Below are 56,572 nucleotides of genomic sequence, written 5' to 3'. Positions count from 1 at the left end.
ACCTCGGCCAGCTCGTCGGCATCGCGCGGTGTCCTTGCCTGCTCCAGCGCGGCCATCAGTTCAGGCACGGCTTCCTGCGCCTTCAGCGGGCCCAGCGCCGGTGCTGCAACGGTCACTCCGGCACGCAGCAGTGGCGCGATCGCACGCGCGTCGCCCAACTCGCCAAGAACCTTGACCAGTGCCGTCCTCAGCTCCCGCGGCATCCCGCGGCGCGGGTGTTCAAACGTCTCGATCAGCGGGACCACTGCCGCCGTATCGCCCAGGCGCCCCAGTGCGCTGATACAGGTCCCGCGGACTCTGGCGTCCGTATCGTGGAGTCCTTCCATCAGCAGGTCCAGGCAGGCGTGTGTGGATTTCTGGACCACCGCGCTGCACAGCGTGTTGATCACCTCGCCAAAGTCTTTCTTTTGGTCGGTCTCCTCACGCCGCAGCGTGCGGATGGCCTCCAGCAGGTCGGCGATCCAGTGTTCGTCGGCGTGGCTGTGAATGGATGTCGCCGCATACTCGCGCACCGCTGCGCTGCGGTGGCCCAAGGCCTTGAACAAAGGCGCCCGGGCCTGTGGCGAGGAGATACGGCCCAGGTACATGCAGCCCGAGCAGGCTTCGTCAACGCTCTTGGACTTGGCCATGCGCAGGTACAGGGGCAGTGCCTCATTGGAGGGACGGATCAACAAGGCCTGCCTGGCCGCGTCAGCCACCTTTGCGTCTTCGTCCAGCGTCGCGCTCACCAGGAGCGCGGGAGCGCGGTCCGCCAGCTCCAGCAGTGCATTTCGGGCCAGGGGCAGCTGATTTGCCGGCGCGGACCTCATGAATGTCGTGATGGCCTCGAAAGCCACTGCGGGGGCAGCGCAGGACAGCGCTTGCAGCGCCAAGAACACATCGACGTTTTTTGTGGAGCTCTGCAGCTGGTCTGCGAGTGCCTGGCTTGGGTTGTCGTTCATAAGTACTGGAAGGGCCGGTCCGGATTGCCCTGGTTCTGCTTGTCCGAGAAGACCACCAGCACAGGCTCGTCTGGCGCGCCCTGCATCATAGGTGCCGCCCCAGCGCCGCCACTGGACAAGTCGTCCACCGGTCGACCGGCCGGGCAGGCCTTGGCATCCGGCCGCTTTTGGCCGACCCCATCCGCCCGGTCACCTTGTCCCACCATCCACCCACGCCATCCCCGCCCCCCGGTTCACATGCCGCTGCCTGCCCACGACAAACTCCGAATCCAGCGTGGCCAGTGCGACGGAGATCCATGCGCCTTCTTCGTAATGCTGGCTGTGCCATGACAGCGATGAGCCGCATTGCTGGCAAAAGCAGCGCGTGATGCCGGGCGATGAGGCAAAGGAGCGCAATTGCTCCTGGCCCCGGGTGAAGACAAGGTCCTTTGCCGGCACGCTGCCGTAGGTGGCGAATGCGGCACCGTGGGCCTTCTGGCAGATGCGGCAGTGGCAGTGCGAGACGGCCTGGGGCGTGGAGCGCAGTGCATAGGCGATGGCGCCGCACAGGCAGCTGCCGGTCAGGGCAAGAGGGGGGCTATCCGGGGCGTTGCTCATGGTCGGGCGGGCACGAAAAAAGGCGCATGCCATTGTGCATGCGCCCCAATGCCGCGACAGGGATGCGCGGCAACCCCAGGAGTCATCCGTTTCGTCAGTCGCCGATGACCTGCAGCCCGCTGCCGTCCCCATGCGCCTGCAGGCACATTCTTCCGAGGTCGTTGAGAAAACGCAGCACCGGCATCTCGCCCACGCAGGCGGGGATGGCGGCCATGATGTCGTTGTGCAGTTCCAGCAGCTGGTCCGAGGCCACGAACATGGCGGCGGATTCGCCGTAGTAGTGCCGCCAGAAGTCCTGCAGCAGGCCGTGGCGGGCCTTGCCGACGACCAGGGGATAGCCGTTTTCCCAGACCTGTGCGTCCATGGAAAGGCTGGCCAGGCCAGGGTCAACGGGCCGCGCGCTGGCGGGGATCAACAGTACACGTCGCATGTCCATGCTCATTTGCGGTTTCCAGGTGCGCCAGTGGACTCGGGCAACCCGGTCCGGGAGGAGGGTGAGAGGTCCTTGCCGCAGGCGGCAGGAACCGGTTCCCACTTTATTGACGTGTGCACAACAAGAAAATTACAGCTGATTACATACGGCGAGCGATGCGCCGTGTGCCTGCCGTTCTCCGTTGCAGTTCGCCGTTCAGGCGCTGCGCGCCCCGCCCTCGATCTCGAACGCAAAGTCCCCGAAGCGCAGGCTGCCGCGCCGTCGCTCCACCAGGGCCGGCAAGGCCGCGCATTCGGGCAGGGCGCTGAGGATCTGGTGCTTGGCTCGGAAGATCTGGATGTTCACGTACGACGAATCCACGCCCAGCATGCGCGAGAGCGCGTCGAGCTCTATCCAGCCCTGGCTTGCGGGGGCCAGGCCCTTGTGGGCGTCCTGCTGGCGCACGCGGGCCAGGGTGACCAGGGTGTAGTGGTGTATGCGTTCACCCAGCGCGATGGGCTTGCCGTCGCTCATGACGGTCAGGCTGGCGTGCTCCTCGTTCTGGCTGACGTGGAAGCGAAAGGACACGTCCGGCGGCTTGGGCGCATGCGGGTCGAAGCTGCTTTCCCGCGTGGATTCCAGGTCGTCGCATTGCACGAATTCCCAGCTGCCTGCGGAGGTGTGGACCATGGCGCCGTCCACCAGGGGCTCGGTGCCGTCGCCGGACTCCAGCAGCCAGCGGCCGTCTTCGAAGAAGACGTTGGCTTCGGGCTCCTGGGCGTCGGGCAGCAGGGTGCCGCGCGGGTTCAGGGCCAGGGGGGCGTCCTGGGGCAGGCCCGGGCCGGGGCTCAGGCAGGTGACGGGCGGTCCCAGGTCTTGCACGGTCCAGGCCGCTTCTGCGCCTTCGCCCATGCTGAGCCTGGCGCCCACGGTCAGTACGGTCCAGCGGCCGGCGACCAGGCGCACGCCGTTGAGCATGGTGCCGTTGCGGCTCTGGTCCACGATTTCCCAGGTCTGCCGGTTCCAGCGGAACAGGGCGTGGACCTGGGAGACGTCGGGCGCCTTCATGACGGTCTGGCAGACCGAGGGGTGGCGGCCGAAGGTATGCAGGGGCCGCAGCACGACGATGCTGCCGTCGAGTTGGTTACGAAAGAGGGCCATCGCCTCGAATTCTCCTTGGGGCTTGTGTGAACAGGGGGTGGGCTGGGGGCGCATTGGCCCGGAGCCGGCAGCCTGTTGCCAAGCCGAGAGAGTACATGCCCGCTGCGCGTTTCAGTTTGTCAAACGTACAGCGCCTGCGGATTGAACTCGGATTCCTGCAGCGGCCGGCTGCGCCAGCCCAGGGCCACGGGCACGTCGCGCAGCCGTGGATTGCCCAGTTCCGGCCAGATATGGCACAGGCCCGGAACCACGACCTTGACGGTGTACAGAGGGATGTCGGGGCGCGAGTGGTCGTAGACGATGGTTTCCAGGCCCAGGCCCCGTGCGATGTCCACGCAGTGCGCAATGGCCCGGGCAATGTCCGCCTGCTGCGCAGGCTGTTGCGGCGGCGCATCGGTGCCGTCCAGCGGATGCAGAAAGGCCTGCACCTGCTGCGGCACGGCAAAGCCCTTGCCCGCCGCGATCAGCTGGCTGATTTCGGTGAGGGCGCGTTCGCAGGCCAGGGCGCGGTCCAGGCTGCAGCCAAAGCCCACGGCCCAATGGCCGGTATCCGCGTGGCGGCCCACGCAGACCACGACCGGTATGCCGAAGTCATGGGTGATGTCCAGCAGCCAGTACGACCATTGCGGGCCGCAGCTGCGCGCCAGGCGCTGGCGCGTGGCTGCGGCGATGCCGTCCAGCGCGATGGCGGGCCTGCGGATCTGGCCGTACCACCAGATGGCGGCGGCGTCGCGCTCCACCAGTTCCATGAAGCCTTGGAGGATGGCTTCTTCCCGCGTGTTGCCGGCCGCGCAGCCGTTGGAGGTCCAGCCCACGTGGTGCTGGCTTTGCGCGGGCGCATGGGCCAGGCAAAAGCCCAGCGGCAGGTAGCGGCGCGCATCGGCGGTCAGGGACCAGGCGGGCGCCCACCACAGGGGGTCGCCCTGGCCGGCGCCGGGGGCCACGGCATGCGGCGGCCTGTCGGCGGCAAAGCGGGCGGTCTGCCGGTCGCTGAAGCGGGCCAGCGCTGTGGGAGGAATGCAGGGCGCATCCAGCTCGGCGGCGGGGGCGACGACCACGGCTTCATCGCCCTGGTGGAAGGCGGCGTAGCGCTCCACGGCTTCGCACATGGCGCTGGCGCGGGCCTGCATGGCCGACAGGCCCTTGCCCAGGCACAGCTGTGTCGGGGGGGCTGCCAGGAAGCCGCTGCCAGGCGCGGGCGTTCTGAAGATTTCGCTGCGGTAGACGGTGAGCGCTTCGTCGGTCTCGGCCGTCAGCGGCGTGACCCGGGCAATCACGCCGGTCAGCGGGCTGACTTGCCGGGACAGGCGCTGCACCGTGGTCTCGGCCGGCACGCTGCGCCAGCCGCCGTCGGCGCGCGCGGCATGCGTGCCGGGAACTGGCGCAATGGGTTCGCGTTGGCGCAGTGCCATCAGCCCCGGTGTGCCGCAGTGCGGGCATTGCGGGCGGGCGGCCACGGGGTGGGCCTGGGAGGGCTCCAGCGTCCACACGGTTTGCGCTGCATCGGTGTGCGCCAGCAGGCGCTGCACCGTGGGCAGCAGGGCCTGCAGCCGCGTGGCGATGAGGTCGGCGCCGGCGCGCACGGGCGGGCAGCGGCCGCTGTCGTGCGGCGGGCCGCCTTGCGCGGCGCGTGCGGGATGGTTGCGTTGCCAGCGGTGCGCCAGGCAATGCCAGCAGGCCGATGCGGTGCCGGCATGGGGCGTGAACAAGGGCCCGGCCATGGCCTGCTCGCCCGCGGGCCGGACCAGCAGCCAGGGCCGGCCTGCGGCACGCTGGCCGGCGTCGATGGCGCCCAGGCGCGGGTCCAGGTAGTCGTCGCAGAAAACGATGGTGAGCGGGGCGGGGGCGGGGGCTGGTGCCTGCGTGGCCACGGCCGCAGCCCAGTGGCAGGCGGCTGTGCTGTCCAGCGCTGCAGTCAGCAGGACGATGTCGATCTGCTCCGATGCCTGCAGGCGCACGGGCGGGGCCGAGAAATCCGGTTGCAGATAACCGTGGCCGTTCAAGTCGCTGTGCAGCACCGGCTGGACCAGGCCCTGGCGCAGCAGGGCGCCCAGGGCGTGCAGCATCTGCGCAAGCGGCGCATCGGGCGCTGTGGCGCAGTGCTGCATGAGGCTGGTGCCGGCCTGCAGCGGGGCGTTGAGCGCCAGCACGGCGGCGGAGCCCAGGGCCAGGGTGTCGCGTTCGCTGGCCAGCAAAAGGCGGTCGCCCTGCTGCACGGGGGGCAGGAATTTTTCGTGCCAGCGGAAGGCGTCGGCAAACAGGTCCGGGGCCGCAGGCTCAGGCAAGGGACGGGGCTCCCAGTTCAAGGCGGACGACGGCATACGGGTGCTGGCCGGTGGTGGCGTGGAAGGCGGTCTCGAACAGCTGGTGCTGCTGCGAGAACCGGGCATACAGGTGCTCCTGCAGGCTGATGCGGATGGCGGGGTGGATGCGCTCCATCTGGGCGCCGTCCGCAAAGCCGGAGACGACGGGCAGCCGCATGCCGCCCACCTGCATGGGCAGCCGTGCAAGGGCCGGGTGCACATGGTCGAGCACCACGGTGCACGGCGGGCTGCCGGGCGCGGCAAAACGCTGGGCCAGCTGCTGCAGCATGGCCTCCAGCGGCGCCTGGGGAAGGTAGGGGCAGACGCCTTCGAGCAGCACCAGAACGGGCTGGCTGCCGGGCAGGGCGGCGGCGTCCAGCCAGGAGGTGTCGAGGATGGAGCAGGCAAGGCGGGTTTCGTCGCCGTCCATGTATTGATCGCGCAGCGCAATGGCGTCGGGCAGGTCCACGTTCAGCCAGCGTGCGGTGCCGGCCAGGGCCGCCAGGCGGCTGCGCCGCGTGCACAGGCCCGCGCCCAGCGCAATGCACAGGCCGGACGGATGCGCGCTCAGGAATTGCGTGGTGAGCCGGTCGAACAGCTGCGTGCGCAGCACCACGCTGCGCACAAAGGCGGGGTCGGCGGCGTGCGCCTCGCTGGCCTGGGGCAGCGCCGCCGCGATGCGGCACGCCTCGGGATCGGCAAAGTGCGGCAGGTCGTGCAGCTCCGGGGGAGCTGCCGCACCTGCAGCGCGGGCACGTGCCGCCAGCGTCAGCAGCAAGGTGGCCGTGGCCCCTTGCAGCTGCGCCGGTGCCGTATCAGCAGGTGAAGGGATAGGCGTCACCGGTGTTGTTGTAGGAGGTGAGGGCGATGGCCCACAGGTCCTGCTCGGCGGGTGCCACCGGGTAGTTCAGCACGATGCCGTTCTTGATGGCCGTGCCGTCTGCGCGCTGCAGGTTCCACTCGCCGCGCGCGGCGTCCCAGGTGAAGGCCTGTTCGGTCTCGAAGCGGACCTGGAAGTTGAACGGGTTGTTGTAGCCCAGCCATTGGCTCAGCACGGGGGCCTTGTCCTTGCCGTCGTCGCGCGTCAGCTCCGCGTGGAACTCGGGCGACTGCCAGGCCAGGGCGATGGCGCGCAGCACCACGCCGCCGAAGGCCAGCAGCGAGTCGGGGCCGCCGCCGGGGATGCCCAGGCCCGTGGGCAGGGCAGCCCTGAGCATGCCGTTGTTCGGTTCCTCGAACGAGGTGCTCACGCCCATGAAGTTGGGGAACAGCTGGTAGTAGGCGGCCAGGGCCTCGGAGGCATGGGTCTGGGGCGCCTGGGGCAGGACGATGACGAATTCATCGTCGGGACCGATCCAGCCGGCCGTGAGCACGGGCTTCCATTCGGCGCGCTGGGTGGGGTCGTCGCTCAGGCGCAGCGACACATCGACCTGGGGCCACTGGGTCGGCAGGTTGAAGTCGCGGTGCAGCATGGGCTGGATGTCGCGCTGCCCCAGCAGGTCACGGCGGTAGGCGTCATCCTGCCAGGAGCGGGCGATGGCCCGCAGGTAGGCAAGGCGGAATGCGAGCAACGGTTCAGTATTCTGCAGCTGGGTGGTCATGTGACTTCATCCTCGGTTCAAGAAAAATGCGCCTGGCCGGGCAGGGGCCCGGACAGGTGCACGGACAGTTCAGGCCGCAGCGCGGCCAGCTCACTCAGGCGCGCGGCCACGTCCGGCCCGGCGGGTGCCAGGGCCTGCGACAGGGCCAGTGCCTCGGTTTCGGTGCGGTACTTGCCGGCAGTGCGCGCAGTCCCGGCCGCCTGGGCCAGGCTGTCCTGCACGGCCGCGTGGTCGGCGCCCATGGCCAGCAGGAAGCGGGCCTTCTTCAGGTGCAGCTCGCTGCTGTGCAGCCGTTCGTCCAGCACGTCGGCCAGGCGCAGGCATTCGTCGATCTTGTCCAGGGCCTCGGTCCAGCGCCCGCTGGCCGCCAGCATTTCGGCGACGAAGGAGCGGTAGTAGGTCTGGCAGTAGCGGCAGCCCATGTCCCAGAGCACCTGCGCCGTTGCGCTGGCGCGCGCTATGCCTTCGCTGTCTTCGCTTGCCGTGCCCTCGCCCAGGGCCCAGCAGCGGATGATGTCCGCATAGCCCGAGAACGCTGGCAGGCCGTAGCGGGCCGTGATGTCCAGCAGCTCGCCCGTGGTGGCCAGCGCGCTGGCCCGGTCGCCGCGCGCCTGGTGGACCAGGCCCTGGTAGAGCAGGGCCATGCTCAGCGAGGGAATGTGCGAGACCTCGTGCGCCAGGCGCACGGCGTCGGCCGCATCGGCCAGCGCGGCCTGCCCGAAGCCTGCGAACCAGCGCACCAGGGCGCGCCCGCAGGTGGCCCAGACACGGGTGTCGAAGCCGAACTCGGCCGCATGGTGGGCATGGGCCACGGGGTCGTAGCGGGTGATGGCGTCGGTCAGCGCTTCTTCGGCCTGCTCGAATCGGCCGTCGGAGTAGTGGGCCAGTCCCAGGTAGGTCTGGGCGGCCACCAGCACGCCCGTGTCCTGCTGGCGCACGGCCTGCTCCAGCAGCCGGTGGCTGAGCTGGCGCACTTCCTCGCGGTTGCTGGCCACGTGGTGGTAGGTGATCAGCATCCACAGGTGCTGCACCTGCTTGTAGTCGGCCACGGCGTTGGCGCCGGGGCCGGCCAGCAGCTCCTGCGACAGCGCGATGCGTTCCACCACCTGGGCATGGGCCCAGCCGTGCTTGTTCATCAGCGCCTGGGTCACGTAGCTGTTGACGTCCAGCCGCGCCTCGCGCTGGGCCACGCCCTGGAGCTGTTGCAGCCAGTCGTCGATGTGGCGCGCGTAGGCAATGGTTTCATCGTTGAGCGAGCGCAGCTGGGTGATGCGCAACTGCCGCACGGCCAGGGCCACGGCCTGGGCGTGGTCGCCGGCGTCCGCCCAGTGCTGGGCCACGCCTGCGGGTTCCGCCGCAACGCGCTGCGGCTGGTGCTGCATCAGGGCCAGGGCCACGTCGCGGTGCAGCAGCCGGCGCTGCGATACCAGCATGCATTCGTAGGCCGTGTCCCTGATCAGCGCGTGGCGGAACATGTAGGCGCCCGGGCCCGCGCGTTCGTCGGCAATCACCAGGCCGGCCTGGCCCAGGGCGGCCAGTTCCTGCCCGACTTCGCCCTGCGGGCGTTCCAGGCAGGCGCACAGCAGGTCGAAGTCGAAGTGCCGGCCCATGGTGGCTGCCAGCTGCAGCAGGGGCTTGAGCGGGCCGATGCGGTCAAAGCGGCTGACCAGCGAGTCGCGCAGCGTGAGCGGAATGGCGGCCGGCAGCTCGGCATGGCGAAAGTCCCAGACGCCGTCTTCCTCCACCAGGTGGGCATCCAGCAGCATGCGCGCCATTTCCTGGATGAACAGCGGCACGCCGTCCGTGCGTTCCACCACGTGGCGGATCACGGCAGGGCTGAGCCGGCGCGGTGCCAGCGTCTGGCGGGCCAGTTCGGTGGCCTGGGCGTCTTCCAGGCGCCGCACGTCCACGCAGTCGGCCTGCAGGCCCTCGGGCGGTTGCCACTGCGGACGTGCCGTGAGCACCAGCAGCACGCGCCGCCCGGGCAGGCGCGCGACCAGTTGCTCCAGCAGTTCGATGCTGGTGGGGTCGGCCCAGTGCACGTCCTCGACGACCAGCAGCAGGGGCTCGGCTTCGGACATGTGCAGCAGCCATTGCGCGGTGGACTGCAGCAGCAGCGCCCTTTGCATGACGGCCGAGATGCGGCTGGGCTCGCAGTCGCCCAGGGGCAGCGAGAGCCAGGCGCACAGAATGGGCAGGGCGGCCTCGGCATCGCAGCCTGCGGCGCGCAGGGCTTCGCGCATCTGTTCGCGGTGGTCCTGCGGGGGATCTGCCGCCTCCAGCCGCTGCCGTATCAGGCCCAGGAAAGGGGTCAGCGCGGTGTTGCGGTGCTCGGGCTGGCATTGCAGCACCACGGTGTTCGCGCCCTGTGTCCTGGCGTGGACGAGCAGCATGTCGGCCAGGCAGGATTTGCCGATGCCCGGCTCGCCGCGAATCCACAGCGCATTGCCCCCGGCTTCGCGGGCCCGCGCCCATGCGTCGTTCAGGCGCTGCAGTTCGGGTTCGCGGCCTATGCACTGCAAGGCTGCATCGGACACAGGTCCCTGCAGTAGCTCGGCTGGCTGCTCCAGCTCCAGGCGATAGGTCTGCATGCCCGTGGGCTGGCCGGGCAGGCGCAGGCTGCCGGCTTTCTCGAAGCGCGCATGGCGCGACAGCAGGCGATGGCTGCTTTCGCTGGCCAGCAGGGTGCCCGCATCGGCGATGGCCTCCAGCCGCATGGCCACGTTGACGGCATGGCCCGAGGGCGCTTCGCCGCCGACCACCACGGCCATGCCGGTGTGCAGGCCCATGCGGATTCCCAGGTGCAGTCCGTGGACCTGCTCGATGGCGGCCGCGCGGCTGCGGCTGAGCGTCAGCAGCTCCTGCGCCGTCATGCCGGCCTGGCGGGCATCGGTGTCGCTGGTGTGCGGGTAGCCGAAGAGCACCAGCATGCGGTCGCCCAGCGTGCCCGCCAGCATGCCGCCGCGCCGGGTGGCAACGTCGGAGAACAGCGTGAGTTCCTCGCGCTGCAGCAGTTCGATGTCCTCGATGTTCAGCCCCTGCGAGGGCTGGCCTGCGGTGCGTGCCGCGCTGTCCATGCCGTGGATGTCGCTGCCCGGCCACAGGGAGACGCTGCAGCACAGCACGGTGAGCTGGCGCACTTCGGAGAACACGCGTGTGGTGGCCACGGTGCGTGTCAGGTCCGCCTGCTGCACCTGGGCGGCGGCGGGCAACTGGCCCACCAGATCGTCCAGCCGCACGCGCATGAGGTCCCTGAGCAGGGCCGCCGCCGAGTCGCTGCGCTCCGCGGGCCGCTTCTTGAGCGCCTTGCGCAGCAAGGTGGCGATGGGGTGGGTGGAGATGGCCGGCGGCAGCTGCACTTCCTGCGGGCTGAGCTGGCGGTGCACGATCTCGGCCACCGAGGCGCCCTGCACGGCGGGCGTGCCCGTCAGGCATTCGAGGAACATCAGCCCCCAGGCATACAGGTCGGTGCGGGCGCTGGGCGGCTCGCCGCGCAGCTGCTCGGGGGCGCTGTAGGCCGGCGTGCCCAGGCACTCGTCGCCCATGGTGAGCTGCGAGACCTGCGGGCCGGCAAACTGCGGAATGACGGTGCCGATGCCGAAGTCCAGCACCATGGCGTGCCGCACGGCGCCCGTGGAGGTGACCATCACGTTGTCGGGCTTGAGGTCGCGGTGCACGATGCCGGCGGCATGCGCGCAGTCCAGCGCATCGAGCACCTCGGCCATGAGGCGGCCGGCCTCGGCGGCAGTCAGCACGCCCTGGCGGCGGATCAGGCTCTTGAGGGTCTCGCCGGGCACATATTCGAAGACGCCGTAGACGCAGTCGCCTTGCTCGCCCTTGTCCAGCAACTGGACGATGTGCGGATGGTGCAGGGACGCGCACAGCATGGTCTCGCGGTGGAAGCGCTCCACCTGGCGGCCGCCTTCCTGCAGCCTGACGACCTTGATGGCCACCGATGCACCCGTGCGCCGGTGTCGCGCACGGTAGACGGTGCCGTAGCCACCCGATCCCAAGGTTTCCAGCAGTTCGTAATCGGGTATTTCCAGGGGGGCTGGCGCCACCGGGGTCACCGCAGCTTGCGTGGGGTTGGTGATGGCATCGTGCATTTCAGCCTCGGTTGGGTATCCTCCTGGAGGGTATCCAGTCGTCCATTTGTCATACGGCAGACCGTGCTTTTGATACCGTTCGTTACTATAGCGTACGTCCGAATGCAATTGACTGTTTTTGCCTACGTGCTTGCCCATGGTTGCCGTCGCCGCGGCGTCCGGCGCTCAGTCCAGTTGCAGCAGTGCGCTGACGGCGGTCTGCAGCATGTCCACCAGTTCCGGGTCCATGTAGCGGTACTCGTCAGGAATATCGAGCACATGCAGGCGCTTTTGCGCCAGCAGCCGGCCGTAATCGGCCTTGAGGCGGGACTGGTGCCTTTCCTCCATCACGAGAATCACGTCGGCCCAGGCCACATCGTCGGCCGACACGCGGTGGCGGGCGCCCGCACTGGTGCCGCCCGAACGCACCTGCAAGGCAGGGTGCCTGCGCCAGACCTGCTCTGCTGTGGGACTGCGCCACTGGTTGCGGCTGCAGACGAAGAGGACCTTGAGGCGGTTGTCATTGCGGGGCATGGCTGACAAGGGGGATGGATGGTTGAGAGGACTGGCGCGCAGTGTAGGGCGCGGCGATTTGCAGGCGGCCCGCCATCGCCTATGATGCGCGACACCTGTGAATAATCCCAGGTACTCGCAACCCACGGAAAGGTCCATGCACCATGAACGGTCACTGTCTTTGCGGCGCTGTCAGCTTTGTCTCTCCCCAGGCCCGGGAAATCGGGGCCTGCCACTGTGGATACTGCCGGCGCTGGGGCGGCGGCCCCATGCTGGCGGTGCATTGCGGGCCCGATGTGAAGTTCGAGGGCGGCGAGCACATCGGCACCTATGCCTCCTCCGAATGGGCCGAGCGCGCCTTCTGCAGGCAATGCGGCACGCACCTGTACTACCGGCTGCACGCCACGGGCGAGTACTTCGTGCCGGCCGGCGCCTTCGAGTCGCAGGACTTCGAGCTGGCCACGCAGATCTACATCGACAGAAAGCCCGGCTACTACGACTTCGCCAACCAGACGCCGACCATGACCGAGGCCGAGGTCATCGCCCAGTACGCGCCCCCGCAGGAATGAGGCACAGCCCCATGCCCCTGCACGATGACGCCAGCGGCCTGGCAATGGAGCCTGCCGCACGGCCCGGCGATCCGCTCGATCGCATCGACACACCCAGCCTGGCGCTGGACCTGACGGCCTTCGATGCCAACCTGCGCACCATGCAGGGCTGGGCCGACCGCCATGGCGTGGCGCTGCGCCCGCATGCCAAGGCGCACAAGTGCCCCCAGATCGCGCTGCGCCAGCTGGCGCTGGGCGCACGTGGCATCTGCTGCCAGAAGGTGAGCGAAGCGCTGCCCTTTGTGGCGGCCGGCGTGCGCGACATCCTGATCAGCAACGAGGTCGTGGGGCCGGCCAAGCACGCGCTGCTGGCCCGGCTGGCGCGCAGTGCGCGCATGGCCGTGTGCGTGGACAACGCGGCCAACCTGGTGCAGCTGTCCGAGGCCATGTCGCAGGCGGGCGTGGAGATCGACGTGCTGGTCGAGGTGGACGTGGGTCAGGGCCGCTGCGGCGTCACGGGCCCCGAGGCCGTGCTGGCCCTGGCGCGGCAGGCGCACAACCTGCCGGGCGTGAATTTCGCGGGCCTGCAGGCCTACCACGGAGCGGCGCAGCACCGGCGCAGCCGCGAAGAGCGTGCGCAGGCCTGCCAGGAGGCTGCGAGCCGGGCGGCGGCCTGCGCGCAGCTGCTGCGCGACAACGGCCTGGCGTGCCACACCATCACGGGCGGCGGCACGGGCAGCGTGGAGTTCGATGCGGCCAGCGGCGTCTACACCGAGCTGCAGCCGGGCTCCTATGCCTTCATGGATGGTGACTACGGCGCCAACGAATGGGGCGGGGCGCTGGCCTTTCGCCGCAGCCTGTTCCTGCTGTCCACGGTGATGAGCACGCCCGCGCCGGACCGCGTCATCCTCGATGCGGGCCTGAAATCCACCTCGGCCGAATGCGGCCCGCCTGCCGTCTACGGCACGCCGGGCCTGCGCTGCGTGGCCATCAATGACGAGCACAGCGTGGTATGCGTGGAGCCTGGCGCCCAGGCGCCCGCCCTGGGCAGCGTGCTGCAGCTGCTGCCCTCGCACGTGGACCCGACATTCAACCTGCACGACGAGCTGGTGGTGCTGCAGGGCGGCACAGTGCACGCGCTGTGGCCGATTGCGGCGCGCGGGCTGTCGCGCTGAAGACGGCATGAAAGAAGCCGCCGGCCTTGCGGCGCGGCGGCTTTTTTGCGTCTGCGCCTGCTGTGGCCTGTGGCTTACAGCTCGATCTTGGCGCGGCGGATCACGTCGCCGAAGCGCTTGTTCTCTTCGACGATGAAGGCCTTGAACTCTTCGGGCGTGGGAAAGTAGTTCTCGTAGCCGAAGGTCTGGAACTTGGGCTGGATGTCGGGCTCGCGCAGGACTTTCATGGTGTCCTGGCGGATCTTCTCGACCACGGCCGGCGGCGTGGACTTGGAGACGGCAAAGGCATTCCAGCCGGTGACCACGGCATCGGCCGGGCCGCCGGACTCGGCCACGGTGGGCACGTCTTCATAGCCCTTGAGGCGGTGGGGCGCCAGCACGGCCAGAAAGCGCAGCTTGCCCGAGCGCATCAGCGGGCCGGCCGTGCCCGAGGAGCCCAGCGCAAAGGCCAGCTCGCCCGTGGCCACGCTGGTGTACAGCTGGCTGGTTTCCTTGTAGATGACGTGTTCCATCTTGGTGCCCGTCAGCGACTCCAGCAGGGCCGAGCCCAGGTGCACCGGGTTGCCCACGGACCACGAGCCGTAGTTGAGCTTGCCGGGGCGCGCCTTGGCGTCGGCAATCAGGTCGGCCACGGTCTTGTAGGGGCTGTTGACCGGCACGCAGACGAAGAAGAAGGTGCGAAACAGCGGCAGGACGACTTCGAAGTCCTTGTCGATGCTGTAGGGCAGCTTCTTGAACAGGTGGGGATAGGCGGCCAGGTGGACGTTGTCCAGCTGGATGATGTCCGTGCCGTCGGTGGCGCCGCGCTTGAAGGCCTCGATGGCGATGAAGCCGTTGCCCCCCGGGCGGTTTTCCACGATGACGGGCTGGTTCCACAGGCGCGCCAGCTTGTCGGCCACCAGGCGCGAGGTGCCGTCCGGCCCGCCGCCCACGGGGAAGGGGTTGATGATGCGCACCTGCTTGGTGGGCCAGTTGGCGGCGGCACCCGACTGGGCACGCGCGGGTGCCAGGGCGCCCATGGCCAGGGCGCCAAGGGCGAGGCCCGCCTGGCGGCGATTGATGCGGAAGGCGCTGTCTTTCATGGTTTGTCTCCGAGTCGCTGTTGGGCTTGCTGGGTGGCTTGGTCCTATGCCGGCAAGGCACAGGCTGCTCTTGTTTTTACGCTCTCTTGCGGGAGCGGCTGGATCATCCAGTCGCCGCATTGTGTCAGTTCGTTGCAAAGCACCTAGCCGTGGCTGGCGCTAGCAGCTATAGCAAAATGGCATAAGTGAGGAGGCGAGAGAACATGAATTTGCAGCAGATAGAGACGTTCGTGCATGTGGCCGAGACCGGCAGCTTCAGCAAGGCGGCCGTGCTGCTGGAGACGGCCCAGCCCGCACTGAGCCGCCAGGTGCGGGCGCTGGAGACCGAGCTGCGCGAAACCCTGCTGATCCGCACCGGCCGCGGCGTGACCCTGACCGACGCGGGCCGCCGCCTGCTGGAGCACGGCCACGCCATCATGCAGCGCGTGGCGCTGGCCAAGGAGGATCTGGGCAGCCAGCGCGACGAGCCCGTGGGCCGCATCGTGGTGGGCCTGCCGCCCAGCCTGGCGCGGCGCCTGACGCTGCCACTGATCGATCTGTTCAGCAAGGACATGCCCAAGGCCCGGCTGGCCGTGGTCGAGGGCTTTTCCATGAACATCGCCGAATGGCTGACCTCGGGCCGCATGGACCTGGGCCTGGTCTATACGCCCGAGCCGCATCCGCACATCGAGGTCACGCCCGTGCTGGAAGAGCGCCTGTGCCTGATCGGCCCGGCGCGCACGCTGGGCGGGCGCAGCAGCGTGCGCTTTGACGAGCTGTCGCAGTTTCCGTTGATCATGCCGCAGCACGGCCAGATCTTCCGCAAGCTGATGGAGGCCCAGGCCACGCTGTCCCAGGTCAAGCTCAACGTGGTCTGGGAAGTGTCCAGCGTGCCGGCCATCCTGGACCTGGTGCGCGGCGGCTACGGCTACGCCGCGTTGACCGACAGCGCCATGCGCAGCCACCTGACCGATGCCGAGCTGGTGGGCATTCCCATCGAGTCGCCCCATGTGGTGAGCACGCTGTGCCTGGCGCAGTCGGCCAAGAAAAAGGCCACGCCGCTGATCCGCAAGACTTCTCTGGCCCTGCGCGAACTGAGCCAGCAGGTGTGCGCGCCGCTCTGAGCGGTTGCAGCGACGGCGGCAGTTCAGCCAGGCCTCAGAGCAACGGCCGCAGCTCCCGCGCCGCCTCCTGCAGCAGCGGCAGCAGCTCGGCCACCATGTCGGCCGGCGCCATGCGCTGGGGCGAGGTCACGATGTTGAGCGCGGCCACCGTGCGCCCCTCCATGTTGCGCAGCGGCACGGCCAGGGCCTGCACGGCCAGCTCATGCTCTTCCAGGGCCAGGCAGAAGTCCTGTCGGCGCACTTCGTCCAGCACGCCTTCGAGCGCTGCGCTGTCGGTGACCGTGTGGGCGGTCAGGCGCCGCAGATCGTGCGAGGCCAGCCATTGCCTGAGCTCGGCCGCAGGCAGGGCGGCCAGCAGCACGCGGCCGGTGGAGGTGGCGTGGGCGGGCAGGCGGCTGCCCAGGTGCAGGCCGTGGGCCATGAGGCGCTGGCCGCGCTCGTGCAGGGCGCTGCGCGCCACGATGACCACCTCGTGGCCATCGCGCACCACGCAGGAAAACGACAGCTGGGTCTGCGCCGCCAGCCGGTAGAGCACGGGCTGGACGATGCGCGGCAGCCGCGCCGAGGCCAGGTAGCTGCCCGACAGCCGCAGCACCTTGGGCGCCAGCCAGAAATGGCTGCCGTCCGTCTCCAGGTAACCCAGGTGCGTCAAGGTCAGCAGATGGCGGCGCGCGGCCGTGCGCGTGATGCCAGAGCGCTCGGCCGCCATGGTGGCGTTCAGGCGCTGGCGCTCGGTGTCGAAGCTCTCCAGCACGGCCAGGCCCTTGGCCAGGCCGGCGATGAAGTCATCCGGGTCGATGGGAAAGGGCTGGTTCATGGGCGGGGAGGGCGGGCATGCAGGTAGTGCGCGATTGTCGCGCAGTTTGCGCGATCACCGCGCAACGCGTGCTGCAGCCCCTCGTCTTTGCGCTGCCTCAAAACTAATCTTGGGCGCAGGCCATGGCATGAACCGGCCATGACATCGAACAACGCAACGGAGACAGATCAATGCGTACCCAAGTCGCCATCATCGGCGCAGGCCCTGCCGGCCTGCTTCTCGGCCAGCTGCTGTACCGCGCAGGCATAGACAACGTCATCATCGAGCAGCGCAGCGCCGACTACGTGCTGGGCCGCATCCGTGCCGGCGTGCTGGAACAGGTCACCGTGGACCTGCTGGAGCAGGCCGGCGCCGATGCCCGCATGCGCGCCGAAGGCCTGCCGCACGACGGCATCGAGCTGCTGTTCGGCGGCCAGCGCCACCGCATCGACCTGCACGGCCTGACCGGCGGCAAGCGCGTCATGGTCTACGGCCAGACCGAGGTCACGCGCGACCTGATGGAAGTGCGCGCCGCCGAGGGCCTGACCACCGTCTACGAGGCCAGCAACGTGCAGCCCGTGGGCTTCGATGGCGACAGCCCCGTCGTGCGCTACGAAAAGGACGGCCAGGTCCATGAGCTGCAATGCGACTTCATCGCCGGCTGCGACGGCTTTCACGGCATCTGCCGCGCCAGCGTGCCCCAGGACAAGGTGCGCACCTTCGAGAAGGTCTACCCCTTCGGCTGGCTGGGCCTGCTGTCGGACACGCCGCCCGTCTCGCACGAACTGATCTACGCCCAGACCGAGCGCGGCTTCGCACTGTGCAGCCAGCGCAGCGCCACGCGCAGCCGCTACTACCTGCAGGTGCCGCTGACCGAGAAAGTGGAGGACTGGAGCGACGAAGCCTTCTGGAACGAACTGCGCCTGCGCCTGGACCCCGAGGCCCGCGAGCGCCTGGTGACCGGCCCTTCGCTGGAAAAGAGCATTGCCCCGCTGCGCAGCTTCGTGACCGAGCCCATGCGCTTCGGCCGCCTGTTCCTGGCCGGCGACGCGGCCCACATCGTGCCGCCCACGGGCGCCAAGGGCCTGAACCTGGCCGCCTCGGACGTGGGCTACCTGTCCAGCGCCTTCGCTCAGTACTACCGCGACAAGGCGCCCGAAGGCATCGACGGCTACTCCGAGCAATGCCTGCGCCGCGTCTGGAAGGCCGAGCGCTTTTCGTGGTGGATGACCTCGCTCATGCACCGCTTCCCCGACGCGGGCGGCTTCGACACCAAGGTGCAGGAGGCGGAGCTGGACTACATCGTCAACTCCCGGGCAGGCTCGACCTCGCTGGCGGAGAACTATGTGGGGTTGCCGCTGGTGTGAGGGCCGGCGTGAGGCCCCGGGCGCCGCCGAGGCTGCGCCCGCATTGATGCGCGCCTGTCGCCACAGCATTGCGCAAATTTGCAGGCCGCCTCGCCCGGACGGGCACGGGCGAGGAGTAAGCTTGGCAGGTTATGGCGCACATCACGTTTCCCCCTCCCTATATCGCTCCCCAGAATGCAGCGCAGTCGCTGCGCGACGCAGGCTATGCGGTGCTGCGCCCCGATGAATTCGCGGCCTGGGCGGGCGTGTCCTTGACCGAGCTGCATGCGCTCGATGCCGACTGGGCCCAGCTGCCGCCCGATGCCTTTCTCAAGGACGGGGGCCGCTACCGGCGTCGCCGCCATTCCTGCTTCATCGCCGGGCAGGACGGGCTGCAGCAGGTGGAGCACCGCGCGCACTGGCAGCCGGTGGAGTACAACGCGCTGCATGGCGGCATGCTGCGCATGTTCGAGCCCATGCGCGATGCCACGGCGCAAAGCGCCACCTGGAGCCGCCTGCTGCTGGCGCTGGCCGGCCTGTCCGACCAGGTGTTCTGCGCCCAGGGCGATGATGTGCAGCACGAGCGCTGGTTCATCGAGTCCCACCAGTTCCGCATCGACACCACGGACGGCATTGGCCGGCCCACCCCCGAAGGCGCGCACCGCGACGGCGTGGACCTGGTGGCCGTGATCCTGGTCGGGCGCGAGGGCGTGAAGGGCGGCGAGACGCGCATCTTCGAGGCCACGGGCCCCAGCGGCCAGCGCTTCACGCTGACCGAGCCCTGGTCGGTGATGCTGCTGGACGATGCCCGCATGATCCACGAGACCACGCCCATACAGCCCGAGCAGCCGGGCGGTGTGCGCGATACCCTGGTGCTGACCTATCGCCGCCAGGGTTTCCAGGGCTCGGAGCTGACGCGTCGCCGCAAGGATTGATGCAGCTCAAGACGCTGGCGCATGATGGGCGCACACTTTGGTTCATCGACCCGGCCGCCCCCGATTGTTGACGGCGGCCAAGCACAAAGGAGAAAACGCATGTTCAAGCACATCCTGGTTCCCGTGGACGGCTCCAACAGCTCGATGCTGGCGGTCCACAAGGGCGTGGAGCTGGCCAAGGTCTTTGGCAGCACGCTGACGGCGGTCTACGTGGTGGACCCCTATCCGTTCACGGGCGTGGGCGCCGACTTCGCCTACGGCCAGTCGCAGTACCTGAGCGCGGCCACGGCCGAGGCCAACACCACGCTGGACGCCGTCAAGAAGATCACCGACGAGGCCGGCATCACCGCCACCACCGTGGTGGGCGAAGGCCATGCGGTGCACGAAGGCATCGTGCGCGTGCTCGAGAGCACGGGCGCCGACCTGATCATCATGGGCTCGCAAGGCCGCCGTGGCCTGGAAAAGCTGATGCTGGGCAGCGTGACCCAGCGCGTGCTGGGCGCCGTGCGCGTGCCGGTGCTGGTGGTGCGCGAGTAATCACCGGACCGCTCGGCCCTTCGCCGGGTGAAACGTCAACGGCTCCCTCGGGAGCCGTTTTTATTGGTGCGCTGCAGGGGGAGAGGGCGATCAGCGATTGAGCAGCCGTGCCAGCCAGCCCTTTTTCTTGCGCTGCAGTTCCAGTTCCTGCAGCACTTCGTTCTTGAGCCTTTCCTTCTCGGCGGCAGGACTGGACTCGCGCGCCATGCGCAGATAGGCCTTGGCCGAGTCCACGTAGCCGGTGTCTTCGTTGCGGATGTGGTTGAACAGCCAGCGCGAGAGCATGCCGTGCAGCTCGGCGGCCACGTCCTCGCCGGCATCGAAGCGGGTCTGCATCTCGATCACGCGGCGGGTGAACAGCTCGTGCACCTTCTTGTGCGGGCCGGCGAACATGTAGCCGGCGCTCTCGATCAGGCTTTCCTCGAACACGAAGTGCGAGACGGTGTAGTCGATCATCTCGCCGATGACATCGCCCAGGGCCTCGCGGTCGGGCGACGAACGCAGCTCGTAGAGCTTGTTGATGTAGTCGACGATGCGGCGGTGCTGCCTGTCGATCTCTGCAATTCCGGTGTCCAGCTCGGGGACCCAGACCAGCAATGCCATGGCGTTCTCCAGGAATTCGATGATTTCCGGAGAAGTATTCACGGGACTGTCACATCGCCCCTTGATGCAGATCAGTCTGATCTGCATCAAGGAGACGCGGCGTCACTCGATCTTGGCGCCCGAGGACTCGACGATCTGCTTGGACTGCTTGAAGTCGGCCTGGAACATCTTGTCGAAGTCGGCCACGGTCATGGACTGGGGCTCGGCGCCCTGGGTCTGGATGGCGTCGCGCACTTCGGGCATGGCCAGCAGCTTGTTCACTTCGGCGTTGACCTTGGTCACGATGGCTGTGGGCGTGCCCTTGGGCATGAACAGGCCGTACCAGGTGCTCACGTCAAAGCCCTTGAGGCCCGATTCGGCCAGCGTGGGCGTGTCGGGCAGCGAGGACGAGCGCTTGGCCGAGGTCACGGCGATGGCGCGCAGCTTGCCGGCCTTGATCTGGCCGATGGCCGAGGGCACGGAGGACACCAGCAGATCCACGTTGCCGGCCAGCGCATCCATCAGGGCCGGATTGGAGCCCTTGTAGGGCACGTGCACCAGCTGGATGCCCGCCGCTTTCTCCAGCAGCACGCCCGAGAGGTGGATGCTGGTGCCATTGCCCGGCGAGCCGTAGGTCACCTTGCCCGGGTGCTGCTTGGCAGCGGCCACGATGTCGGCCAGGGTCTTGTAGGGCGAGTTCACGCTGGTGGCGATCACGATGGGCGTGTAGGCCACGTGGGCCACGGGCACCAGGTCCTTGACCGGGTTCCAGGGCAGGTTCTTGTAGAGGTAGGGGCCCAGGACCACGTTGTCCTTCTGGCCCATGACCATGTCGTAGCCCGTGGGCGCTGCCTTGGCGGCCTCGGTGATGCCGATGGTGCCGCCTGCGCCCGCGCGGTTGTCGGGCACCACGGTCCACTTGCTGACTTCGGTGAGCTTGTTGGACACCACGCGCGCGAGGATGTCGGTGCCGCCGCCGGGCGGGAAGGGCACGATCATGCGCACGGGCTTGTTCGGATAGTCGGCCGCCGTGCCTTGGGCGGCTGCGGAAAAGCTCAGGCCCATGGCGGCGGCCACGGCGGTGCAGGTGATCAGTTGGCGGAACATGAAAGAAGAAACTCCAGGGTCTGATGGGGCGGTGCAACCTTCTCGCAGCGGACCGGCAGCGCCGGGCCGCCCATGCGGTGGGTTGTCGATGATCGGGGAGGGTGGTTCCGCCATCTTGCATTGGGAAACCCGCTATTTGGGCGGATTTCCGCAATCTGTGCCACAGGGGCTTCCACCAAGGAGCAGCTTGTGCCTGCTCCAGAGGGAAGCGGGCTATTTTATGCCGCCTTGGTGCCTGGCCGCAGGCCAGGCGCTCAGCCCTGCGCCAACTGCCTGTCCAGCACGCGCACCGTCTCGTACAGCACCCGGGTGCCGTCCAGCAGCTGGGACGGCTCTATCCATTCCTCGGGCGCGTGGCTGCGGCCGTGGAGGCAGGGGATGAAGATCATGCCCATGGGGCCGGTGGGCGCCATGTAGACGGCGTCATGGCCGGCGCCGCTGGGCATGCGCATGTGGGCGTAGCCCAGGTTGTCGCAGGCCTGCTCCACGCCCTGCATGACGGGTGCTGCGCAGTCCGTGGGCTGGGAGCGGCTCACGTCGGCCATCTCGGCACGCACGCGCAGGGCGGCCAGGCCGGGCAGGACTTCGGCCAGCAGTTCCTCGGGGAAGCTCTCCAGCACGCCGGCGTGGTCGCTGCGCACTTCCATCATCATCTCGACCAGGCCGGGCACGGCATTGGAGGCATTGGGCGTGAGCGAGAGCCGGCCCACGGTGGCCACCACATAGTGGGGCCGGCCATTGAGCGCAGCGGCCTTGCGGTTGGCCGCATCGATGATGCGCGCCGCGCCCACCAGCGCGTCCTGCCGGATGTCCATGGGCGTGGTGCCTGCGTGGTCGGCCTGGCCGTGCACGGTGAAGCCCACGCGGCGTATGCCCACGATGTTCGTCACCACGCCAATGGGCAGGCCGTGCTGCTCCAGCACCGGGCCCTGCTCTATGTGCAGTTCCACAAAGGCGGCCGTGCCGCCGGCGCTGCGCAGCGGGCGGTCCAGCGCCTCGGGCCGCGCGCCGATGCGCCGCATGCCTTCGGCCAGGGTTTCGCCTTGCGGGTTGCGGGCGGCCAGCATGGTGGCGTCCAGCTTGCCCGACAGCGCGCGGCTGCCTATGCAGGAGATGCCGTAGTCGCTGGGCTCCTCGGACAGGAAGTCGATCACCTCGAACGGGTGCTGCAGGGCGATGCCGTTTTCATGCAGGCAGTGCGCCACCTCGATGCCGGCCAGCACGCCGATGATGCCGTCGAAGCGCCCGCCCATCATCACGGTGTCGCAGTGCGAGCCGGTGGAGATGGGGGCGCGTTCTGCGCCGCCCGCAGCGGCCTGGGCAGCCGGCAGGCGGCCGACCAGATTGCCGCCTTCATCCAGATGCACCTGCATGCCCGCGGCCGCGAACTCGGCGCGCAGCCAGGCGCGGGCCTGGTCGAACTCGGGCGAGAAGGCGCGGCGGGTCCAGGGCCGGTCGGGCAGGGTGAAGGTGGACAGGGTCTGGACACGGCGCCAAAGGCGCTCGGCATTGATGGGGGGCAGGGCGGTCATGGGTCTCGGTGAGTTCTGCGGCAGGCGCGCGAGCCGCGCAGGCAGGCTGGGCGAAGCGGGGATTGTCGCGCGCAAAGGCGGTGCTCATGCAGACGTGCGCAGGCTCCTGAGCAACCGCTCCAGCGTGTCGAAGCTCACGGGCTTGACCAGGTGGTGGTCCATGCCGGCCTCGCGCGATCGTCTCAGGTCATCCTCCTGCCCCCAGCCCGTGAGGGCGATCAGCAGGACCTGGTCGCGGCCCTGACGGGCGCGGATGCGGCGCGCAACTTCCAGGCCGTCCATGCCGGGCAGGCCGATGTCCAGCAGCACGACGTCGGGCCTGAAGGCGTCGTGCATGGCCAGCGCGCCGGGGCCGTCGCGGGCGATCTCGACCTCGGCTCCCAGCAGCCCTAGCAGCATGGACAGGGTGTCGGCCGCGTCCGCGTTGTCATCGACCACCAGGATGCGGCCGAAGGCTGGCGCGTCCCCGGACTGCGCGCCTGCGGCCGGTCCGGGCAGGGAGGGCACATCGGCGGGTGCATGGGCGGATGCATCGGCAGGTGCATGGGCCGGCAAGGGCAGGCGCAGCCGCAATTCGCTGCCCTGGCCCGGACCTTCGCTGAGCGCCTGCACGCTGCCGCCGTGCATCTCCACCAGGCTGCGCACCAGGGTCAGGCCGATGCCCAGGCCCCCCTGGCCCCGGCGGCCGCCGCGGTCCACCTGCATGAACATGTCGAAGATCCTGTCCAGCAGCGCGGCGGGGATGCCTATGCCGTCGTCACGCACGGAGATCACGGCCTGCGCACCCTCTGCCCAGGCCGCCAGCACGACGTGGCCGCCGGGATCGGTGTACTTGGCGGCATTGTTGAGAAGGTTGGTGACCATTTGCGCCAGCCGCACGGGGTCGGCCGGCAGCAGCAGGGTCTCGGCGGGCAGCTCCAGCCGAAGCTGGTGGCCGCCGGATTCCATGACCGCATGGCTGGCCGCCGCCACGCCTTGCAGCACGTTGTTCAGGTCCACCACCTCCTTGCGCAGCTGGACCTTGCCCGTGGTGATGCGCGAGACCTCCAGCAGGTCGTCCACCATGCGCACCATGTGGTTGACCTGGCGCTCCAGCATCTCCTGGCTGCGGCGCGCGCTGTCGTCGCCATGGACGGTGCGCTTGAGGATTTGCAGGCCGTGGCTGATGGGTGCCAGCGGATTGCGCAGCTCGTGGGCCAGGGTTGCCAGGAACTCGTCCTTGCGCCGGTCGGCCTCCCTGAGGTGCTGCTCGGCGCGCTTGAGTTCGGTGATGTCCTGGATGACGGAGCAGGTGCCCACGAGCTGCCCGCCGTCATCGCGCAGCGGAGCGGCGCTGACGCGCATCCACCATTCGCGGCCCTCGTCGTCGGTGTGCAGCATCTCCAGCCCCGGCATGACCACCTCGCCGCGCAGCGCGCGCCTGCCGGGCCAGTTCTCGGGCGGTATGGGCCGGCCCTTGTCGTCCCAGCCGCGCCAGCGCTGCACGCGGTCGGCAAGGGTGGACGGGATGGCGCGCGGGACGAATCGGTCCATGAGCGCATTGCTGAGCACCATGGTGCCGCCCATGTCGGACACGCCCACGCCCGCCGGCATCTGGTCGATGATGGCGCGCAGCCTTTTCTCGTTGGCGCGCAGGGCGGCATGGGCCTGCTCGCGCACGCGCTCGAGCTGCAGCAGCGAGGCGACGCGCGCCAGCAGCTCGCGCGCCGAAAAGGGCTTGACCAGGTAGTCGTCCGCGCCTGCGCGCAGGCCTTCGACCTGGGCCTCCTGGCCTGCACGCGCGGACAGCATGATGACGGGGATGGAGCGCGTGGCCTCGTCGCTGCGCAGCGCATGCAGCAACTCGAAGCCGTCGAGCACGGGCATCATCACGTCGGCAATCACGAGATCGGGCCGCTGGCGCCGGATGCAGTCCAGCGCGGCCCGGCCGTCGCCGGCCACCTCCACCTCGTACAGCGGACGCAGCAACTGGCCGATGTAGCCGCGCATGTCGGCGTTGTCGTCGGCGCAGACGATGCGCGGCCGGGGGCCTTGCGGTTCGGCCCCAGCCGGCACGCCGTGCGGGGCGTGCGGGGCGTGCGTGGGCGATTCGCCCGGCACCCACTGCCGCGTCTCGTCCACGAGCTGGCGTGCGGCCGGGGCGCCCGCGCCGTGCCCCGGCGGCGGCGGGGTTGACGGTGCCGCGATGGGGTTCACCTGTTCGGCCGGCAGGTGCGCGCTGCCCTTGGGCAGCCGCACGGTGAAGCGGCTGCCCTCGCCCTCCGTGCTGGTGACCGTGATGGTGCCGCCATGCAGCCGCACCAGTTCCTGCACCAGGGCCAGGCCGATGCCCGTGCCCTCGTGCGTGCGGGCGGGCTTGCCCGGAATGCGGTGAAAGCGCTGGAAAAGATGGGGCAGGTGCTGGGGTGCGATCCCCGAGCCGGTGTCGCTGACGGACAGCTCCACCGCAGGGCCCGCGTCGTGCAGCGCCACGGCGATCTCGCCCTGCAAGGTGAACTTGAAGGCGTTGGACAGCAGGTTGAGCACGATCTTTTCGTACATGTCCTGGTCCACGTAGACCGGCCCTTGCAGTGGCGGGCAGTCCACGCGCAGCCGCAGGCCCGCCTGCTCCATGGCCGAGCGGAACACGCTGGCCAGCTCGGCCGTGGCGCGGGCCAGGTCCGTGGGCTCGTAGCTGGCCTGCATGCGTCCGGCCTCGATGCGCGCGAAGTCCAGCAGGGCGTTGACCAGCTTTTGCAGGCGCAGCGCGTTGCGGTGGACCATCTGCGCCTGATCGGGCGGCAGGTGGCCGCCGTGCTCGCGCAGGGCGTCGTCCAGCGGCCCCAGGATCAGCGTCAGCGGCGTGCGCAGCTCGTGGCTGACGTTGGAGAAGAACACGGTCTTGGCACGGTCCACCTCGGCCAGGGCCCGGGCGCGCCGCGCTTCCTGCTCATAGGCCACGGCGTGCGCGACAACGCCGCCCGTGTGGCTTGCCACCATATCGAGGAAGGCGCAGTACTCCGCATCCAGCGGGCGGCGCGGGCTGACGCCCAGCACCAGCACGCCCGAGGCCTGGCCGTCGCCCGACCAGCGAACGGGCACGATGCGCGCCAGGCGCGAGGGTTCGGGCCAGGGGCCGCCAGGCAGGGTCAGGCCCAACTGCGCCAGGTCCACGTTGGCCGGCTGGCCCGATTGCACGGCCTGGGCCAGCGGCCAGGGCGCGGGGTCGGCCGCCAGGTCGGTGTCCATGCCGGTGGAGCACAGCAGCTGGAAGGCCGGGGGAGCGGTGTCTGCGCTGCCTGCATCCGGGGCGGCCTGGCATTCGTAGATGATGGCGAAGGGCACGTCGTAGGGGTTTTCATCCAGCACGGCGCAGACCTTTTCGCCCGCGTCCTTGGCACTGCGCATGTCCAGCGTGCGGATGCCCAGGCGGTGCAGCGTCTCCAGGCGCCGCCGGCTGACGATTTTCTCGGTGGTGTCGGTGCAGGGACAGAACACGCCCTGCACGGTGATGCCGTCATCGGCCAGGATGGGGCCGTAGGTGAAGGTGACGAAGACCTCTTCCTGCGGCAGCTCGCGGTCGAAGAAGTAGCGCGCATCGGTGGACCAGGTGGCCTGGCCCGTGCGCAGCACGCCCTCCAGCATGGGGCCGATGTCGTCCCAGATCTCGCTCCAGCATTGCGCGCCGGCCTGTCCCAGCGCCTTGGGGTGCTTGCTGGTACCCAGGAAGGGAATGTAGGCGTCGTTGTAGATCAGCCGGAAGTCATCGCCCCACCAGATGATGATGGGAAAGCGCGAGCCCAGCATCAGGCTGGCGGCGTTGCGCAGGCTTTGCGGCCAGCTCTGCGGCGAGCCCAGGGGCGTGGCCGCCCAGTCGTGGGCGCGCACGCGTGCCGCCATTTCGCCGCGCTGCGGCAGGAATCCAAAACCGTCTTCTGAATTCACGGGTTCTCCCACGGGATTGCCGACTTCGCGGGCCGGCCTGTGTCGTTGATCCAGGCGCCGGGGCCGCGGGGGCGGCGCAGCTATCGCGAGGCGGATTGCGCTGCAGGTGCGGCGCCTCGCCTGCGGTCGCCCTTGCGGGCAGCGCAATGCACTGCTTTCCGGCCCCGGCCGCAGCCCGATTGCCTGCCGCCGCCGCTGTCCTTGTCCACGGTGGCCCACAGGCGCCTTTCGGCCTCTTCATGGCCTGCGCCGCGCGATTCGTGGCTGTGCACTATGTGCCGGGCCTGGCGTTTTCGCTCATGGGTATCGGTGGATTTGTCTCCTCGGGGCATGTCACTCTCCCTTGCGGGTCTGTTCCTGCTCGGGCGCGGGCGGCAATTCTATGGGGGGCGCCGTGGTGGGCGGATCTATCGGCTCGGGTCCGCGCGGGCGGCCGGGCTGGCGGTTGGGATCGTCGGGTGCCACGGGGTCGTTGGGCGTGGTCGGCACCTGGGGAATATTGGGTGCGTGGGGCAGGGGGTGGTTCATGGCTGCTGCTGTCCTGAGGGGAAAGGTTGATACAAGTGCGCAAGCGGGCTCAGCGTGGCGCGGTGGTGGCGGGTGCGGTGGCCGGATCGGCCTGCGGCGGCGTCATGGACGGCGCGGCAGGTGCGGCAGGTGCGGCCGGCGAGGCAGAGGAGGTGGGTTCTGTCGCTGGCGTTCCGGTGGCGCTGGGCGCATCCAGCCGCCCCCTGGGTGCCATGAAGTTGAACATCAGCACCAGGATCAGTGCGACGGCGGCCGTGAGGGCGGCGATGCGCAGCGGCCAGCGGCCATCGCGGATGTGGTTGTTCTCGCTGCGCTGGCGTTCGAGGGGGGCGTGCACTCTGCGGGGAGGGGTGTCCATGGCGGTCTCCTTCAATCCATGAGCCTTCACCTTAGGCCGGACGGCGGCCTGCAACTGTCGGACAAGGCAGGACCTGGGGGAGCGACAAGCCGCTGCACGGCAGTGGGGCTTGGCAGGACACACCGCCACGGGCAGCGGCGCCAAGGGCCATCGCAAGGCCGCGGCCGCGACGGCAGGTGCCGTGTCAGCCGTGGCGCCTGCGCCGGTCGGCCGGCGCTATGCGCAGCAGCTGGCGGTACTTGGTGACGGTGCGGCGGGCCACGACCAGGCCCTGGGCGCCCAGCTGGCGTGCGATATCGACGTCGGACAGGGGCCGGGCATCGGATTCGGCCGCGATGATGTCGCCGATCAGCTCGCGGATGGCCGTGGCCGAGCAGGCGCTGCCGCTGGCACTGAGCATGGGGCGCGAGAAGAAGTGCTTGAGCTCGAACACGCCCGTGGGCGTGGCCATGTACTTGTTGTTGGTCACGCGCGAGACGGTGGATTCGTGCACACCCACTTCCTCGGCAATTTCGCGCAGCACCAGCGGCTTCATGGCCATGGCGCCGAACTCCAGGAACAGCTCCTGCTTTCGCACGATGGCCCGGGCCACGTCCAGGATGGTGGAAAAGCGCTGCTCCACATTGCGCACGGTCCAGCGCGCGTCCTGCAGATGGTCGGCCAGCTGGGCCTGGCCCGTGCAGCGGTGGCGCTGGAACAGCTGCTCGTAGACGCTGTTCAGTCGCACGCGCGGCACGACGGCGGGGTTCAGTTGCACATTCCAGCCGCTCGGTCCCCTGCGCACGATCACGTCGGGAACGATGTAGTCCACGCGCGTGGAGCCGAAGCTCCAGCCAGGCCTGGGGTTGAGGCGCCGTATGGCATTCATGGCCTGCACGATCTGGGCCGCCGGCACCTGCAGCGCCTTGGCCAGCCGCGGCACGTCGCGCGCGGCCAGCGCGTCCATGTGGTGCTGCAGCAGGGTCTGCGACAGCTGGCGCAGCGTGGCGTCGGCCATCTGCGGGCATTGCAGCAACAGGCATTCGCCCACGCTGCGCGCGGCCACGCCCGCCGGATCCAGCGATTGCACCAGTCGCAGGGCGATGAGCATTTCCTGCGCATCGGGCGCCGGGCTGAGCGCCAGCAGGCCGGCCAGCTCCTGCAGGTCCGTGCGCAGATAGCCGTCGTCGTCCAGCGATTCCACGATGGCGCGCGCCATGCACAGGTCGCGCGGCGTCATGGCCGTCACGTTGAGCTGGCCGTGCAGGTGCATGGCCAGCGTGGTTTCGCAGGCAGCCGTGTCCATGGCGGAGCCTTCCGCGTCAACGGCCTGGCGCGCGCCCAGGTGCATGTCGGCCACCCACAGGTCGCGGTCATCTGCGGGCTCGGCATCTTCCAGGAATGGGTTGTCCTCCATCTTGCTGCGCACCATCGCGGCAAAGTCCAGCGAGGACATCTGCAGCATGCGCACCGCGTGCTGCAAGCGCGGGGAAAGCGTCTGGGACTGGCGTATGTCCGCCTTGAGGTGCATGGAACCCATCTCGTCTCCTTGTTGCGATGGCCACAAGGACGCAACGTTCATGCCCCGATCAGCGTGGCGAATCGTCTGGATACACTTTGGGCACGAAACCTGCTGCGTACTTGCTGCGCAGAAGGCACAGGGGCCCGGGGTTCGGCCGTCGCTGCGGGTATCGGCTTTGCAACAGCAGGGCCGCTCAAGGCGCCTGCGGTAAAAATTTCCGCTTGGGCGCAAGGTTTTCTGCAAACTTTGCCATGTACCAATCCACCGGTTTTCACACGGTCCCGCCGCCGGGAACCCTCAATGCAGTCCCGCAAGGCGGGGCGCGCGGCGCCGCACGCGGGCCATCCATGTCCATGCGCCTGAGACGGGTCCTGTTGCTTCTGGCCTTGCTGGTGCTTGTGCTGGCTGCCTCGTCCTGGCTGCTGTTGCGCGCCTATCAATCCGGGCACGCGGCGCAGGAGCAGGCCGTTCGCATCGCCAGCATGGCCGCGGCCCGCCTGCTGGACAGGCAGGAGCCACGCGCTGCCAATGCCGAGCAGGCGCTGGCTGCCGTCCAACCGCTGCTGGAGGCGGGATGGTCCGGCTTTCTGGTGGACAGCGCGGGCCGTGCGGTGCCGGCCGGCACGGCTGCGGCAATGGGTCAGCCTGCCTTGCCCGCTGATTTCAGCGAGCGCCTGGCTTCCAGCCTGGCGCACGGCTGGCTGGATGTGCCCGATGCGCAGGGCGGCACCCTGCGCGTTTTCTTCAGCAGGACGGCCCAGGGCTGGACCTGGGTGAGCTGGGTTCCCTGTTCCGCGCTGGATCCGGCGTGTTCCCCGCTCCTGAGGGGCGTGATCTGGGCGGCGATCGTGTTGTTTGCGCTGGCCGGCCTGGGCCTGGCGGGGCTGGCCCTGCGTGGCAGGGCGGACCCGATGAGGCCGGCCCGGCGCAGCCAGGCCGGCGGCGCACCGGGGGAGCGGGACAACGAAGCCGGCGAGGCCCATATCCAGAATGAGCGCCTGCAGGTGGTCGGCCGGCTGGCAGGCCGCTTCTCCCATGAGTTCAACAACCAGCTCGGCGTTCTGAGCAACAGCGCCTATCTGATTGAGCGTCGTTCGGAGGACCCGAACCTGCGCCTGCCTGCACAGGCCATGCTGCGTTCGGTGGACACGGCCAGTCGGTTGACACAGCAGCTGCTGCGCTTCGGGCCGCGCCACAGCACGCATGCGCTGGTGGTGGATCTGTACCGCTGGTTGCCGGGCGTGCGGGGCACGCTGGCCGTGGTGCTGGGAAAGCGCGTGGCGCTGGAGGTGGCTGAGCCCGCCGAGGCCAGCCCGCCGGGCCAGCCGGCCGCGCGCCTGGGCGTATATGTGGACCCTGACGAGCTGGAGCTGGCGCTGATCAGCATTTTCCTGTCCGTGCGCGAGGCCTTGCCCGATGGCGCACGCGTGCGCATGGCGGCACATCCCGTGGGCGGACATCTTGCGGCATCGGCCGCCAAGGGCGAGCAGGTGGAGATCCGCATCGAGGCCGTGGCCCACTGGCAGGGCGCCGGGCCGGGGCCGGAGGGGGTGGGTCCGGGCGAAGCGGGCGTAGCGGGCGTAGTGGCCGCAGCCAGCGCCGAGGCGCCGCAGCGGCCGCAGGAATCCCGCCCCGGCGTGCGGTTGAGCGACGCCGATGCAGATGCCTCCTGCGGCCTGGCCCTGGCGCGCCGGCTATGCCTGGCTGGCGGTGGCGTGGCGTGGGCCGAGGGCGGCATCGGGGGAGGCGACGGCGATGGAGACAGCGGCGGCCTGGCCGTCTCTCTGGTGCTGCCGCGCGTGCCCATGGCGGCGCAGGATTGTCTTGCGCAAAGCCTGGACTGAGCTGGCATTCGCGGTCCTGGAAACAGGACTGCGCGCCGGGGCGCGCAGTCAGCAAGCAGGAAAGTCGAAAAAGAGAGGAGGGCCGAGCCCGGTCAGCGTGCGAGGCGCGCGATCAGCAGCCCCGCCGCCAGCGCCGTGGCAATGGAGCGCAGCGGTTTCTTGCACACGGCGCTGCCCTGGCGGGAGAGGTCGGTGCTGCCAGCGGTACTTCTGGTCTGGAAGGGATCTTTGCTCATGGAGGCTCCTTTCCTGCAAGTCAATGGCCCGTGGCCGGGCCGGCTCAGTGGCGCATGCGCGGTTTGCACAGGTTGAAGATGGCCAGCAGCGCAACGGCGCTGGCCATGGAAATGAAGATGGACATGGATGTGGCCGGCACCTGCGCCTGTGCATCCATGGCCGAGGGCGCCAGCAGCGGCGCCAGCAGCCAGCCGCCCAGCAAGGCGCCGATGGCGCCTATTGCCACGTTGAGCAAAATGCCTTGCTGGGCCTGGGTGTTCGTGACCATGCTGGTGATCCAGCCGATCAGCCCGCCCACCATCAGCCAGATGAGGAAATCCATGGCATCGCCTTTGACAAAAGTTGCAGTTGAATATCAATGGCAATCGGCGTGCCTGCCCGTCGCAAGCGACTCAGCGCTCCGGTTGCAGGGTGCCGTTGCCCCGGGCCGGCGCAGGGCGGATTTGTGCACGCTCGGCTTCGCGGCCTGAAGGTGTCTGGGCGTCCAGGCCCCGGTCGGGCGACTCGCTGACCTGGGGCAGATCGGCGGCGTGTTCTATCAATTCCTCGATGATGAAGCGGCCGTAGAGCTGGGCGCGCTCGGCGCCGGCGGCCTTGAGGGCATCGGCGGCGTTGCGTGCGGCCTCGTCGCTGTCCACCCGTACCACCAGCCAGTGGTAGCCGCGCTCGGCCAGGGCCTGGTGGGCCTTGACCAGATTGAGTTCCTGGCCCACGGCGGCCACGGGGCTGGCCTGTCGCAGGTCTTGGTCGATCTGGGCCAGCATTTCCCGGTCGGTGTAGCGCCGTACGTCCTGCTCGGGCAGGTTCAGCGCCTGCAGCGCCGCCATGCCGTCATCGGCCTGCGCAGCCGTGGGAAAAGAGACCACCATGTGGCCCACGGGCTTGAAGACACCGTAGGCGCGGGCAGGAGAGGAGTCCATGGGCTTGTCCTTGGTTGCTCAAAGGTGCTTGCAGGGTGGCAAGCAGCGTGCCCGCAAGGCAACGGCAGCAGGTGCTGTGCGCGTCTGCGCACGTGTCAGCCGGGTTCGGGGTCCGTCCTGTCCTTTTTGCCGCCCGCATAGTCCTTGAGCCGGTTGTACAGCGTCTTGAGGCTGATGCCGAGCACGGCGGCCGTGCGTTCCTTCTGGTACTTGCACTGCTTGAGCGTGGCCTGGATCAGCAGCCGCTCGGCCTGCGCCATGGTCATGCCGATGGGCAGCTGTATGGTGGCCGGCTCCATATCGGGCAGGTCGTAGGCGTCGCCTGCCGCGCCGTGGTCGGCGAACGGATGCACGGCGACAGGCGCGGCCTGCGCAGTGGGCGGCAATTGCGGGGCGTTGGCGGCCAGCTGTGCAGGCACGGATGTGTGCACGGATGCGTGCAATGACACCGGCATGGGGGCGGGCTGGGCAATGGCCACCGGTGGGCGGGGCAGCCATTCGGTGCCTACCTGCGGGCCGGGCTCCATGACGTAGGCACGCTGCACGGCATTGCGCAGCTCGCGCACATTGCCGGGCCAGCTGTGCTGCGCCAACTGCCTCAGGGCCGACGCCGTGAACTGCTTGGTCTGCCCCTCTCGCTGAGAGATGGCCTGCAGCAAGTGCTGGGCCAGCAGCGGGACGTCGGACAGGCGCTCGCGCAGCGGCGGCAGCTCGATGGGAAAGACGTTCAGCCGGTACAGCAGGTCCTCGCGCAGCCTGCCGCTGGCCACGGCCTCGAAGGGGCAGCGGTTGGTGGCGGCGATCACGCGCACATCGGTCTGCAGCGTCTGGGTGGAGCCCACGCGCATGAAGCGGCCGGTCTCCAGCACGCGCAGCAGCTTGACCTGCAGCTCCATGGGCATTTCCGTGATCTCGTCCAGGAACAGCGTGCCCGTGGCCGCGCGCTCGAAAAAGCCCTGGTGCTGGCGGTCGGCACCCGTGAAGCTGCCCTTTTCGTGGCCGAAGATCTCGCTTTCGATGAGATGCGGCGAAATGGCGCCGCAGTTCACGGCAAGAAACGGGCGGCTGCGCCGTTGGCTCAAGTCGTGCAGGGTCTGTGCCACGACCTCCTTGCCGGTGCCGCTCTCTCCCGTGAGAAACACCGTGACCGAGGTGCCTGCCACGCGCTCCATCTGCTGGTACAGGCGCTGCATGGGAGGCGATTGGCCCAGGAGCCGGCCAAAGCGGCCTTCCTGCGCGCAGTAGCTGCCAGCGGGTGCGCAATGGTCTTGTGCCGTGATCTGATCGGAGGCCGGGCCTGCGCCGTTGCGGCTGTCCGCGCCCGACAGGCCCGGCGTGGGGATGAGAAAGCGCGAAAGAATGTCCTCGAGCCGGCCTATGCCCACGGGCTTGACCAGATAGTCCATGGCGCCTCGGCGCAGGGCTTCGATGGAGGAGTCCAGGCTGGCATGGCCGGTCACCAGCACGATCTGCGAGTCCTGCGGCACTTGCCGGTCGCCGAACAGGTCCATGCCGTTGCCATCGGGCAGCTGCAGGTCCAGAAGAACCAGGCTGGGCGGCTGCATGGCCATCTGGCGGCGCGCATCGCGCAGGGTGTGGGCCACGGCGACCGAAAAGCGGTCCACGCCCACCAGTTCGCGCATGGTGGCTGCCGAGTCCGCGTCGTCATCGACGATCAGCACGTGGTTCATTCCATGGCCTCCAGAGCTGCTGGCCGCAGCCTGTTTTGACAAAAATTCATGATCCGGCAGTTTAGGGGCTGGGATGTATGCATCTGTGTCAGTCCACAGGCACAGTGCTTGCCGGGTGGTCCGGTCCCCGCCGCCGTCGCCGCAAAGAGAGGATCAAGCGGATCAGGCGGGCCGGCGGCTGGCGCCCTGGCCACGGCGGGGCGGGGTCCTGCGGGGCCGGGGCTGGGGCTCCAGCAGGCCCAGGAACAGGCATTCCTTGGCGCTCAGCCCGCGCGTGCGCCGTGCGGGTGCAGCGGTCACGGCGGGCGGGCATTGTCCGGGCTGCTCGCACAGGGCCAGTACCTGGGGATGGATGTAGAACTTGCGGCAAACCGTACAGGTATTGCCCAGGCGCCGCGCCACCTCGGCGATGAGGTCCGTGAAGGTGAGCGCGCCCGGATGGCGGCTGCCCGCCGGTGACGCTGCGGCGGCCATGGCCAGCTCCAGCGCGTACACGCTGGCATGCCAGGTACGGAAGTCCTTGGCACTGAAGTCCGGTCCGTCTGCCTCGTCTGCCCCGGCCTTGCTGCAGAACCTGCGGATGTAGTCGTTCACGTGCTCGGAGCGCACATGGTGAACATCCCCCTCGTCGTCCACGAACTGGAAAAGCCGCTGTCCCGGCAGGTCCTGGCAGCGCTTGACGATGCGGGCCACGGCCCGGTCGGACACGCGGGCCTGCTGGGCGACGCCGCTCTTGCCCTTGAAGCTCAGCGTCAGCTCGCCGGCGCGCACCTGGGCGTGGCGGTTCCTGAGCGTGGTCAGGCCGAAGGATCCATTGGCTTCTGAATACTCGTCATTGCCAACGCGCAGCGCCGTGCAGTCCAGCAGCCAGACGATGGTGGCCACCACGGTTTCGAGCTGCGGCCGCCCCGGCCTGAGGTCCCGCGCCACGGCACGCCGAATGGCGGGCAGATGCCGGCCGAACTCGCGCATGCGGTCGAACTTGACCTGCTTGCGCTGCTCCTGCCACTGCGGGTGATAGCGGTATTGCTTGCGCCCGCGGGCATCGCGGCCCGTGGCCTGCAGGTGGCCCCGGGCGTCAGGGCAGATCCATACATCCACATAGGCCGGTGGAATGGCCAATTTGCGGATGCGCTCCAGCGCCTGGGCGTCGCGCACGGGCCTGCCGTCCTGGTCCACATAGGAAAAGCCTTTGCCACGCCGTAGGCGGCGCCAGCCGGGCATGCGGTCGTTGACATGGATGAGGTCTGCAGTCAGTGCAACCCCTGCGGCGGCGGCGGCGGAGGTGCGATGGGGGGATCGGAATAGGGCGAAGGCGCCGGAGCCGGCGGAGGATCACCCACGGGTGGCACCAGCGGCTCGGTCGGCGGCGGATTGACCGGCGGAGCGACGGGAGGTGTGGCAGGCGGTGTGGGTGGTGCAGCGATCATGGAACGGTTTCTCCTGTGATGGTGGCGGGCCGCAGCGGCCATGCAGCCGCTGCAGCAATCGCCATGCCCGGACCCTTGCACGGGGCCGAAGCGTTGACATTTGGTAGCAATGATTCGCAAAAACCGGTGGCCGGCGGCCTCAGGCCAGCGTCCTCAGCGTGGGCTCGCGGTCCCAGAAGCGTTTCTTGGCGCCTTCGACAAAGGGCTTGGGCGTGTCGATGGGAAACACGCCCTCGTCCGGCGTGATGCCCGCAGTCTGCAGGATGTGCCCGGTGGCCTTGCAGGCCGCAATGGCCTTGAGGTGGCCGAAGGCATCGCGGAACCAGTCCTGGGCGGCCGCCTCCCGGGCCAGGGCTTCGCCGCGCTGGGGCGTGAGGATGGACACCACGGCGTCGAACTGCGCCGAGGGCGATCCGGCCAGCTGGCCGTCTGCGGGCAGGTGGCTGCCGTCGTCCAGCGTGGCGCCGCCGATCTTGGGCGCAATGATCTTCACGCTGGCCTTTTGCGCCACCAGGGCCTTGTGGAAGGCGGCAATGTGTCGGGCGCTGGAGCCTTCATCCACCAGGATGGCCACGCAGCGGCCCTGCAGTGTGGGTTTCATGCGGTCGATGATGCGCGTGGCCGGGCTGGGCGGCAGCTTTTGCGGGGGCACGGCTGGCTTGGCGGCAGGCGGCAGCTGGGGCAGGCCCAGGCCGTCGGCCACGCGCTTTGCCAGGTCGGCGTCTATCACCTGCAGGTGGCCCACCACGGCCAGCCGCACATGCGGCGTCTGCACCTTGGACAGCTCGAACACCAGGGCGCTGGCGATGTGGGCCTGCTCCACCGCGCTCTGGCTGGCGTAGAACATGCGCGCCTGGCTGTAGTGGTCGGCAAAGCTTTCGGGGCGGATGCGGCCCTTGGCGCCGTCCCCGTCATCCTGGGCAAAGTGCCTGAAGCCGCGCGCCGCCGAGGCGCGCGGACTGTCGGCCTGCAGGCTGGAGGGCTCGTAGGCCACGCGGCCCTTGGGCACCTGGGTCTGCATATGGCCGTCGCGCTGGTCGTGGGCAAACGGGCATTTGGGCGCGTTGATGGGCAACTGCGCGAAGTTGGGCCCGCCCAGGCGCGACAGCTGGGTGTCCAGGTAGGAGAAAAGGCGGCCCTGCAGCAGCGGATCGTTGCTGAAGTCGATGCCCGGGGGCAGGTTGGCCGGGCAGAAGGCGACCTGCTCGGTCTCGGCAAAGAAGTTGTCGGGCCAGCGGTCCAGCACGAAGCGGCCGATCTTGCGCAGCGGTATTTCCTCTTCCGGAATGATCTTGGTGGGGTCGAGATGGTCATAGGGCAGGGCGTCTGCCTGTTCCTGCGAAAACAGCTGCACGCACAGCTCCCAGGCCGGATAGTCGCCCGCCTCGATGGCCTCGAACAGGTCGCGGCGGTGGTAGTCGTTGTCTGCGGCCTGCAGCTTCAGGGCCTCGTCCCAGACCGTGGACTGGATGCCCAGCTCGGGCCGCCAGTGGAATTTCACGAAGGTGCTTTTGCCTTGCGCATTGACCAGCCGGAAACTGTGCACGCCAAAGCCCTCGATCATGCGCAGGCTGCGCGCGATGGTGCGGTCGCTCATGATCCACATGACCATGTGCATGGACTCGGGCATGAGGGAGATGAAGTCCCAGAACGTGTCGTGCGCCGTGGCAGCCTGTGGAAAGCCCCGGTCCGGCTCCATCTTCACGGCATGGACCAGGTCGGGAAACTTCATGGCGTCCTGTATGAAGAACACCGGAATGTTGTTGCCGACCAGATCCCAGTTGCCCTCTTCGGTATAGAACTTGATGGCGAAGCCGCGCACATCCCGCGGGGTGTCCACCGAGCCTGCGCCGCCGGCCACGGTGGAAAAGCGCACGAAGACCGGCACCTGCTTGCCGGTTTCGGTCAGCACCTTGGCGGTGGTGTACTGCTCTAGTGAATCGGTCAGCTGGAAATAACCGTGGACACCTGTGCCGCGTGCATGGACGATCCGCTCCGGAATGCGCTCATGGTCGAAATGCGTGATTTTCTCGCGCAATATGAAATCTTCCAGCAGCGTGGGTCCCTTTGGCCCTTGCTTCAATGAATTCTGGTTGTCCGCAACCGGTATGCCCTGCTGCGTCGTCAATACAGGATGAGAGGCTTCGGCCTGCTGCTGGAGTTCTCCGCCGTGGCCAACGGGGCATTGGGATGGGGATTTCTTTTCAGCTGGGGCTTTCTTGGCCATGATGCACTCCTTGGGAATGAACGCCATGTTCTTTTGACGCGGATATTTCAAGCGGAGCAACGGTATGTTTTTCAGTTGCCGCAATGGGAAAATAAAAAAAGGGCCCGGAGGACCCTTTTTTCAGGTCATGCAACCTGCGGCTCAACGCTGCTGGTGGCTGTCCTGCTTTTGCTGCTGACCCGGCTGGTTGCGCTGGGGGTTGCTCTGCTGTTGCTGATGGTTGGGATTATTGGGATTGCTTTGCTGCTGCTGCCCCGGATTGTTTTGTTGCTGCTGCTGGTTCTGCTTGTTCTTGTCGTTTTGCTGGTTGCTGGCCGTGTTGCCTTGAGGGTTATTGGTCTGTTGCGTCATTTCCATACTCCTTAAGTAAACAGCGATGCCGTCATCACTGCAATTTCATTGTGCTGCCTGAAAAATCCACGGCGTGTAGGAAATTCGGAAGATTACTTTTGGTAAATCATTGGAATTTGCTATGAATATCATGGAATCCATTTTTGCGGCAAAAATGCATGTATTTTTTATCATGAAATGCCATTTGTAGATTATGCAAAACGGCAATGGTCCGTTTCATTTGGATGTTGAACGTTTTGCAGGCGCCTTGGACGCTGGCTTTCGGGGCTTGGGTGTTGTCCGGGTCGCGGGCGCTTTTGCAGCTTTTGCAGCTTTTGCCGCCGCCCCGGTATTTTTTTCCTTGGCCGCGGAGGCGGAGGCCCCGCTGCCTGCCTTGCCCAGGCTGCTCCTGAGCAGGGCGGTCAGATCCAGCACGGCTGCGTTGGCGGGTGCGGCGGGCGCGTCCTGCTGCCTTTGCACACTTTGCACGTCGCCCGCATGGGCCTTGGCCTGCACCAGCTGGTGGATTTCCTCGCTGAAGGAGTTGCGGAACTGGTCGGCGTCCCAGGCCTGGCTCATGTCCTTGATCAGTGCCAGGGCCATGGTCATTTCGGCGGCCTTGATGCCTGCGGCCCTTGCGTCCAGCGGCGGCAGGTCCAGCTGCTCGAAGGAACGGATCTCGCCGCCCCAGCGCAGCAGGTTCAGCACCAGCGCCCGGCCGCAGGGGATCAGGATGGCCAGGTGCTGCTTGGCCTGTATGACGACCTTGGCCACGCCCACCTTGTTGCTCTTGCGCAGCGCCTCGCGCAGCAGTGCGTAGACCTTCCCGCCCCGGTGCAGGGGGGCGGTGTAGTAGGGCCGCTCCAGGTAGATGAAGGGGATATCGTCGGCATCGACAAAGGCCTCGATCTCTATGGTCTGCGTGGTCTTGGGAAAGGCGGCGGCAATCTCTTCGGCGCTCAGCACCACGTAGCGGCCTTCTTCGAATTCCACGCCCTTGACGATGTCGGCCGAGGCCACCTCCTTGCCCGTGACCTTGTTGATGCGCTTGTAGCCCACGGGCTGCATGTTGCGCTTGTCCAGCCAGTCGAAATCGATGTCCGTGCTGGCCGTGGCCGCATACAGGCCTATCGGGATGTGGACCAGGCCAAAGCTGATGGCCCCCTTCCACAGGCTGCGCGAGGAGACGGCCGGGGCCGTGCGGGGAGATGTGGCTTTCCTGGTCATCGTTGTGCTTTCCTCGTTGGCGGCGCTTCGCGGGCCGGTGCCTCGAAGCCCAGCGCCTTCATGGCGCGGCCCAGGCTGGTGGCCGCCGTGCCGTAGTGCTCCCACGGCGAGTTGCCCAGGCGCAGGCGCTGGTCCACCGAGCGAATGGTCCAGTGCGCGCCGCCCGTGAGCCTGTCGAGCTCGTTCCAGCCCACGGGCACGGAGATGCCCATGCCGGGCCGCGCACGCGCTGTCCACGCGCAGGCCGTGGTGGCGCCAAAGCCGTTGCGCAGGTAGTCCACGAAGATTTTTCCCACGCGGTTGCGTGGCCCGCTCTTGGCCACGAAGCGCTGGGGCACGGTGCTGGCCAGGTGCTGGACCACGGCCTGGGAGAAGGCCTTGACCGTGTCCCAGTCCAGCAGCCGCTTGATCGGCACGACCACATGCAGGCCCTTGCCGCCGCTGGTCTTGAGGAAGGCCGGCAGCTCCAGCTCCTGCAGCAACACATGCAGCAAGGTGGCCGCTTCCTGCACCTGCGTCCAGGGCACGCCCTCGCCGGGGTCCAGGTCGAAGGTCATGCGGTCGGGCCGGTCGATGCGGTCCCGGCGGGCATTCCAGGTGTGCCATTCGATGGTGTTCATCTGCGCGGCCGCCACCAGGCCTTCACGCCGCGCCACCTCCATCAGCGGCGCATGGCCGGGATCGAGTTCGGGCGCCAGGGCGGCAATGCCCTGCAGCGGCGTCTGGTCCATGTGTTTCTGGAAGAACAGCTCGCCCTCGATGCCCTCCGGCGCGCGCACCATGGCCACGGGCCGGGCCTTGAGGTGGGTGATCATGAAGGGGGCCACCGTGGCGTAGTAGCGCGCCAGCTCCATCTTGGTGATGCCGGTGGAGGGGTCGATGACACGCTCGGCATGGGTGATGGCGATCGTGGCGGGCAGGCGCGCCGCCTTGGCCATGCGGGGCGGGGCGGCTTTGTGGCGGGTTGCGGTGCGGGGTGAAGATGCGGTCGATGGCACGTGCTGTGGCTCCTCTTTTGCGATGCGGCGCGCAGGCTTGTCCGTGCGCAGGCCCTGGAATACGGCGTGGCGGATGCGGCCGTCCGCGGTCCATTGCGCGAACGAGACTTCGGCCAGCAGAGTGGGGCGCACCCAGTGCACCTGGCTGCCAAGGCCCCGGGTGTCTGCCAGCGGGGATGAGCCGGTGGCCAGGCCGTCCAGGCGCTGGCGCAGGTCGGCCAGGGTGCGTGCGTTGAAACCCGTGCCGACCTTGCCGGCCGCGTGCAGCTGCCCGTCCTCGCCATGCACGGCGAGGACCAGGGCCCCCAGGCCGGTGCGCGACCCCTGGGGATCGGTATAGCCGGCGATCACGAACTCCTGGCGGTGGCCGCACTTGAGCTTGATCCAGTCCATGCTGCGCCGCGAGACGTAGGCGCTGCCGCGCCGCTTGCCGATCACGCCCTCCAGGCCCAGCCGGCAGGCGGCAGCCATCAGGTCGGCGGGCGGGGCGTCAAAGGCCTGGCTGAACCGAACGCGGTCCGACGGCGCCTTGTGCAGCAGCTCCTGCAACCGCTGGCGGCGCTGTTCCACGGGCTGCTGGCGCAGGTCCTGGCCGTCGTGCCACAGCAGGTCGAAGGCGAAGAAGACCAGCAGGTCGGTGTGCTCGCCGTCGAAGGCGTTCTGCAGGGCCTGGAAGTCGGGGCGTTCGTCGCTGTCCAGCATCAGCACCTCGCCGTCGATCCAGCCTGTTTGCAAGGGCAAGGCCGCCAAGGCGCGGGCCAGGGCAGGCATTCTGGCGGTCCAGTCCTTGCCGTTGCGCGTGACAAGCCGCACGGTACCGCTGTCGATGCGGGCCAGCAGGCGGTAGCCGTCGAACTTGCTCTCGAAGATCCATTGCCCGGCCTCCGTGGGCGGGCGGTCCACCAAGGTCGCCAGCTGGGGGACGATCTCCTGCGGCATGGTCGCGGTGCCGGCGTGCTGCTTTCGTGCTGCCGCTGGCGCTGTTGCTGTTGCTGTTGTTGTTTCTGTCGTTGCCGCTGCTGCAGGTTCCAGGGGAAGGCCGGCCACGCTGTCGGGCATGTCCTCGACCACGCTGAATTCGCCGGCGGCGCGTTCCAGCCCGTCATGCTCCTTGATCAGCAGCCACGCGGGTTTTTTGGCATCGTCCTTGCCGCGCATGCGCACCAGGGTCCAGCGGCCCTGCAGCTTGTGGCCGCGCAGCTCGAACTTGAGCTTGCCCTTGCGAAGGCCCTCGGCGGCGTCGCCTTGTGGCCACCAGGTGCCCCGGTCCCAGATGATGACCTTGCCCGCGCCGTACTGGCCCGGCGGAATCTGGCCTTCGAAGCGGTTGTAGGCCATGGGGTGGTCTTCCACCTGCACGGCCATGCGCTTGTCGGCCGGGTCGTAGCTGGGGCCCTTGGGCACGGCCCAGCTTTTCATGCTGCCGTCCAGCTCCAGCCGGAAGTCGTAGTGCAGATGGCTGGCCCAGTGCTTTTGAATGACGAATTGCAGGACACCCGTGCCGGGCTGCCCTGCAATCGTGTCGCTGGAAGGTTCTGCCGAGGGCTCTGGCGTGCGCGTGAAGTCGCGCTTTTGCCGGTAGGCCGCCAGCGAAGCGGCAGCCTTGTCCTGCCCGCCGGCCGCAGCAGCCCGCCGCGGCTGCTGCGTGACCGGGTGGCTGCGGCGCGGTGCGGGCATGCGGCGCTCCTTCAGAACATCAGTGCAATCAAAATGATGATGGGAATGGGCACGCCCAGAAGAAAAAGCAGTATGGATCGCATGAATGGCCTCCGTTCAATGAATGGTTGGATGGTGTTGACTGCGATGCAAAATCAAATGGCATCGCGTTGGCGGCCACCCCAGGTGGCGCACAGGCTGCCCACAAAGGCTCCCAGCATCAGGGAAACAAACAGCCAGAGCATGGAATGGGCGGTGGCCTTTCGCGTTTCTTCAGCGGCCTGCTTGGCCTTTTGCTTGGCCTCTTCTGCCTTTTGCTCGGCCTGCTTTATCTGCATCTGTACGGAATCAAAGGTGCTTCGCACTTTCTTTTGCGCTTCTTCCACCGGAATATCGGAATTGCGCGCAATCAGCTGGGCCAGATATTGCTCATCGGCCGCAGAAAGCTGGCCGGTGCGCAGCGACTGGGCAAAGATCACGCCGGCCTCCCGCGTGGCGCTGGCCATGTCGGCAGGCGTTGTGCTGCCGGAGGTTGCCGCGGAATTGCGGAACAGGCTGCCGGTCCAGTAGGCCAGGCCCTGGGGCGAGGCATCGGCGCCCGAGGCACCGGCCATGGCTGCGGCACCGCCAGCAGCCGCACCGCCGGCGGCGCCGATCGCGCCGCCCACCACGCTGGAGGCGCTGGTGGCCACGGTCTGCGCCGCCTTGAAGGCGCCGGACACCGCACCACCGGCCGCAGCGCCCATCAGGGCCACCATGGCCAGCGTGGCCAGCGCCCAGGACAGAAAGCCGTGGGCCGTGTCGCGGAAGTAGACCTCGTCCGTATGCACGCCTTGCCAGCGGGTGCGCAGCCGCCCGGCCAGGTACCCGCCCACGCCGGCGGAGGCCAGCTGGGTGAAGGCGATCCAGGCCACGGCCGTCCACCCCAGGGCGCCGGCATCCATGCCTTGGCCGGTCCATACCGAGACAGACGACAGGCCCAGGCCCGTGCCCAGAATGAACAGCAGCAGCGACAGCGAGGCCGCCGCCATGGCGCCCGCGAATATCGCCGCCCATGAAACACCGCTGACGGATGTATTGGCCGCAGGGACCACTGGCGCTGCCAGGGGATCGGAATAGGCAATGGACATGGCTGGATTTCCTGGAGTTGAGTGCCCCATTCTTGCCAGCCGAAATAAATGCCACTGTAGGAGGATTGGAAAAGCAGGACTGGCAAACTCAGACGAAAAACGTCATCCTTTGCCAGATGACGGTTTTCAAGGCAATGCGCGGCCTGGATATGGAAAATGATTCCTGCAACCGGTAAAACTTGCGGAATATTTTCCAGGGCGAATGGCTGGATTGTTTCCGGCAGCACGGCGATATGTTTCTGTCTGCTGCCGGTGTTTTCATTGCTGCATCGGGCCTGCCAGACCCGTACGTTCAGGGCTGGCGCACGTCGGCCACGACCTGCTCGCCAAAATCCGCGCGCTGCAGCCAGCCCAGCACCAGGGTGGCGGCCTGCTCGGGCGTGGACAGCTTGCCGCCCTCCTTGAGCTGGGCGAAGTTGCCTGCGTCGGGAAAGGCTGCGGCATCGGCGCTGCGCAGCTGCACCTGCATGTCGGTGTCGATGACGCCGGGCGCCAGCGAGCAGATGCGCGCGCCGTGGGGCTTGAGCGCCTCGTCCAGCGCCACGCTGCGGCTGAAATGGTCCATGCCGGCCTTGGCCGCGCAGTAAGAGGCCTGCGAGGCAATGGCGCGCCGCCCCAGGCCGGAAGAGATGTTGAGCACCTTGCGCGGCACGGCCGTCCAGCCTTCGGTGGCGGCCAGGAAGGCGGCCGTCAGCAGCATGGGCGCCTCCAGTCCCACGCGCATGGCCTGGGCGATGTCGGCGGGCCGCAGCTGCGACAGCGGCGCGATCTGCGGAATCACGCCCGCGTTGTTGATCAGGGTGACGCTGGCGTAGCGCGTGGCGTCCAGCCCGGCGAGCCATTCGCCCAGCCTGCGGGCCGCTGCCTCGGGCTCGCCCAGGTCCACGCTCCACTGCTGCAGCGGGGCGCCTGCCGTGGCGGCGGCCCGGTTCAGGTCTTCGCTGGTGGAGCGCGACAGCGTGACCAGCTCATGGCCGGCATCGAGCAGTTGCCGGGCCATGGCCAGGCCCATGCCGCGCGAAGCGCCCGTGAGAATCGTCAGGGAAAGGAGAGGCGATGCATTGTTCATGCGGGCGATGGTATCGCTTGTGCCCGTGCTGCCGGTGCTGCCTGCGCGGTCATTGCCCGGGCGGCGACGGGGTCCGAGGGCAGCAGCAGCTCGGCGCTGCGCGCCTGCCGCGTATGCTCCAGCGCCTGCACGATGCGTTCGCAGGCGCGCTCGGCCGCATCGCGCAGGCTGGCGCCCTGCAGCCAGTGGCCGGTGAGCGCGGCGCTGAACAAGTCGCCCGTTCCCTTGGGCACCGCATCCACGCGCGCGTGGGTGATCACATGCACGTCCTCGCGCGTGACCAGCGCCACGCGCATGCGCAGTGCATGCTCGCCGCCCAGCTCGGGCGCCGCGCTGGTCACGGCCACCCACTGCGTGCGGCCGGTCAGCAGGCTGCGCGCGGCCTGGACCACATCGTCCATGCCGTGCACAGGGCGCGCGGTCAGCCGTTCCAGCTCGAAATGGTTGGGTGTCAGCCCGTCGGCCAGGGGCAGCAGGTGGCGCTGGTAGGCCTCGACCATGGCGGGGTCCACATAGATGCCGCTGTCGTGGTCGCCGATCACCGGGTCCACCACCACGCGCAGGCCGGGGCGCTGCTGCAGCAGGCCCGCCACCCAGTCCGCCAGCAGCCCGGCCTGTTCCGGCCCGCCCAGGTAGCCGGCCAGCACGGCCTGCAGTTGCCTGAGCGCGCCGCGCGCGCCCAGGTCCTGCAGATAGCCCGCAAACCACTCGGCGGCAATTGCTCCGCCGTGGATGCTGGGATAGTGCGGCGTATTGCTGAACACCACCGTGGGCACGGCTGCCGCCGCCAGTCCCAGGGCCTGCAGCGTGGGCATGGCCACGTTGTTGCCAACGCGGCCGTAGACGACCTGGGACTGCACGGACACCACGTCGATGGCCAGGGGTTGCAGCATGTCTTGGGGGGCGGGGGCGTTCATGGGCGTGGGGGAGCAATGAGAGGCAGGGACGTGTTTTATAACGCCTGCGCCCAGGCCGCAGACCCCACAATCGGCCGCGCAGGACCAGACCACTGTGCGATCTGCGCGTGAAAAGAAAAAAGCCCGCCAAAGGGCGGGCCCGTGGAGCGACAGGCGCCTGTGCGTTGTCAGGCGCCCAGGTAGGCGCGGCGCACGGCGTCGTTGGTCAGCAGGTTGGCGCCGGTGTCCTCCAGCACCACCTTGCCGGTCTCCAGCACATAGCCGCGGTCGGCGATCTGCAGGGCGCGGTTGGCGTTCTGCTCGACCAGGAAGACCGTGACGCCAGCGGCGCGGATGGTCTGGATGATCTCGAAGATCTGCGCAATGATCAGCGGCGCCAGGCCCAGCGTGGGCTCGTCCAGCAGCAGCAGGCGGGGCTTGCTCATCAGCGCGCGGCCGATGGCCAGCATCTGCTGCTCGCCGCCCGACATGGTGCCGGCGCGCTGGTGGGCGCGCTCGCGCAGGCGCGGGAAGAGGCCGAACACATGTTCGATGCCGGCCTCGATCTGCGGCTTGTCCAGGAAGAATCCGCCCATCTTCAGGTTGTCGGTGACCGTGAGGTCCGAGAAGATGCGCCGCCCTTCTGGCGAGACCGCAATGCCCTTGCGCATGATGTGGTGCGAAGGAAGCTGGGTGATGTCCTCGCCCTCGAACGAGATGCGGCCCGAGCTGGCGCGCGGGTTGCCGCACACCGTCATCAGCAGCGAGGTCTTGCCGGCGCCGTTGGAGCCGATCAGCGAGACGATCTCGCCCTGGTTGACGTGCAGGCTGACGCTGTCGACCGCGCAGATGGCGCCGTAGTGGGTGGAGATGTTCTCCAGTTGCAGCATGGCAGGCATCAGGCTTCTCCCAGATAGGCCTTGATGACCCGTTCATCGTTGCGAATGGCATCCGGCAGGCCCATGGCGATGGGCTTGCCATACTCCATGACCAGGATGCGCTCGGACACGCCCATGACCAGGCCCATGTCGTGCTCGATCAGCAGCACGGCAATGCCGTACTGGCGGCGCAGCTGGTCGATCAGGCCCTGCAGGTCCTTCTTCTCCTGCGGGTTCAGGCCGGCGGCGGGTTCGTCAAGCATGAGCACGCGCGGCTTGGTGATCATGCAGCGCGCGATCTCCAGGCGGCGCTGGTGGCCGTAGGCCAGGTTGCCGGCCTCGCGGTTGACGAACTCGCGCAGGCCCATCACGTCCAGCCAGTGCAGGGCGCTCTCGATCTTTTCCTCTTCGCTGCGGCGGTAGCCCGCCGTGTTGAACAGGCCCGACAGCAGGTTGACGCCGGAGCGGCGGTGCTGTGCCACCAGCAGGTTTTCCAGCACCGTCATGGACTTGAACAGGCGCACGTTCTGGAAGGTGCGCACCACGCCGTGGTTGGCCACGTGGTGGCTGCTGCGCCCCTCGATGGCGCTGCCGTCCAGCGCGATGGAGCCGCTGCTGGGCTGGTAGAAACCGCTGATGCAGTTGAACACCGTGGTCTTGCCGGCGCCGTTGGGGCCGATGATGGCAAACACTTCCTGCGGACGCACGTTGAAGCCCACGTGGTCCACGGCCAGCAGGCCGCCGAAGCGCATGCACAGGTCTTTGACTTCTAGCAAATACTCGCTCATTGCCGGCCCTTGCTGCTATCTGTTGTCCCAAAAATCATGGTGTCGGCATGCCTCATGAGCGCACCTCCACATGGCGACGGCGCATGGGCAGCAGGCCCTGCGGGCGCCAGACCATCATCAGCACCATCACCAGGCCGAAGATCAGCATGCGGTACTCGGAGAACTCGCGCGCCAGCTCGGGCAGCACCGTCAGCAAGATGGCCGCGATGATCACGCCCAGCTGCGAGCCCATGCCGCCCAGCACCACGATGGACAGGATCAGCGCCGACTCGATGAAGGTGAAGGACTCGGGGTTGACGATGCCTTGGCGCGCCGCGAAGAAGGCGCCGCCGAAGCCGGCGAACATGGCGCCCAGCGTGAAGGCCGACAGCTTGATCTTCATGGGGTTCAGGCCCAGCGAGCGGCAGGCGATCTCGTCCTCGCGCAGTGCCTCCCAGGCGCGGCCTATGGGCATGCGCACCAGGCGGTTGGAGATCCACAGCGTGACCACGGCCAGCAGCAGTGCCATCAGGTACAGGAAGATCACCATGTGCAGCGAGCTGAACTCCAGCCCCAGGAACTGGTGGAACGTCGTGCCGCCCTCGGTGGAGGGGGTGCGCGTCATCTCCAGGCCCAGCACCGTCGGCTTGGGGATGCTGGAGATGCCGTCCGGCCCGCCCGTGATGCTGGTCAGGTTGACCAGCAGCAGGCGGATGATCTCGCCAAAGCCCAGGGTCACGATGGCCAGGTAGTCACCGCGCAGCCGCAGCACCGGAAAGCCCAGCACGAAACCGAACATCGCGGCAGCGGCACCGGCCAGCGGCAGCGCTTCCCAGAAGGACCAGCCGGCCCAGTGGAAGAGCAGCGCATAGGTGTAGGCGCCCACGGCGTAGAAGCCCACGAAGCCCAGGTCCAGCAGGCCGGCAAAGCCCACGACGATGTTCAGGCCCAGGCCCAGCATCACGTAGATCATGGCCAGCGTGGCGATGTCCACCGCGTTGCGGCCCGCAAAGAAGGGCCAGGACACGGCGATCAGCAGGGCCGCCAGCATCAGGCCGTTGCGGTGGCTGGGGCGCGCCTGCGGCAGCGAGGGTAGCGAGACCTTGGGCATCTTCGCCGCGATCAGCGGGCGCAGCAGCTGCACCAGGAAGACCAGGGCGCAGGCCCAGGCCACCACCGTCCAGTCGGGGTTGATGATGGTGCGGGTGCCGGCGCGTTCCAGGTGCAGGCCGAAGATGGGCGTGACGACCACGGCCGTCATTACCGTGGCGATCAGGGCGTCGCGCAGGTTCAAAGTGGGTTTGGTTTTCATCAGACCTTCTCCACTTCAGGTTTGCCCAGCAGGCCCGTGGGGCGGAACAGCAGGATCAGCACCAGCAGGCCGAAGGCCACGATGTCCTTGTACTCGGACGAGATGTAGGCTGCCGCAAAGGTTTCGGCCACGCCCAGCAGCACGCCGCCAAGCATGGCGCCGGGGATGGAGCCGATGCCGCCCAGCACCGCGGCCGTGAAGGCCTTGATGCCGGCCAGAAAGCCGATGAACGGGTTGAGCTTGCCCACGGCCAGCGCGATCAGCACCCCGCCCACGGCCGCCAGCATGGCGCCCAGCACGAAGGTGAACGAGATCACGCGGTTGGTGTCGATGCCCAGCAGGCTGGCCATGTGCATGTCCTGGGCGCAGGCGCGCGAGGCGCGGCCCATGCGCGAGTGGCGGATGTACAGCGTCAGCAGCACCATGAGCACGATGGCCACCACGATGATCAGGATGCGCGAGTAGGGCACATAGATCTCGAAGCCGCCTTCGGCACCGAAGCGCAGCGCGCCCGGCAGCAGCGAGGGCACGGCCATGTCGCGCGCACCCTGGCCCAGGGCCACCCAGTTCTGCAAGAAGATGGACATGCCGATGGCCGAGATCAGGGCCACCAGGCGGGGACTGCGGCGCAGCGGCTTGTAGGCCACCTGCTCCACCACCAGGCCATAGACGCCGGTGACGAAGACCGAGACCACCAGCATCAGGCCGATGATGGCCCACACCGGCAGGCCGCTTTGCGTGCCTATGGCCGACAGCGTGACCAGGCCGATGTAGGCCCCGATCATGTAGATGTCGCCGTGGGCGAAGTTGATCATCCCGATGATGCCGTAGACCATCGTGTAGCCGATGGCGATCAGGGCATAGATGGCGCCCAGGGACAGTCCGTTGAACAGCTGCTGTATCAGCTGAGGTAAGAGTTCTGACATGGTGTAATGCCGCCCCAAAACAGGAAAAGGCCTAAAAGGCCAGGATGCAGACGACCGGGACACGCCGAATGCGTGCCCCGGTCAGTCAGACGGAGGGGGATTACTTGGCAGCGACCGACTTGCTGCCGTCCTTGTGCCATTCGAACACCTGGAAGTCGAAGGACTTCAGGTCGCCCTGCTTGTTCCAGCCCACCGAGCCCAGAACGGTCTCGAAGTTGGACTTGTGCAGGTGGTCAGCCACCTTGGCGGGGCTGTCGCCCACGGCCTTGATGCTGTCCAGCAGCACTTGCGTGGCGGCAAATGCGGTCAGCTGGAAGGCACCCGAAGGATTGCGCTTCTTGTCCTTGAAGGCCTTGACCACGGCGGCGTTCTTGGGGTTGGCCGAGAAGTCTGCGGGCAGGGTCACCAGCATGCCTTCGACGGCGTTGCCGGCGATGGCGTTGACTTCGGGGTTGCCCACGCCTTCGGGGCCCATCATGCGGACCTTCAGGCCCTGCTCGGAAGCCTGGCGCAGCAGCAGGCCCATTTCGGGGTGGTAGCCGCCGTAGTAGATGAAGTCCACGCCGGCGCTCTTGAGCTTGGTGATGACGGCGGAGTAGTCGCTGTCGCCGGCGTTGATGCCTTCGAACAGGGCCACTTCCACGCCGGCCTTCTTCAGGTCGTCGCGCACGGAGGATGCAATGCCCTGGCCATACGACTGCTTGTCGTGCAGCACGGCAACCTTCTTGGGCTTGGCCTTTTCCAGGATGAACTTGGCGGCGGCCGGGCCCTGCTGGTCATCGCGGCCGATGGTGCGGAAGATGAAGTGGTAGTTCTTGCCGTCGGTCAGGGCGGGGGACGTCGCCGAGGGGGTCACCACGACCACGCCTTCGTTGTTGTAGATCGGGGCTGCGGCAATCGATGCGCCCGAGCAGACGGGGCCGATCACGTAGCCGATCTTGGCGTTGACCACGCGGTTGGCGGCCACGGGACCCTGCTTGGGTTCGCAGGCGTCATCGACGGACACCAGCTCGATCTTCTTGCCGTTGACGCCGCCGGCCGCATTGGCCATTTCCACGGCGGTGTTCACGCCTTCCTTGACCATGTCGCCGTACTGCGTCAGCGGGCCGGTGGTGGGAACCACCATGGCGATCTTGATTTGCGCATGCGCTGTGGAGAACAGGGCGGCGCCAGCCAAACCCAGGGCGGCGACGACGGTGTGCATGCGGAACGGAATGCTCATGAGTACTTCCTTCAACTTTGGGTAAAGCGTTCTGAAAAACGCGGTGGCTCCTGTAGGGGCTAGCCGCGCAAAGAAGCACAGGTTAATCGCCTGGTTACCAATGGCAACAGGGTATCCCGGGGCTGGCGCGGCAACAGGCTTTTCGCTAAGGCTCCCATCGCGGCCTGCGCCGTCGGGCGGGGGCTGTTTTGGCCGAAGAAAACGGCTGATGCCGACGATGCACCCTGACGGTGCTTCATGAAGTCAATATGACCAACTGCAAGAAGGGGAAACACGTACGCTGAATGTTGCATTGCAGCAACGTACGCGGTGGCGATGATTTGCGTGTTCCTGCGATGGATCAGAACGGCGCGGCGGATTCGAAACGCAGCGTCTCGCCAGACAGGGGATGCGCCAGCTCCAGCAGCTGCGCATGCAGCAGCAGGCGCGGCGACAGCGCCTGCACGGCGGCATCGGCATAGAGCGCATCGCCCAGGATGGGATGGCCCAGCGCGGCCATGTGCACGCGCAGCTGGTGGGTGCGTCCCGTCACGGGCTGCAGCTGCACCCGCGTGGTGATTGCATCCCGGACTTCGGTGGCTTGCGCGCCTGGCAGGGCGCGCCACAGGGTCTGGCTGGGCTTGCCCTGCACGGCATCGATGATGCGCAGCGGGCGCCGCTCCCAGTCGGCTGCAATCGGCAGGTCGATGCTCTGCCATGCGCCGGCTTGCCGCGCGGCGGGGCTGCCTGCCACCACGGCCACATAGCGCTTGTGCACGCGGCGCTGCGCAAAGGCCTCGCTCAGCAGGCGCTGGCTGGCCAGGCTGCGCGCCATGATCACCAGGCCCGAGGTGGCCTGGTCCAGCCGGTGCACGACCAGCGCATCGGGCCAGCGCTGCAGGGCGCGGGCGCTCAGGCAGTCCTGCTTGTCTGGGCCGCGCCCGGGCACGCACAGCAGGCCGCTGGGCTTGTCCAGCACCAGCAGTTCGGCATCCTCGTGCAGGCAGATGACGCCTGCGCCGTCACCTGCACTGGCGCCGCCATCGCGTTGCTCAGGGTTCAAGCCGTTCCCCGCTCATTCAGCAGCCTGTGCACCGTGGCGCACAGCTCTTCCACGTCGTTGGGCTTGTGGACCAGGGCCCTGGCGCCTGCAGCCAATGCGGCCTGCTCGATCTCGGTGGTGATGTAGCCCGAGGCCAGCGCGATGGGCAGCTGCGGCTGGATGGACAGGGCCTCGTGCACCAGGTCGATGCCGCTGTAGCCGGGCATGTTGTAGTCGGTGACCAGCAGGTCGCAGTCCTGGGGCGCGGCGCGCAGCGCCTCGATGGCCTCGTGCGGATCGGTGAAGCCGCTGACCTGGTAGCCGCGCCGGCGCAGCAGGCGCTGCACCAGAAAGACCAGGGCCTGGTCATCGTCCACGTACATCACATGCTGCTGCGCGGCCTGCGGGTCGGGCAGCAGGGCGAACTGCGGGCCGGTCGGGGTTTCCGCGGCCGCCAGGGGCTCGGGTGCGCTGGGCAGCGCCTGGGCGGCGAGGGGCTCGGCCGGTGCAGAGTCGGCCGGCGTCAGGGGGTCGGCCGGAGGAAAGTACAGCGTGAAGCGGCTGCCCTGGCCGGGGATGCTGTACACGTCCACGGCGCCGCCGTGGTTGCGCATGACACCGTGCACCACGGGCAGGCCCAGGCCCGTTCCCTGGCCCACGGGCTTGGTGGTGAAGAAGGGCTCGAAGATGCGCTGCAGCGTGCGTGCGTCCATGCCGGGGCCGTTGTCCTGCACCGACAGCGCCACATAGCTGACGGGCGGCAGGCCCAGGCGCTCGCACAGGCGCTGGTCCGGGCGCACCAGGTCGGCATCCATCTGGATCAGGCCGCGCCGCTCGCCCAGGGCGTGCATGGCATTGGTGCACAGGTTGAACAGGGCCTGCTCCACCTGCATGGCGTCGGCCAGCATGGGCGGCATCTGCGGCGGCACGTGCACCTGCAGCTCCACGGCGGGCGGCAGGGTCACGCGCAGCAGCCGCGCCGTGTCGCCCATGACCTCGCGCGCCTGCACGGGCTTGCGCTGCGGCGGTTCATTGCGGCTGAACGTCAGGATCTGGCGCACCAGGTCGCGCGCGCGGCGGCCGGCCTTTTCGATCTCCTGCAGGCTTTCGATGGCTGCGGCATTGCCGCCGCAGTCGGCCTTGGCCAGCTCCACATTGCCCAGGATGGCGCCCACGATGTTGTTGAAGTCGTGGGCAATGCCGCCTGCCATGGTGCCCAGGGCCTGCATCTTGTGCGATTCGCGCAGCTGGTCTTCCAGCTCGTTGCGCTGTGCCTCGGCCTTCTTGCGGCTGGTGAGGTCGCGCGCGAACACGGTGGTGGTCTCGCCGCCGCTGTGGTGCTCGAAGGAGACGCTGACCTCGACCGGGATTTCGCGGCCGCTGGCCGTGCGTGCCGTCATCTCGCCCAGCACGGCCTGCGTGGTCAGTGGCGCAAAGGACAGGGCCTGGGCCGCATCGGGCAGGAAACGCTCCAGCGGACTGCCCAGCGCGTCGTGCGGCGGACACAGAAACAGGGCGGCAGCCGTGGGATTGAAGACGGTGATGCGCTGCTCGTGGTCCAGGCAGATGATGGCGTCCAGGGCCGAGTTGATGACCGATTCGAGCCGCCGCTCGCTCAGGAACAGCTGGTGGTTGCGCTGCTGCAGCGCCAGGCGCTCGGCCAGCAGCGGACCCTGGTCGACCACGGCGCACAGGTACTGCGCAATGGGCGGGCCGCTTTGCTGCGGAATGGCGATGCAGGCCACATGCAGGTCGGCGCGCAGCTGGTGCTGCTCGGTGATGTCGAAGCAGACCTCGTGGGCCTCGGTGCGGCCCAGCTCGCGTGCCGCAACGAAGGTCTCGCGCACGCGCTCGGCGTCGTCAGGGTGCACGAAGGGCGCGAAATTGACCAGCAGCCGGTCATGCTCGGTGGGCTGGAAGGCGCTGTGCGCCATGGCGTTGGCCTGCACCACCATGTCGTGCTCGTCCACCACCAGCAGGGGCAGGGGAATGCTGGCAAACAGGGCTTCGAAGCGCTCGGAGGCGCTTTCGGCCACGGCCTGGCTGTAGTCCAGCACGCGGTTCTGGATCTCCAGCTCGCGCTGGTAGTTGCGCAGCTCGGCGACCAGGGCCTGCAGCGGATCGTCTTCGGGCTGGAAGGAGGGGAAACGTTCGACGGGGGGCAGGTCGGCGCCGGGCGCCAGCAAGGCATGCAGGGGCAGGTGCTCGTCGTCGCGAGGCTGGTCGGAAGGGTCTTGGCTGCTCATCGCGTGCTGGCGCTGGGGAAAGCGGCATCTGCCGCACAAATCCTGGTCGCCCGCGCCTGGCGTCCGGCAGATGGACCGGGGCCCGGCGCGGGCAGGGCCGCAGTGTACGCGCGCCGGCCGGGGCGCCACAAGCGCCCCTTTGGGTGGCAGGTGCTTCAGCTCAGGTAAGCGTCGACCGGGATGCAGCTGCAGTAGAGGTTGCGGTCGCCGTAGACGTTGTCCACCCGGCCCACGGGACACCAGTACTTGGACTGGCGCAGGGCAGCCACGGGGTAGGCGGCGGCCTCGCGGCTGTACGGGTGGGTCCATTCCGAAGCCAGCAGGGTCTCGGCCGTGTGCGGCGCGTTCTTGAGCGGGTTGTCGTCCTGGGGCAGGCGGCCCTGCTCGATGGCGCGGATTTCCTCGCGGATGGCGATCATGGCGTCCACGAAGCGGTCCAGCTCGTACAGGCTTTCGCTTTCGGTGGGCTCCACCATCAGCGTGTTGGGCACGGGGAAGGACAGCGTGGGCGCATGGAAGCCGTAGTCGATCAGGCGCTTGGCCACGTCCTCGGCCATGACGCCCGTGCTTTCCTTGAACGGGCGCAGGTCCAGGATGCACTCGTGCGCCACATGGCCGTGCTCGCCCGCGTACAGCGTGGGGTAGTGGTCGCGCAGCCGGGCGCTGATGTAGTTGGCGCTGAGGATGGCGGTCTCGGTGGCCAGGGTCAGGCCCTGGGCGCCCATCATGCGGATGTACATCCAGCTGATGGGCAGCACGGCCGCATTGCCCAGCGGCGCGGCACTGATCGCGCCCGTGCCGCCCGCAAGGCCCGTGGTGGCATGGCCGGGCAGGAAGGGCACGAGATCCTCGACCACGCAGACGGGGCCCACGCCCGGGCCGCCGCCGCCGTGCGGGATGCAGAAGGTCTTGTGCAGGTTCAGGTGGCTGACATCGCCGCCGAAGCTGCCCGGCGCGGCCAGGCCCACCAGGGCGTTCATGTTGGCGCCGTCCACGTAGACGCGGCCGCCGTGGTCATGCACCAGCTTGCACAGCTCCTTGACCTGGGTCTCGAACACGCCGTGCGTGCTGGGGTAGGTGATCATGATGCAGGCCAGGTTGGCACTGTGCTGCTCACACTTGGCCGCCAGGTCCGCCATGTCGACGTTGCCGTTGGCGTCGCAGGCGGTGACCACCACCTGCATGCCCACCATCTGCGCGCTGGCGGGGTTGGTGCCGTGGGCGCTGCTGGGAATCAGGCAGACGTTGCGGTGCGACTGGCGCCGGCTCGCATGCCAGCCCTTGATGGCCAGCAGGCCCGCGTACTCGCCCTGGCTGCCGGCATTGGGCTGCAGGCTGATGCCGGCGTAGCCCGTGGCCTGGCACAGCCAGTCGCGCAGCTGCTTGTCCAGTTCCGCATAGCCCTGCTGCTGGTCGGCCGGGGCAAAGGGGTGCACCTGGGCGAATTCGGGCCAGGTGATGGGAATCATCTCGCTGGTGGCGTTGAGCTTCATGGTGCAGGAGCCCAGCGGGATCATGCTGCGGTCCAGCGCCAGGTCCTTGTCCGACAGCTGGCGGATGTAGCGCAGCATGGCGGTCTCGGAGCGGTGGGTGTTGAACACCGGGTGCGTGAGGAAGGCGCTGCTGCGGCGCAGGCCGTCGGGAATCAGCGGCTCCGCGCCCTTTTCGAAGGCGGTGAAGCTGGGCAGGGCCTGGCCGTCCCGGGCGAAGATCTTCCACAGCAGCTCGACATCGGCGCGCGTGGTGGTCTCGTCCAGCGAGATGCACAGGTATTCCTTGAAGTACACGCGCAGGTTGGCGCCCAGGGACACGGCACGCTCCACGATGGCCTGGGTGGCCGCGCCCGTGTGCAGGCTCAGCGTGTCGAAGCTGGGCACCTCGCGCAGCGGCGCGCCCAGCTCGGCCAGGCCGCGCGCCAGGATGGCCGTGTACGAGGCCACGCGGCGGGCGATGCGCTCCAGGCCCTCGGGGCCGTGATAGACGGCGTACATGCTGGCCACCACGGCGGGCAGCACCTGGGCCGTGCAAATGTTGGAGGTGGCCTTTTCGCGGCGGATGTGCTGCTCGCGCGTCTGCAGTGCCAGGCGGTAGGCGGGCTTGCCGTGCACGTCCACGCTCACGCCGACCAGGCGGCCGGGCAGGGAGCGCTTGAACTCGTCGCGGCAGGCCATGAAGGCGGCGTGCGGGCCGCCGGCGCCCATGGGCATGCCAAAGCGCTGGGTGGTGCCCACCACGATGTCGGCACCCCATTCGCCGGGCGGCGTGATCAGGGTCAGCGCCAGCAGGTCGGTGGCCACGATGAAGGCGGCCTGCTTTGCATGGGCCTTGTCCACGTCGGCGCGCAGATCGTCGATGCGGCCGCTGGTGGCAGGGTACTGGGCCAGCACGGCGAAGTAGTCGCCCTCCATCAGCTGGTTCCATTCCTCCAGCGAGTTGGCCAGCAGCACCTCGATGCCCAGCGGCGCAGCGCGCGTCTGGATGACTTCGATGGTCTGGGGGTGGGCATCGCCGGCCACCACGAAACGGTTGCTCTTGCTTTTGACGGAGCGCTTGGCCAGCGTCATGGCCTCGGCGGCCGCCGTGGCCTCGTCCAGCATGGAGGCGTTGGCAATCGGCATGGCCGTCAGGTCGCAGACCATGGTCTGGAAGTTGACCAGGGCCTCCATGCGGCCTTGCGAGATCTCGGCCTGGTAGGGCGTGTAGGCCGTGTACCAGGCGGGGTTCTCCAGAATGTTGCGCAGGATGACGCCGGGCGTGTGCGTGCCGTAGTAGCCCTGGCCGATGAAGCTTTTGAGCAGCTGGTTGCGGCCTGCCAGCGCCTTGAGTTCGGCCAGCGCCTGGGCCTCGGTGGCCGCTGGCGGCAGCGCCATGGGCTGGTGGCGCCGGATGGAGGGCGGGACGATGGCGTCGATCAGCGCATCGCGCGATGCCGCGCCGATGGCGCTGAGCATGTGGGCCTCGTCTTCGGGCGCGATGCCGATATGGCGGGCCACGAATTCGGTGGCGTTCTCGAGGGCGGCAAGGGGCTGGGTGGAGGACATCAGCATGGAGGGACCTGTCTCAAAAGCTGAAAAGCGCCAGGGCGGGCCCTGGCGCCCGTCCTGGCCGGAAAGTGGCGTCAGTTGCTCTGGGCAAAGGCCGTGTAGGCGGCTTCGTCGAGCAGCGCGGCCAGCTGGCCTGCGTCGCTGAGCTTGACCTTGAAGAACCAGCCTTCGCCCAGCGGGTCGCTGTTGGCCAGGGAGGGGTCGTCGCGCAGGGCCTCGTTGACTTCGACGATCTCGCCGCTGACGGGCATGTAGACATCGGCGGCGGCCTTGACGGACTCGACCACGCCGGCCACATCGCCCTGGTTGAAGCTGGTGCCCACGGCGGGCAGGTCGACGAACACCACGTCGCCCAGCGCGTCCTGCGCGTGGAGGGTGATGCCGACGATGGCCGCGTCAGGGTTGGCGGCGTTGATCCACTCGTGGTCCTTGGAATACTGGATGCTCATGGCTTGCTCCGATAGAAACTGAAAAGAAACCTGTGAAAGGCGGTTTGAGAAAGGTCAGTGCGCACTGTAGCGGCATGCGATGGCAGGAAAAACGAATCCGCCGAACTCGATCCACGCCAAGCGCGCAGGCTGTCCTCAACCGCGGTGATAGCGGGGCGCCACGAAGGGCGTGGCCTGCACCTGCATGGGCACGGCCTTGCCGCGCACCATGGCCTGCAGCGTGGTGCCGATGGCGGCGCTGCCCGGCTCCACATAGGCCAGTGCCACGGGCTGGTTCAGCGTGGGCGACAGCAGGCCGCTGGTGACCTGGCCGACCTTGCGGCCGCCGGCATCCAGCAGTTCCGTGCCTTCGCGCACGGGCACGCGCTCCAGGGCCACCAGGCCC

The 56,572-nt window shown here is 68.1% G+C and carries 47 protein-coding genes (2 of these 47 running past the window's edge); 8 read left to right on the top strand and 39 right to left on the bottom strand.

Annotation, left to right across the window (positions count from 1 at the left end; all coding sequences use genetic code 11):
* The 9 genes from ACF8O7_RS24275 to ACF8O7_RS24235 all read right to left on the bottom strand — a co-directional run.
* Positions 1–941: the 5' portion of a HEAT repeat domain-containing protein gene (locus ACF8O7_RS24275; RefSeq protein WP_392444454.1), read on the bottom strand. It extends 1,045 nt beyond the left edge of the window; 941 of the gene's 1,986 nt are visible here — the first part of the coding sequence; its start codon is at positions 939–941; its stop codon lies beyond the left edge, outside the window.
* Between the two features lie 189 nt (positions 942–1,130).
* A complete protein-coding gene (locus tag ACF8O7_RS24270) occupies positions 1,131–1,538 on the bottom strand; it encodes a GFA family protein (protein WP_016446377.1) in 408 nt (135 codons plus the stop codon).
* 94 nt (positions 1,539–1,632) lie between these two features.
* Entirely contained in the window at positions 1,633–1,968 is a 336-nt protein-coding gene (locus tag ACF8O7_RS24265) for a hypothetical protein (protein ID WP_223275358.1), read from the bottom strand.
* A 198-nt stretch (positions 1,969–2,166) separates the two neighbouring features.
* Positions 2,167–3,111 carry an FHA domain-containing protein gene (locus ACF8O7_RS24260; RefSeq protein WP_016446376.1) on the bottom strand — a complete coding sequence of 315 codons (945 nt, stop codon included), beginning with the start codon at positions 3,109–3,111 and terminating at the stop codon, positions 2,167–2,169.
* 119 nt (positions 3,112–3,230) lie between these two features.
* Positions 3,231–5,432 (bottom strand): TOMM precursor leader peptide-binding protein, encoded by a 2,202-nt coding sequence (locus ACF8O7_RS24255; RefSeq protein ID WP_337223232.1) that lies wholly within the window; start codon positions 5,430–5,432, stop codon positions 3,231–3,233.
* Complete coding sequence (locus ACF8O7_RS24250) at positions 5,389–6,255, bottom strand: class I SAM-dependent methyltransferase (protein WP_227472614.1); 867 nt, start codon at positions 6,253–6,255, stop codon at positions 5,389–5,391. The genes ACF8O7_RS24255 and ACF8O7_RS24250 overlap by 44 nt, the downstream gene beginning before the upstream one ends.
* Positions 6,230–7,015 carry a BMA_0021/BMA_0022 family TOMM bacteriocin gene (locus ACF8O7_RS24245; protein ID WP_016446373.1) on the bottom strand — a complete coding sequence of 262 codons (786 nt, stop codon included), beginning with the start codon at positions 7,013–7,015 and terminating at the stop codon, positions 6,230–6,232. The genes ACF8O7_RS24250 and ACF8O7_RS24245 overlap by 26 nt, the downstream gene beginning before the upstream one ends.
* Before the next feature lie 17 nt (positions 7,016–7,032).
* Positions 7,033–11,121, bottom strand: a complete 4,089-nt coding sequence (locus ACF8O7_RS24240; RefSeq protein ID WP_280048001.1) for a TOMM system kinase/cyclase fusion protein — start codon at positions 11,119–11,121, stop codon at positions 7,033–7,035.
* Positions 11,122–11,286: 165 nt separating this feature from the next.
* Entirely contained in the window at positions 11,287–11,634 is a 348-nt protein-coding gene (locus tag ACF8O7_RS24235; RefSeq protein WP_016446371.1) for a low molecular weight protein tyrosine phosphatase family protein, read from the bottom strand.
* A 143-nt stretch (positions 11,635–11,777) separates the two neighbouring features.
* On the opposite strand from ACF8O7_RS24235, the gene ACF8O7_RS24230 reads away from it, so the two are divergent.
* Together ACF8O7_RS24230 and ACF8O7_RS24225 are read left to right on the top strand one after the other, a co-directional pair.
* On the top strand, positions 11,778–12,182 hold the full coding sequence (locus tag ACF8O7_RS24230) for a GFA family protein (protein ID WP_016446370.1): 405 nt from the start codon (positions 11,778–11,780) through the stop codon (positions 12,180–12,182).
* An 11-nt stretch (positions 12,183–12,193) separates the two neighbouring features.
* Positions 12,194–13,336 carry a DSD1 family PLP-dependent enzyme gene (locus ACF8O7_RS24225; protein ID WP_392444451.1) on the top strand — a complete coding sequence of 381 codons (1,143 nt, stop codon included), beginning with the start codon at positions 12,194–12,196 and terminating at the stop codon, positions 13,334–13,336.
* A gap of 74 nt (positions 13,337–13,410) precedes the next feature.
* Here the strand turns inward: ACF8O7_RS24225 and ACF8O7_RS24220 are convergent, their stop codons facing one another.
* Positions 13,411–14,418 (bottom strand): tripartite tricarboxylate transporter substrate binding protein, encoded by a 1,008-nt coding sequence (locus tag ACF8O7_RS24220; protein WP_046238589.1) that lies wholly within the window; start codon positions 14,416–14,418, stop codon positions 13,411–13,413.
* A 203-nt stretch (positions 14,419–14,621) separates the two neighbouring features.
* Here ACF8O7_RS24220 and ACF8O7_RS24215 point away from each other — a divergent pair, with 203 nt between their 5' ends.
* Positions 14,622–15,521 carry a LysR family transcriptional regulator gene (locus ACF8O7_RS24215; protein ID WP_016451484.1) on the top strand — a complete coding sequence of 300 codons (900 nt, stop codon included), beginning with the start codon at positions 14,622–14,624 and terminating at the stop codon, positions 15,519–15,521.
* 34 nt (positions 15,522–15,555) lie between these two features.
* Here the strand turns inward: ACF8O7_RS24215 and ACF8O7_RS24210 are convergent, their stop codons facing one another.
* Entirely contained in the window at positions 15,556–16,338 is a 783-nt protein-coding gene (locus ACF8O7_RS24210; RefSeq protein WP_017404813.1) for an IclR family transcriptional regulator C-terminal domain-containing protein, read from the bottom strand.
* Between the two features lie 170 nt (positions 16,339–16,508).
* Here ACF8O7_RS24210 and pobA point away from each other — a divergent pair, with 170 nt between their 5' ends.
* The 3 genes from pobA (at position 16,509) to ACF8O7_RS24195 (ending at position 19,135) form a co-directional block, all read left to right on the top strand.
* Complete coding sequence (gene pobA, locus ACF8O7_RS24205; RefSeq protein ID WP_013801914.1) at positions 16,509–17,684, top strand: 4-hydroxybenzoate 3-monooxygenase; 1,176 nt, start codon at positions 16,509–16,511, stop codon at positions 17,682–17,684.
* A 131-nt stretch (positions 17,685–17,815) separates the two neighbouring features.
* On the top strand, positions 17,816–18,598 hold the full coding sequence (locus tag ACF8O7_RS24200) for a 2OG-Fe dioxygenase family protein (protein WP_016451485.1): 783 nt from the start codon (positions 17,816–17,818) through the stop codon (positions 18,596–18,598).
* A 99-nt stretch (positions 18,599–18,697) separates the two neighbouring features.
* The gene (locus tag ACF8O7_RS24195; RefSeq protein ID WP_016446360.1) at positions 18,698–19,135 is read left to right on the top strand and encodes a universal stress protein; all 438 of its coding nucleotides are present in this window, start codon (positions 18,698–18,700) and stop codon (positions 19,133–19,135) included.
* A gap of 90 nt (positions 19,136–19,225) precedes the next feature.
* On the opposite strand, the gene ACF8O7_RS24190 is transcribed toward ACF8O7_RS24195, so the two are convergent.
* The 7 genes from ACF8O7_RS24190 to rpoN form a co-directional block, all read right to left on the bottom strand.
* A complete protein-coding gene (locus tag ACF8O7_RS24190) occupies positions 19,226–19,780 on the bottom strand; it encodes a bacteriohemerythrin (protein ID WP_223275325.1) in 555 nt (184 codons plus the stop codon).
* A gap of 60 nt (positions 19,781–19,840) precedes the next feature.
* On the bottom strand, positions 19,841–20,824 hold the full coding sequence (locus ACF8O7_RS24185; RefSeq protein WP_016446358.1) for a tripartite tricarboxylate transporter substrate binding protein: 984 nt from the start codon (positions 20,822–20,824) through the stop codon (positions 19,841–19,843).
* Positions 20,825–21,078: 254 nt separating this feature from the next.
* Complete coding sequence (locus ACF8O7_RS24180) at positions 21,079–22,356, bottom strand: Zn-dependent hydrolase (protein ID WP_047216896.1); 1,278 nt, start codon at positions 22,354–22,356, stop codon at positions 21,079–21,081.
* Positions 22,357–22,440: 84 nt separating this feature from the next.
* Positions 22,441–26,280 carry an ATP-binding protein gene (locus ACF8O7_RS24175; RefSeq protein WP_392444448.1) on the bottom strand — a complete coding sequence of 1,280 codons (3,840 nt, stop codon included), beginning with the start codon at positions 26,278–26,280 and terminating at the stop codon, positions 22,441–22,443.
* Positions 26,281–26,613: 333 nt separating this feature from the next.
* A complete protein-coding gene (locus tag ACF8O7_RS24170) occupies positions 26,614–26,808 on the bottom strand; it encodes a hypothetical protein (RefSeq protein WP_016446355.1) in 195 nt (64 codons plus the stop codon).
* A 49-nt stretch (positions 26,809–26,857) separates the two neighbouring features.
* A complete protein-coding gene (locus ACF8O7_RS24165; protein ID WP_047216897.1) occupies positions 26,858–27,166 on the bottom strand; it encodes a hypothetical protein in 309 nt (102 codons plus the stop codon).
* Positions 27,167–27,350: 184 nt separating this feature from the next.
* Positions 27,351–28,685, bottom strand: coding sequence for an RNA polymerase factor sigma-54 (gene rpoN / locus ACF8O7_RS24160; protein WP_212645305.1), 1,335 nt, complete (start codon positions 28,683–28,685; stop codon positions 27,351–27,353).
* 233 nt (positions 28,686–28,918) lie between these two features.
* On the opposite strand from rpoN, the gene ACF8O7_RS24155 reads away from it, so the two are divergent.
* Positions 28,919–30,511 (top strand): hypothetical protein, encoded by a 1,593-nt coding sequence (locus tag ACF8O7_RS24155; RefSeq protein WP_392444446.1) that lies wholly within the window; start codon positions 28,919–28,921, stop codon positions 30,509–30,511.
* A 92-nt stretch (positions 30,512–30,603) separates the two neighbouring features.
* Here ACF8O7_RS24155 and ACF8O7_RS24150 read toward each other — a convergent pair whose 3' ends face one another.
* The 6 genes from ACF8O7_RS24150 to ACF8O7_RS24125 all read right to left on the bottom strand — a co-directional run bounded on the left by ACF8O7_RS24150 (position 30,604) and on the right by ACF8O7_RS24125 (position 37,016).
* A complete protein-coding gene (locus ACF8O7_RS24150) occupies positions 30,604–30,747 on the bottom strand; it encodes a hypothetical protein (protein WP_016446351.1) in 144 nt (47 codons plus the stop codon).
* A gap of 44 nt (positions 30,748–30,791) precedes the next feature.
* On the bottom strand, positions 30,792–31,070 hold the full coding sequence (locus ACF8O7_RS24145) for a GlsB/YeaQ/YmgE family stress response membrane protein (protein WP_016446350.1): 279 nt from the start codon (positions 31,068–31,070) through the stop codon (positions 30,792–30,794).
* 70 nt (positions 31,071–31,140) lie between these two features.
* Positions 31,141–31,668 (bottom strand): hypothetical protein, encoded by a 528-nt coding sequence (locus tag ACF8O7_RS24140; protein WP_392444444.1) that lies wholly within the window; start codon positions 31,666–31,668, stop codon positions 31,141–31,143.
* Positions 31,669–31,763: 95 nt separating this feature from the next.
* Positions 31,764–33,359 (bottom strand): sigma-54 dependent transcriptional regulator, encoded by a 1,596-nt coding sequence (locus ACF8O7_RS24135; protein ID WP_017404825.1) that lies wholly within the window; start codon positions 33,357–33,359, stop codon positions 31,764–31,766.
* Between the two features lie 162 nt (positions 33,360–33,521).
* Entirely contained in the window at positions 33,522–34,583 is a 1,062-nt protein-coding gene (locus tag ACF8O7_RS24130; protein WP_392444442.1) for a DNA topoisomerase IB, read from the bottom strand.
* Between the two features lie 345 nt (positions 34,584–34,928).
* Positions 34,929–37,016 (bottom strand): catalase, encoded by a 2,088-nt coding sequence (locus ACF8O7_RS24125; RefSeq protein ID WP_392444441.1) that lies wholly within the window; start codon positions 37,014–37,016, stop codon positions 34,929–34,931.
* Here ACF8O7_RS24125 and ACF8O7_RS24120 point away from each other — a divergent pair.
* On the top strand, positions 36,924–37,382 hold the full coding sequence (locus ACF8O7_RS24120) for a hypothetical protein (RefSeq protein WP_193584794.1): 459 nt from the start codon (positions 36,924–36,926) through the stop codon (positions 37,380–37,382). The genes ACF8O7_RS24125 and ACF8O7_RS24120 overlap by 93 nt on opposite strands.
* Before the next feature lie 201 nt (positions 37,383–37,583).
* Here the strand turns inward: ACF8O7_RS24120 and ACF8O7_RS24115 are convergent, their stop codons facing one another.
* From ACF8O7_RS24115 to gcvT, 15 genes are all read right to left on the bottom strand, one after another.
* Positions 37,584–38,573, bottom strand: a complete 990-nt coding sequence (locus ACF8O7_RS24115) for a Ku protein (protein WP_392444439.1) — start codon at positions 38,571–38,573, stop codon at positions 37,584–37,586.
* On the bottom strand, positions 38,570–41,248 hold the full coding sequence (gene ligD / locus ACF8O7_RS24110; RefSeq protein WP_392444437.1) for a DNA ligase D: 2,679 nt from the start codon (positions 41,246–41,248) through the stop codon (positions 38,570–38,572). The genes ACF8O7_RS24115 and ligD overlap by 4 nt, the downstream gene beginning before the upstream one ends.
* Before the next feature lie 134 nt (positions 41,249–41,382).
* The gene (locus ACF8O7_RS24105) at positions 41,383–42,357 is read right to left on the bottom strand and encodes a hypothetical protein (RefSeq protein WP_016451500.1); all 975 of its coding nucleotides are present in this window, start codon (positions 42,355–42,357) and stop codon (positions 41,383–41,385) included.
* Between the two features lie 292 nt (positions 42,358–42,649).
* Positions 42,650–43,426, bottom strand: coding sequence for an SDR family NAD(P)-dependent oxidoreductase (locus ACF8O7_RS24100; RefSeq protein WP_046240202.1), 777 nt, complete (start codon positions 43,424–43,426; stop codon positions 42,650–42,652).
* A complete protein-coding gene (gene pdxK, locus ACF8O7_RS24095; RefSeq protein WP_046240203.1) occupies positions 43,423–44,343 on the bottom strand; it encodes a pyridoxine/pyridoxal/pyridoxamine kinase in 921 nt (306 codons plus the stop codon). Before pdxK ends, ACF8O7_RS24100 begins: the two co-directional genes overlap by 4 nt.
* Before the next feature lie 167 nt (positions 44,344–44,510).
* Positions 44,511–45,212: an ABC transporter ATP-binding protein gene (locus ACF8O7_RS24090; protein ID WP_026062223.1), complete on the bottom strand. Its 702-nt coding sequence runs from the start codon at positions 45,210–45,212 to the stop codon at positions 44,511–44,513.
* Positions 45,213–45,220: 8 nt separating this feature from the next.
* Positions 45,221–45,988 (bottom strand): high-affinity branched-chain amino acid ABC transporter ATP-binding protein LivG, encoded by a 768-nt coding sequence (gene livG / locus ACF8O7_RS24085; RefSeq protein WP_016446336.1) that lies wholly within the window; start codon positions 45,986–45,988, stop codon positions 45,221–45,223.
* Between the two features lie 52 nt (positions 45,989–46,040).
* Positions 46,041–47,279: a high-affinity branched-chain amino acid ABC transporter permease LivM gene (locus ACF8O7_RS24080; protein WP_016451503.1), complete on the bottom strand. Its 1,239-nt coding sequence runs from the start codon at positions 47,277–47,279 to the stop codon at positions 46,041–46,043.
* Positions 47,279–48,205: a high-affinity branched-chain amino acid ABC transporter permease LivH gene (gene livH, locus ACF8O7_RS24075; RefSeq protein ID WP_016446334.1), complete on the bottom strand. Its 927-nt coding sequence runs from the start codon at positions 48,203–48,205 to the stop codon at positions 47,279–47,281. Before livH ends, ACF8O7_RS24080 begins: the two co-directional genes overlap by 1 nt.
* A gap of 100 nt (positions 48,206–48,305) precedes the next feature.
* Positions 48,306–49,427 (bottom strand): branched-chain amino acid ABC transporter substrate-binding protein, encoded by a 1,122-nt coding sequence (locus ACF8O7_RS24070; RefSeq protein WP_016446333.1) that lies wholly within the window; start codon positions 49,425–49,427, stop codon positions 48,306–48,308.
* A gap of 340 nt (positions 49,428–49,767) precedes the next feature.
* Complete coding sequence (locus ACF8O7_RS24065) at positions 49,768–50,469, bottom strand: RluA family pseudouridine synthase (protein WP_203400793.1); 702 nt, start codon at positions 50,467–50,469, stop codon at positions 49,768–49,770.
* Complete coding sequence (locus tag ACF8O7_RS24060; protein WP_017404836.1) at positions 50,466–52,694, bottom strand: PAS domain-containing sensor histidine kinase; 2,229 nt, start codon at positions 52,692–52,694, stop codon at positions 50,466–50,468. The genes ACF8O7_RS24065 and ACF8O7_RS24060 overlap by 4 nt, the downstream gene beginning before the upstream one ends.
* 155 nt (positions 52,695–52,849) lie before the next feature.
* Entirely contained in the window at positions 52,850–55,741 is a 2,892-nt protein-coding gene (gene gcvP, locus ACF8O7_RS24055) for an aminomethyl-transferring glycine dehydrogenase (protein WP_392444434.1), read from the bottom strand.
* A gap of 71 nt (positions 55,742–55,812) precedes the next feature.
* Positions 55,813–56,187 carry a glycine cleavage system protein GcvH gene (gcvH, locus tag ACF8O7_RS24050; RefSeq protein WP_012206130.1) on the bottom strand — a complete coding sequence of 125 codons (375 nt, stop codon included), beginning with the start codon at positions 56,185–56,187 and terminating at the stop codon, positions 55,813–55,815.
* A 135-nt stretch (positions 56,188–56,322) separates the two neighbouring features.
* Positions 56,323–56,572 carry the 3' end of a glycine cleavage system aminomethyltransferase GcvT gene (gcvT, locus tag ACF8O7_RS24045; protein WP_392444432.1) on the bottom strand. 917 nt of this gene lie beyond the right edge of the window, so only the last 250 of its 1,167 coding nucleotides appear in the window; its start codon lies off the right edge, out of view; its stop codon occupies positions 56,323–56,325.

The organism is Delftia sp. WSY_16, assembly GCF_043104415.1.
GTDB classification, from domain to species: Bacteria; Pseudomonadota; Gammaproteobacteria; order Burkholderiales; family Burkholderiaceae_C; genus Comamonas; species Comamonas tsuruhatensis.
The sequence above is the reverse complement of the archived record's forward strand: the minus strand, read 5'-3'. Positions and strand labels throughout refer to the sequence as shown.

What these genes read in the sequence shown, in the direction of transcription:
- livH (WP_016446334.1), bottom strand. Translation starts at nt 48,205, where the DNA reads ATGTCAGAACTCTTACCTCAGCTGATACAGCAGCTGTTCAACGGACTG.
- gcvH (WP_012206130.1), bottom strand. Translation starts at nt 56,187, where the DNA reads ATGAGCATCCAGTATTCCAAGGACCACGAGTGGATCAACGCCGCCAAC.
- ACF8O7_RS24270 (WP_016446377.1), bottom strand. Translation starts at nt 1,538, where the DNA reads ATGAGCAACGCCCCGGATAGCCCCCCTCTTGCCCTGACCGGCAGCTGC.
- ACF8O7_RS24185 (WP_016446358.1), bottom strand. Translation starts at nt 20,824, where the DNA reads ATGTTCCGCCAACTGATCACCTGCACCGCCGTGGCCGCCGCCATGGGC.
- pobA (WP_013801914.1), top strand. Translation starts at nt 16,509, where the DNA reads ATGCGTACCCAAGTCGCCATCATCGGCGCAGGCCCTGCCGGCCTGCTT.
- ACF8O7_RS24140 (WP_392444444.1), bottom strand. Translation starts at nt 31,668, where the DNA reads ATGGACTCCTCTCCTGCCCGCGCCTACGGTGTCTTCAAGCCCGTGGGC.
- ACF8O7_RS24195 (WP_016446360.1), top strand. Translation starts at nt 18,698, where the DNA reads ATGTTCAAGCACATCCTGGTTCCCGTGGACGGCTCCAACAGCTCGATG.
- ACF8O7_RS24180 (WP_047216896.1), bottom strand. Translation starts at nt 22,356, where the DNA reads ATGACCGCCCTGCCCCCCATCAATGCCGAGCGCCTTTGGCGCCGTGTC.
- ACF8O7_RS24200 (WP_016451485.1), top strand. Translation starts at nt 17,816, where the DNA reads ATGGCGCACATCACGTTTCCCCCTCCCTATATCGCTCCCCAGAATGCA.
- ACF8O7_RS24105 (WP_016451500.1), bottom strand. Translation starts at nt 42,357, where the DNA reads ATGTCCATTGCCTATTCCGATCCCCTGGCAGCGCCAGTGGTCCCTGCG.
- ACF8O7_RS24070 (WP_016446333.1), bottom strand. Translation starts at nt 49,427, where the DNA reads ATGAGCATTCCGTTCCGCATGCACACCGTCGTCGCCGCCCTGGGTTTG.
- ACF8O7_RS24260 (WP_016446376.1), bottom strand. Translation starts at nt 3,111, where the DNA reads ATGGCCCTCTTTCGTAACCAACTCGACGGCAGCATCGTCGTGCTGCGG.
- ACF8O7_RS24060 (WP_017404836.1), bottom strand. Translation starts at nt 52,694, where the DNA reads ATGAGCAGCCAAGACCCTTCCGACCAGCCTCGCGACGACGAGCACCTG.
- ACF8O7_RS24130 (WP_392444442.1), bottom strand. Translation starts at nt 34,583, where the DNA reads ATGCCCGGCTGGCGCCGCCTACGGCGTGGCAAAGGCTTTTCCTATGTG.
- livG (WP_016446336.1), bottom strand. Translation starts at nt 45,988, where the DNA reads ATGAGCGAGTATTTGCTAGAAGTCAAAGACCTGTGCATGCGCTTCGGC.
- ACF8O7_RS24245 (WP_016446373.1), bottom strand. Translation starts at nt 7,015, where the DNA reads ATGACCACCCAGCTGCAGAATACTGAACCGTTGCTCGCATTCCGCCTT.
- ligD (WP_392444437.1), bottom strand. Translation starts at nt 41,248, where the DNA reads ATGCCCGCACCGCGCCGCAGCCACCCGGTCACGCAGCAGCCGCGGCGG.
- ACF8O7_RS24210 (WP_017404813.1), bottom strand. Translation starts at nt 16,338, where the DNA reads ATGAACCAGCCCTTTCCCATCGACCCGGATGACTTCATCGCCGGCCTG.
- ACF8O7_RS24145 (WP_016446350.1), bottom strand. Translation starts at nt 31,070, where the DNA reads ATGGATTTCCTCATCTGGCTGATGGTGGGCGGGCTGATCGGCTGGATC.
- ACF8O7_RS24125 (WP_392444441.1), bottom strand. Translation starts at nt 37,016, where the DNA reads ATGGCCAAGAAAGCCCCAGCTGAAAAGAAATCCCCATCCCAATGCCCC.
- pdxK (WP_046240203.1), bottom strand. Translation starts at nt 44,343, where the DNA reads ATGAACGCCCCCGCCCCCCAAGACATGCTGCAACCCCTGGCCATCGAC.
- ACF8O7_RS24090 (WP_026062223.1), bottom strand. Translation starts at nt 45,212, where the DNA reads ATGCTGCAACTGGAGAACATCTCCACCCACTACGGCGCCATCTGCGCG.
- ACF8O7_RS24135 (WP_017404825.1), bottom strand. Translation starts at nt 33,359, where the DNA reads ATGAACCACGTGCTGATCGTCGATGACGACGCGGACTCGGCAGCCACC.
- gcvP (WP_392444434.1), bottom strand. Translation starts at nt 55,741, where the DNA reads ATGCTGATGTCCTCCACCCAGCCCCTTGCCGCCCTCGAGAACGCCACC.
- ACF8O7_RS24155 (WP_392444446.1), top strand. Translation starts at nt 28,919, where the DNA reads ATGTACCAATCCACCGGTTTTCACACGGTCCCGCCGCCGGGAACCCTC.
- ACF8O7_RS24080 (WP_016451503.1), bottom strand. Translation starts at nt 47,279, where the DNA reads ATGAAAACCAAACCCACTTTGAACCTGCGCGACGCCCTGATCGCCACG.
- ACF8O7_RS24265 (WP_223275358.1), bottom strand. Translation starts at nt 1,968, where the DNA reads ATGCGACGTGTACTGTTGATCCCCGCCAGCGCGCGGCCCGTTGACCCT.
- rpoN (WP_212645305.1), bottom strand. Translation starts at nt 28,685, where the DNA reads ATGGGTTCCATGCACCTCAAGGCGGACATACGCCAGTCCCAGACGCTT.
- ACF8O7_RS24170 (WP_016446355.1), bottom strand. Translation starts at nt 26,808, where the DNA reads ATGAACCACCCCCTGCCCCACGCACCCAATATTCCCCAGGTGCCGACC.
- ACF8O7_RS24225 (WP_392444451.1), top strand. Translation starts at nt 12,194, where the DNA reads ATGCCCCTGCACGATGACGCCAGCGGCCTGGCAATGGAGCCTGCCGCA.
- ACF8O7_RS24150 (WP_016446351.1), bottom strand. Translation starts at nt 30,747, where the DNA reads ATGAGCAAAGATCCCTTCCAGACCAGAAGTACCGCTGGCAGCACCGAC.
- ACF8O7_RS24215 (WP_016451484.1), top strand. Translation starts at nt 14,622, where the DNA reads ATGAATTTGCAGCAGATAGAGACGTTCGTGCATGTGGCCGAGACCGGC.
- ACF8O7_RS24240 (WP_280048001.1), bottom strand. Translation starts at nt 11,121, where the DNA reads ATGCACGATGCCATCACCAACCCCACGCAAGCTGCGGTGACCCCGGTG.
- ACF8O7_RS24230 (WP_016446370.1), top strand. Translation starts at nt 11,778, where the DNA reads ATGAACGGTCACTGTCTTTGCGGCGCTGTCAGCTTTGTCTCTCCCCAG.
- ACF8O7_RS24255 (WP_337223232.1), bottom strand. Translation starts at nt 5,432, where the DNA reads ATGCCGTCGTCCGCCTTGAACTGGGAGCCCCGTCCCTTGCCTGAGCCT.
- ACF8O7_RS24165 (WP_047216897.1), bottom strand. Translation starts at nt 27,166, where the DNA reads ATGGACACCCCTCCCCGCAGAGTGCACGCCCCCCTCGAACGCCAGCGC.
- ACF8O7_RS24220 (WP_046238589.1), bottom strand. Translation starts at nt 14,418, where the DNA reads ATGAAAGACAGCGCCTTCCGCATCAATCGCCGCCAGGCGGGCCTCGCC.
- ACF8O7_RS24100 (WP_046240202.1), bottom strand. Translation starts at nt 43,426, where the DNA reads ATGAACAATGCATCGCCTCTCCTTTCCCTGACGATTCTCACGGGCGCT.
- ACF8O7_RS24120 (WP_193584794.1), top strand. Translation starts at nt 36,924, where the DNA reads ATGAGAGGCTTCGGCCTGCTGCTGGAGTTCTCCGCCGTGGCCAACGGG.
- ACF8O7_RS24235 (WP_016446371.1), bottom strand. Translation starts at nt 11,634, where the DNA reads ATGCCCCGCAATGACAACCGCCTCAAGGTCCTCTTCGTCTGCAGCCGC.
- ACF8O7_RS24115 (WP_392444439.1), bottom strand. Translation starts at nt 38,573, where the DNA reads ATGACCAGGAAAGCCACATCTCCCCGCACGGCCCCGGCCGTCTCCTCG.